Consider the following 57671-nt stretch of genomic DNA (forward strand, 5'->3'; position numbering starts at 1 on the left):
ACCCCACTCCGACCTATCAGCCCTCAGCCCTTGGCACTCTCCCAGGTGCGCCCCGCCCCACCTTCGACAAGCAACGGCACATCCAAGCTAGCCGCCCCCTCCATCGCCGGCTTGACCAGCTTGACGAGCGCGTCGACCCGATCAGCCTCGCACTCGAAGATCAGCTCATCGTGCACGGTCAGCAGCATCCGTGCCCACGGCTTGTCGGCGAGCAGCCGCTCGACCTCGACCATCGCAACCTTGAGAATATCCGCCGCGCTGCCCTGAATCGGGGTGTTCCGAGCGATGCGCTCCCCGTAGGCCCGCGCGGTCGAGGTCCGCCGGCTCAGCTCGGGGATCCGGCGGCGGCGGCCAAGAATCGTCTCGGCGAACCCAGTGTCCTTGGCGCTGTCGATCAGCGCGTTCATGTAGTGGGTGACCCCGGGGATCTTCTTGAAGTACGCCTTGATGTACTTGCCCGCGCGCCCCTGCGGAATGCCCAGCTGGCGGGCCAAGCCAAACGCGCTCTGCCCATAGATCACGCCAAAGTTCACGGCCTTGGCGACGCGGCGCTGCTCGTCGGTGACCTCGGCCTCGCTGACCTCGAACACCTCGGCGGCGGTCCGGCGGTGCACGTCGGCGCCGTCCTTGAACGCCTTGGTCAAGTTCGGATCCCGAGACAGGTGCGCGAGCACCCGCAGCTCGATCTGCGAGTAGTCCAGGGTCACCAGCATCATGCCTTCGGGGGCGATGAACCCCCGCCGGATCCGCCGGCCTTGGTCGGTCCGGATCGGGATGTTCTGCAGGTTGGGCTCGCTGCTCGACAGCCGGCCGGTCGCAGCCACGGCCTGGTGAAAGTGGGTGTGCAGCCGCCCGGTGTCGGGGTTGATCAGCGTCGGGAGGGTGTCGAGATAGGTGCCCTTGAGCTTGGTCAGGCTGCGAAATTCGAGGATGTGCTTGACGATCGGATCGAGCAGCGAGAGCTCCTCGAGGGTCTGCGCGTCGGTGCTGTAGCCGGTCTTGGTCTTCTTCTTGGCCGGCAGGCCGCGATCCTCGAACAACAATTTACCGAGCTGCTTGGGCGAGTTGGGGTCGACCGCGTAGCCGGCCTCGGCCTCGATGTTGTCGCGCAGCGCCTGGACCTGCTCGCCGAGCTCGCTGGCCTGCCGGCCGAGCTCGTCGACGTCGAGCAGGATCCCGCGACGCTCGAGCTTGGCGAGCACCTCGGACAGCGGGACCTCGATGTCCTGGTACAGCTTCACGGTCTGCTCGCCGGCCGCGACGATCGCCGCGCCCAGGTGCGGACCCAAGCTCGCCACCAGCCCGGCCCGCTCACCCGCCCACGGACCCGCGAGCGCGACGTCGACCTGATCGAAGCCGACCTGGCTCTTGCCCTTGCCGACGATCGACTCGCGGCCGCCGACCGTGCGCCCGCACAGATCCTTGGCGAGCCCCTCGAGATCATGATCGGCGCGGGCCGGATCGAGGGTGTAGGACGCGAGCATGGTGTCGGCCGCCACGCCCGCCGGGCTCAGGCCGATGTCCGGCCGCAGCATCACCACCGCCTGGTTCTTGAACGCGTGGGTGTACTTGCACAGGTCCGGATCACGCAGCAGCGGCCCGAGCCGCTCGAACAGCGCGCCGACCTCCCACTGGACCGTGCCCGCGTCGCTGAGGCTGCGGTGGGCGATCGGCAGATACACGGGCGGCCGGATCAGCGTGGCCGGCTTGGCCAGGTTCGGGATCGCCAGCGCGACCCCGATCGGATCGGCGCGCATTGGATCTTCACCCGAGAGCTCGATCTCGAACGCGAGCTGCCCGGCCTGCTTGGCCGCCGCCAAGAACTCGTCGAGCACCGTCGCCTCGGTGCCCTGGATGATCTGGGTGCTGTCCTTGTCGAGCTCGAAGCCGTCGAGCTTGCTCATGGTCTCCGACAGGGTCCGCGGCGCGATCCGACGGGTCCCGCCGCCGCGGCCCCCGCCGCCCACCGAGCCCGCCAGCGTGCTCTTGAACCCCAGCGGATCGAAGAACTCGTTCATCCGATCGCGCTCGGGCCCCTTGTCGAGCAGGGCCTCGAGCGGCCGCGGCAGCTCGTAGCCGGTGGTCCGCAGCGCGACCAGCTTGCGACTCATCCGGGCGTCGTCGGCGTGGGTCTCGAGCCGCTCGCGCCGCTTCTTTTGCTTGATCTTGGCGGTGTTGGCCAAGATCCCCTCGAGCCCGCCGTACTCCTGCAGCAGCCCGGTCGCGGTCTTGGGACCGATCCCCGGGACGCCCGGGATGTTGTCGCTGCTGTCGCCGGACAGCGCGAGCAGATCACCGAGCAGCTCGGGCCCCACACCAAATTTTTCGACGACCTGCTCCGGGCCCACCCGCCGGTTCTTCATGGTGTCCCACAGCCGCACCGAGCCCTCGCGGACGTCGTCGGCCCCGCGCACGAGCTGCATCAGATCCTTGTCGCTCGACACGACGACGACCTCGAGCCCGTGCGTGACCCCGTGCTCGGCGTACGCCGCGATCAGATCGTCGGCCTCGAGGTCGCCGTCCTCGAGCCAGGGGATGCTCAGCGCCGCGGTGGCCTCGCGGACCAGGGGGATCTGCGGGACCAGATCATCGGGCGGCGGCGGGCGGTTGGCCTTGTACTCGGGGTAGATCGCCCGGCGCCAGCTGGTGCCACCTTGGGCGTCGAACACCGCGAGCATGTACTGCGGCGCAAACTCCTTGCGCACCGCCTGGACCATCCGCACGTAGCCGTGGACCGCGTTGACGGGCGTGCCGTCGGGGGCGGTGAGCATCGGCAGCGCGTGGTAGGCCCGAAACAGAAAGTTGTTGGCGTCGATCAAGAACAGGCTGCCAGTGCCGCCAGTTGGACGCCCGCTCATCGTCGTGCCCCGCGAGTGATGGGATCGAGCATGCCCCGCTTGTAGCTGGTTGCGACCGGTGATCGCCAGCGGGCCCGCGGACCACGCGTCAGGAGGCGTCCGAGGGATCGCTGGGCTCGCCGCGCTCGTCGTCCTCGAGCCGCGCCAGCGTCCGGTGCCGCGCGGTGTCCAGTCGGATCGCCCCCGAGCTACTGCCAGGGCTACTGGGGTCGCGATGCTCGCGGGGCCCCCCGGCCCGCGCGGCCTGGCTCGAGCGCTTGCGCGTGTACAAGAACACGGTCTGGACGATGCTCGCGACCGGCAGGGCCAACACCGCACCGATCGGTCCATACACCTCCCAACCGGCCAGCAGCGCGAAGATCAAGATCACGGGGTGGATGTCGGCGGTGCCGATGATCCGCGGGTTGAGGTAGTTGGCCTCGAGCAGGTGAATGCAGACGATCCACCCGACGATCCCCGCCGACTTGCCGAACTCGAGGCCCTCGAGGCCGGCGTCGCCCGAGACCAGCGCGACCCCCAACAACGGGATCGCCGAGATCAGGATCCCAAACACGGGGATGATGCTCAGCACCGCCGCGACCATCGCCAACAACAGTGAGTAGCGGACCCCGAAGATCATCAGCGCCGCGTACGCCAGGCCGCCGTTGATCAGGCAGATCAGCAGCTGCCCGCGGATGACCCCCGCCATGCCCTCGTCGATCCCACCCACGATGTTCTCGAAGTCCTGTCGATACTCGGGCGGGACCAGCGAGCGCACGAAATTCTGCACGCGCTCGAGGTCGACCAGGATGAACCCCGCGATCAACAAGGTGACGATCAGCGCCGTGATGAACGACGCGATGCCCGTCACCACCGCGCGCAGGGCCTCGGTCAGCGCCGCGGTCAGCTCGTCGCCCTTGCTCGCAACGATGTCGCGGATGACCTCGGCGATGCTGGCTTTGGGCTGGGGCTGGGCCTCGATCACCCAGCCCCCGCCGCTCTCGTGGACCTCGAGGTGGGCGCCGCGGAGATCGACCCGATAGCTGCCGTCGGGCTGGGGATGCACGACCAGCTCGCTGACCTGCCCCTCGTCTGGATCTTGATCGCCGAGCAGGCCGGGGAAGGTCTCTTCGAACCACTCGCTGGCGCGCGGCAGCCAGTCCTCGTTGATCGTGACCATCGCCGACGGCGTCGACTCGCGCAGCGTCGAGAGATCCGACACGACCCCCGGCAGCACGCCGCCCAAGAACCCGGCCCCGAGCGCGAGCATGCCCAGGTACAGCAGCAACACCGAGAGCCCGCGCCGCTCACCCAGGCGCGGCGCCATCCGGCGAACCAAGGGCTCGAGCAAGTAGGCGATCAGCGTCGCAAACACGAAGGGCAGCACGACCCCGCGAAACCAGATCAGCAGCAACAAGAGCAGGGCCAGCAACCCCCACAGTCGCCAGAAGGTCCGCAGCACGGTCAACAAGCTGTCGCGTCGGCGACGGCCCGACTGGCCACTCGCCGTGCTCGACTCATTGCCCTCGTGGTCGTCGCTCACGCGGACACCTTATCAGCACTAGACGCTCCAGCAGCGCGTTCTAGCCACCCTCGATGCCAGCGGCGGCGGCCGAGTCCCAGGCCCCACAGCCGCCGCAGCGAAACGCGAAGCGGGGCATCTGGGTCCCGCACTTGTTGCACAGCAACCCCGCGCTTCGAGGCGGGCGCATGGCGGCCTCACGGGCGGCCTCGCGCTGGCCCCTCGACAGCCGCAGCCGAACCAGCGCGAGCTGGGCCGAGGGGCTGCGCTCGGCGACTCGCTCGAGCGCGCTGGCGGCCTGCTCGGGGTGCTGGCGGGAGACTTTCTCGGCCAGCGCGACGACCAGCTGGGCCTCTCGAGCCATGCGCAGGCTCGACAGCATCCGCTCCATCAGATCCTCTTGCCGACGGTTCTCGGTCGCCCACTCCCACGCCTCGGGGACGATCGAGCGGGCGCCGACCGGGCTGAGCTCCCACGCGCGCTGCCACGACTCGAGCGCCTCGATCGGATCACCGAGCGCCGACTCCACCCGGGCGCGGACCGTCCAGCAGTGGCCGCTGTCGGGGGCCAGGTCGACGGCGCGCTCGGCCAGCTTGCGAGCCTTGCGCTCTTCGCCGTCCTCGAGCGCCTCGGCGGCCTGACCCGCCACTGCGTGCCCGCGCCCGGCCCGGGCTTCCTGGGCCCGCCGGCCCTCGACCTGCTTCTCGAGCCGCTCCCAGGCCGCGGCCGCCCGCTCCCACCCCCCTGCCCGCTCCAGCGCGCGGGCCAGGGTCTCGAGCGTGGCCACGCTGCGCGGCGCCAGGCTGACCGCCCGGACCAGCGCGCCCACGGCCGCCCGCTCGTTGCCCTGGGCCAACAGGTCGCGGCCGAGCCCGACCAGCGCCGCGACCCGCTGCTCCGAGGGGAGATCTGCCGAGGCCAAGACCGTGCGGTGGACCGCCTTGGCCCGCTCGATCCGACCCCGCCCGCGATCGAGCGCGGCCAGGGCCAGGAACACCGTGGGGTCACCCGGCTCGGACGCGCAGATCTGCTCGAGCTCCTGCGCGACGTTCTCACGATCGCCCTCGGCCAGCTCGTAGAGCACGCGGTTGCGCCGGGCCGCGTTCTCACGGTCGAGCCGGCGCGGGACCACGTACCACCAGCCCACGCCAAACCCGATCGCCAGGCAGATCAGGGCGACGAGCACGAAGCTCATGGGGTCTCCCGTCCCTTGTTTGCGCCGACCCCACTCGGCTGCGCGACGCTGGACGCCGCTCCCGTGCCCAATCCCGATCCCAATCCCGATCCCGATCCCAAACGAGACCCGGCTCCGCGCGCCGAGCTCGGCGGTCGAAACCCGGCGCCAGCGAGCGACGGGAGCTCGTCATCATCGTCGAGCTCACCGTCGGCGTCCTCACGCAGCATCCGATCCCGGCGCAGCTTCTCGGTCATGACCTTCTTCGCGCGGATGTCGAGGTGGGCCTCGGCCGCGAGGATCTCGTCTTCTTCCTGCTGGCGCAGGGGCAGCGTGCGCAGCTCGAGGATCTCGCGCTCGAGCTCACGCACGCGCCGCTGGAACAGCGCCATGCTGCGGATCCGAAACGGCGCGACGATCCCGATCAGCAGCAGCAGGCTCATGCACCCGCCCCACCCGGCCAGGATCGCCGCCACGTTCATCTGGAAGCGCTTGCGGATCAGCGGATCGACGAAGTCGAAGCGCGGGACCAACAGCACGACCTCGACCCAGGCCCGATTCTCCTGGAGCACGAGCGTGAACCAGATCAAGCCCAGGATGAAGACGATCAGGCTGACGCCCAGGTATGCCCTGCCAAGAACGGACACGGTGTGGGCGGACCATATCATGTCGCGCAAGGGCCTGGTCTAACGGGGTCCGGGCGTTGTACTCTGGCTCACATGTCCGCGCGCTCCCCACGGACCCCCAAAATTGCCTTCACCCTCAGCTTCGCGTTCCTCGCTGGGCTCGGCTTCGGCTGCCAAAAGCAGGGCATGAGCGAGGTCGACAAGGAGCTCGCCAAGGCCCGCAAGCAGGCCGGAAAGCAGGCCGCGGCCGAGTGCTACCCGGCCAGCATGGAGCCCTGCTACTTCCTGGCTGACGGGGTCGAGGGTCCGGACGGCACGGTCGGCCGCGGGATCTGCCAAGAGGGTGAGCGCACCTGCGACGCCAAGGGGTTCTGGCAGGCCTGCGACGGCGCGGTACTGCCGGGCGCCGAGCTGTGCAACAACATCGACGACGACTGCAACGGGCGGGTCGACGACGGGTTCGAGCGCGACGGGACCAAGTGCTTCGCCGGCGAGGGCGAGTGCCGGGTCGCCGGCAGCTACGCGTGCAGCCCCGACGGCAGCCAGTCCGTGTGCAGCGCCCAGGCCAAGGCGCCGTCCACCGAGGTCTGTGATGGCAAGGACAACGACTGTGACGGCGCCATCGACGACGGCGACGTCGACGGCACGGGCGCCGAGTGCAAGACCGGCCAGGCCGGCGCCTGCGCCAGCGGCACCAAGCAGTGCGTCGCCGGCTCGATCCAGTGCCAGCCCACCCACGTGCGGACGGTCGAGATCTGCAACAAGATCGACGACGACTGTGACAACACCGTCGACGAAGACTGCATCTCTGAAGAAGAAGCCCGCAAGGCCGGCATCATCAAGTGAGCCCGGGCGCCCCGCTGGGCGCGGTGCGCTGTGTGCCGACGGCCGACGGCCGACGGTTGTTCGTCCACACCGGAGCTGGATGCGTCAGGTCCGGTCGCTCGGTCTGCGCCCTCGCCGGGTCGTGCGGCCCCACCAGGACTCGCGCGGGCGACTGTTTTTGCCGGGCGCATGGATCTATACCTGCCGGCGGTGGAGCATCAGCGAACAAGCCTCGTGATCGGCATTGCCGGTGGTAGCGGATCGGGCAAGAGCACGGTCGCCGACGCACTCGCGGCGTCGCTTCCGGTCGGCTCGGTGGCCACGCTGCGCCACGACCACTACTACCGGGACCTGCCCGAACTCAGCATCGAGCAGCGCAACCGGGTCAACTACGATCACCCCGAGTCGCTCGAGACCACGCTGCTGATCGAGCACCTCCAGCACCTCAAGGCCGGCAACAGCGTCGAGGTGCCGGAGTACGACTTCAAGACCCACCGACGTCGGTCGACGACCGAGCGCCTGGATCCGGCGCCGGTCATCATCGTCGAGGGGATCTTGGTGTTCGTCGACGAGCACCTGCGCCGCGAGCTCGACATCAAGATCTTCGTCGACACCGAGCCCGACATCCGGGCGATCCGCCGGATCCGTCGAGACATGCGCCAGCGCGGCCGCGACTTCGAGGCCGTGCGCAAGCAGTACTACGAGACCGTGCGACCGATGCACGTGCAGTTCGTCGAGCCGAGCAAGCGGACGGCTGACCTGATCATCCCCGAAGGTGGGGAGAATCGGGTCGCCATCGATGTGCTGGTCGCCCGACTCCGAGCGGCGGTTTAGGACCCCCACAGGCGGTTTCGCACTTTGCGGTCGCTCGCTTCGCTCGCTCCCAAGGGGCTGGCTGTTCGCGGTCGTATGTGTGGCCCCCTAGGAGGGGGATCTCTGTGACCGCCTGCCTGCTTGGCTTGCACCTCGCCCTCCACGAGGGGGGCCACGAGGGGGAGGACGTGGTGCGGTCGACGGCGACGCATGCCCCGGTCGCTCGCTTCGCTCGCTCCCAAGGGGCTGGCTGTTCGCGGTCGTATGTGTGGCCCCCTAGGAGGGGGCTCTCTGTGACCGCCTGCCTGCTTGGCTTGCACCTCGCCCTCCACGAGGGGGGCCACGAGGGGGAGGACGTGGTGCGGTCGACGGCGACGCATGCCCCGGTCACTCGCTTCGCTCGCTCCCAAGGGGCTGGCTGTTCGCGGTCGTGTGTGTGGCCCCCTGGGAGGGGGCTCTCTGTGACCGCCTGCCTGCTTGGCTTGCACCTCGCCCTCCACGAGGGGTAGGACGTGCGGTCGACGGCGACGCATGCCCCGGGGCGGAGACGCCTAGCCGCCGATCGCGTCGAGGGCGTCCTTGAGCCCCGAGTGCTCTTGGTCTTCCTCGATCCCGCGACGCAGCATCGCCTGGGCCTTGGGCTTCTCGCCCAGACCCATGTGGACCTGTGACAGCCGCAGGTAGATGTCACCGCGCCGCAGCAGCCCGGACTTGTCGGCGTTCTGCAGCAGCATGGAGCGGTAGATCTTGAGCGCGTCGGGCCAGCGCTGGTTTTGCTCGTGCAGGTTGCCGAGCGTCAGCAGGGTCTCGACGTTGGTGGTGTCGAGCCGGTAGGCCTCCTCGAGCCGCTTTTGCGCCCCGTCGGGTTGCTCGCCCGCGATCTCGATCCGCGCGAGCCGGGTCAGGTAGTGCGCGCGCTTCTTGCTGCGCTTGCCGACGGTCATCTCGACCAGCCAGTGATACATGCCGACCGCCTCTTCGTAGCGATCGGCGATGAACAGCGCGTCGGCGATGCGACGGTTGACGTCGACGTCGTCCTGCACGTGCTCGTAGATGCTGGCGAGCACCCGCAGCGCGCCCTCGCTGTCCGCGAGCTTGCCGGTCATCACGTCGACGCGCTCGAGCTGCAAGCTGCGCCGCTTGTCGTCGCTCTTGGCCCGACCCACGGCCATCTCGAGCAGGTACGCGACCTGATCCCAGCGCTTCTCCGACTTGGACAGCGCGAGCAGCTCGCGGCCGGCGTCGGCGTTGGACGGATCGAGCTGCAGCGCCTTCTCGAGGTGAGCGCGGCGCTCGGCCGGGTCTTCGGACAGCCCCGCGAGCCGCAGCCGCAGCCGCGCCCCGATCGACCCCTGAGGATCGAGCGCGGCCGCCCGCTCGAGGGTCTCGCGCATGGCCGCATCGTCGCCACGCGCCTCGTAGACCGAGGCCAGCGAGAGCAGCGCGGGGACGTAGCTGGGATCGACCTCGAGCAGCTCGGTCAGGATGTCCTGGGCCCGATCGCTGTCGTCGAGCTTCTCGGCCAACAAGCTGGCGAGCTGCGAGGCGAGCTCGCGGTAGCCGTCGGTGTCGCCGACATCGCGCAGGCGATCCATGCGGCCCCCGAGCAGCTCGGACAGGTCGACCCAGCGCTCTTCTTTGGTCAGCAGCCGCTCGAGCCAGACCCGCGTAGCGTCGCGCTCGGGGTACTCGAGCACCACCGCCGAAAGCACCTCGATCGCATCGGTCGCGTCGTCGAGCTTCTCCTCGGCGAGCCGGGCCATCTCTTCTTGGACGCCGACCCGCTCCTCGCCCTCGACGACCTCGAGCTTGCGCTCGAGCAGGTCGCGGACGTCCCGCCAGCGCTCGAGCCGACGCAGCAGCAGCTCGAGCTCGGCGAGCGCGACCGTGTCGCCCGGATCGGCGCCGAGCATGTCGTTGTAGACGATGATCGCGTCCTCGAACCGCTCGAGCTTGTCGACCAGGTGGTTGGCCTGGCGGTAGCGAAGCTCGCGGCGCTCGGCGTCGTCGTCCGTGATCATCACGCGGTGGCCGAGCGCCTCGCTGAGCACCTCGTGATCGTTGGCCTGACCGAGCAGCGCCAGCAGCCGGGTCCAGCCCGGGCGATCGGACTCGTCGGCCTCGATCAGCTGGCGCAGATCCGCGATCGCCACGGCCGGATCGGCGAGCATCGACTCGGCCACGCTCGCGGCCTCACGCCACAGCCCGGCGGCGACCAGCGGATCGGCCTGGGCCGAGGCTGCCCGCGTGAGCGCCTCGTGCAGGCCTTCGGCCTCACCGAGCGCGCGGGCGGTCTCGACCAACAAACCGAGCGCCTCGGGGTGCTCGGGCTGCTCCTCCAGCAGCAGTGACAGCACCGCCATCGCCCGCTCTGGCGCGTTGAGCCGCGTCAGCCACAGGCGCGTGGCGGCGAGGCAGGTGGGCGCGCTGATCCGATCGGCCTCGCTCGCGGCGGTGACCGCCGCGGCCAGCAGCTCGCCGGCCCGCGGCGCGAGCTCCGGCTGCTCGGACAGCGCCAGCGTGCGCTCGAGCGCCTGCGCAGAGTCGCCGTCGAGGGCCAGCAGCGCGCCCCAGGCCTCGAGCGCCTCGAGCGGTGTGCCGCCGCCTTGCTCGATCAGCCCACCCAGGGTCTGCAGCAGCCCGATGCGATCGGGCCCGTCGGCGTGGCGCAGGCGGACCCGCGCGATCCCAGCCAGCCCGGCGGCGTTGTTGGCCATCTGGTACGCGTTCTCGAGCGCGTCGAGCAAGCCGTCGGGCACGTCGCCCTGCCCGTCGTCGCCGAGCGTCCGGGTCAGGACGACCTCGAGCCCACGCACCGCGGCGTCGAGACCGACCTCCATGTCGAGCGCGTCGCGGAACGCCTCGACCGCCTCCGGCCAGCTCCCCAGCGTGACCCGGGCCTCGCCCAGGCGCACGAGCATCGGCAGGTGCTTCTCGGTCCCCGCCCCGATCCGCGCGCCTTCACACAGCGCCCGCTCGATCAGCGCGACGTCCTCCTTGCGCGTGGCCAGCTCCTCGATCCGCTCGCAGGTCGCGAGATCGGCCAGCTCGGCGTCGAGCAGCGGGATCAGGACCTGCAGCGCCTTGTCGGGATCGCCCATGTAGTCCGACGCCGCGAACGCGGCCGCGAGGCCGATCGCCACCCGGGCTTCGGGATCGCGGCTGTCGTCCTTGGCCCGCGAGCCGAGCTGCTCGATCAGCGGCTCGAGCCCGTCGAGCTCGCCGGCCAGGCGCATCGCCGCCGTCAGCGGATCTTGCAGCTCGTCGGCGGGCGACTTGTCGATCAGCTTCATGGTCGCCTCGAGGGCACCCGCCGCGTCGGCGAGCTTCTCGTGGCGGACCGCGGCCAGCTCACGCAGGGCCCGAAGCACCTCGTCGGGGTCCTCCGAGAGCGACGCGCGAGCGTCGAGGATCGTCGCCAGATCCGGCCAGCGACCGTGGGCCTCGAGGTGCGGGCGGACCAGGTTGGCGGCCTGCTCCGAGACGTCCTCTTTCTTGCACAGCTCGACGAGGTCCGCGACCGCGCCCTCTTGCCCGGGCAGCAGCTGCAGGACCTGCTCGTAGCGCTCGACGGCGCCGAGCAGATCCTCGAGCGGTCCAGCGTAGAGCCGCGCCGCGTCGAGCATCAAGCTGGCCTTGCGCTCGGCGGTCGGGGCGATCGTCGCCCGATCTTGGATGATGTCGGCCGCCTCTGCGTGGCGCTCTTCGGCCAGCAGCGCGCGAGCGAGGGTCGCCATCGCCTCCTCGTCGGACGGCGCCTCCGACAGCAGCGAGCGCAGGACCTCGATCTCGGCCTCGCGGTTCTTGGCCGACTCGCGGTGGATCGCCGCGAGCTGCATGCGAAGCGTGCGGCGCTCCTCGCCGTCGTTCGAGGCCTCGATCCGACGCTCGAGCACCTCGATCAGCTCGCCGGTCGAGCCGCTCGCCGCGTAGGTCCGGCTCAGCCGCTGCAGCGCCTCGACGTCGTTGGGCTCGATGTCGAGCAGCCGACGCCAGGCCTTCTCGGCCTCCTCGGGGTTGGCCAGGATGTCCTCGAACAAAGTTGCGAGCCGACGCAGATGATCGACGCGCTCGGTGTCGTCAGCCTCGACCTCGACCCGGCGGACCAGCACCTCGCGCAGCTCCTCGTGGTAGCCCAGGCGGACCAGGGCGGCGTCCATGAGCTCGAGCGCGTCCTCTTGATCGTCGCGCAGCGTCAAGGCCTTGCGCAGGATCTCGACGGCGATCTCGGGCGAGTCTTCGCTGCGGATCCTCGCCGCCCGGATCAACAGCTCCAGGCGCCGATCGATGTCGCTCTCGAGCCGCTCGCTGTCCGAGGCGGCGACCTGAGCGTCGGCCAGCGCGCCCGGCATCTCGAGCGCCGTGGCGATCCGGCCGATCTCGGCGTCGAGGGTCATCAGCGCGTCGGCCGGGCCAGGCTCGTGGAGCGCCCGGGCCAGGGCCCGAAACGCGTACTGAGCCCCGTCGGGGATGCTCTCGAGGTGACGCGCGAGCTCGCGGTGCAGCTCGTGGCGGGCGCTGGGATCCTCGCTGACCGTCAGCCGCCACTCGCAGACCGAGACCAGTCGCGGGGTGTTGCCCGTCGACTCGTAGATCGGCTGCAGGATCGTGAACACGCGCTGGCGCTGGGGCACGCGGGCGTCGGCGATCCGCTCGAGCGCCGCGATCGCGTTGATCTCGTTGACGACCTCGCCGAGCAGGCTCTCGAGCGTGTCGAGGGCGCCCTCGCCATCGTCGAGCGGACCGTCTTGCAGCTCCGCGATCTGCAGGTAGACCGGCGTGCGGTCGTCCTGATCCATGCTGCGAGACAGGCGATCACGCAGGAGCTCGAGCAGCTCGTCCCAGCTCTCGGTCAGCTGATAGACCTGCTCGAGCTGGGCCCGCGCGCGATCGTTGTCGGGCTGGGTGTCGAGGATCCGCCGGAACGCCTTGGAGCCGAGCTTGGGATCATCGAGCACGTCGAGGGCGACGCGAGACAGACGCATCAGCAGATCGACCTGCCGATCCTCGTCGAGGCTGTCCTCGGCCTGGTTCCAGTAGGCGTCGGCGAGCTCCTGCCACATCTCGCCCATGCTCAGCGCCGACTCGAGCTCGCCAAAGACCTGGCGGTCATCGGGCCGGGCCTCGAGCAGGCGCTTGTAGAGCACGACCGACTTGGCCGGCTGACGCAGCGATCCGGCCCACAGCCGCGCGCACTCGTGGACGACCTCGAGCATGGTCTCGGAGTTGTCGTCGGGGTTGGCGGAGCTGTACTCGGTGAGGATCTCGGCGTAGCGATCGGTGCTCGCGAGCACGTTGGCGAGCCGGCCGAGGTGGTCGCGGACCCGGCTGTTGGTCGGATCTTCCTTGAACACCCGGGCGTAGGCGTCGAACGCCTTCTCGAGATCCTCGAGCTGCTCTTCTTGCATCCGAGCCATGCGCAGCATGATCTGCACGCGGTCGGCGTGGTCTTCGGCCTCGTTGAGCCGGACCTCCTGGATCTGCAGCAGCCGCTCCCAGTCCTGGACGGCCAGGAACACCGGCTCGAGCATCTCGGCCGCGCGGCTGCGCATCGACGGATCCTGCAGGTAGCGCGACAGCTCGTCGGTCCCGACCGCGTGATCGGGATCGGCCTTGAGCGCGGCGCCGAGGTGGCGGATGCCCTCCTCCGGGTCCTCGAGGTGCTCGCCGTAGAGCCGACCGAGGCGCAAGTGGGTGTCGACGGCCGTCTTGCCCTGCAGGTGCGCGAGCTTGCGAGTCAGGTGCGAGGCCAGCTCGCGGAACCGACCGGTGCTCTCGTACAGCGGCTCGAGCACGTTTTGAACGTCCTCGCGCTGCAGGCCTTGATCCGACAGCCGCTCGTACAGGCGGATCGCCTCTTCGGCGTCGTCGAGCCGGGTCCGGTGGATCTCGGCCGCGCGGATCAACAGGCCGTCGCGCTCGGCCGTGTCGCTGATGCGATCGACCTTGCGAACGAGCAGGTTGGCGAGCGCCTCGTCGGCGCCCTGGCGCACGTAGATCTGCTCGAGCGCATCGGTGGCGCCGTCGTCGTCGGGGCGGCTCTCGATCAGCCGCTCATAGACCGCGCGCGCGTCGTCGAGGCGACCGAGCCGGGCCAGCGCGACCAGGCCCATCGACCGCAGCACCCGCTGCTGCAGCTCCGAGTCCAAGATGTGGTCGACCGTGCGCTGGTAGGTCTCGTAGAGCGCCTCGCTGCGCTCGGACGCCGCGCCGAGCCGCTCGACCTTGTCGAGGATCTCCGAGAGCTCGGGCTGATCGCCGGCCTCGGTCATGGCTTCGCACAGCACCGTGAACGCGCGGGCCGGATCCTCGAGCTTCTCTTCTTGAGTCCGGGCGACCCGCAGCAGCGCCTGCAGACGTCGGCGGCCGCTGGGTTGCTTGCGAGCCTGCAGCTCCTGCAGCTCGAGCAGCGCGGCCCAGTTTTGCTCGCCCTCGTAGAGCGGCGTCAGGATCCGGATCGAGCGCTCGCGGGTGTCATCGGGCTCGAGGTAGCTGCCGACCATCGAGCGCGCGCGCCCGTCGGTGGGCGACAGATCCAAGACCCGCTTGAGCAGATCGAGGGCGTCGTCGGGCCGACCGAGCTTCTTGCCGACGACCTCGGCGGTCTCGGCGAGCAGCTGCACGCGAACCGAGTCGGTGTCGGCCAGGCTGATCAGGCGGCGCAGGCCCTCTTCGACGTCGGGCCAGCGCTCGAGCGCGCGGTTGAGCTCGACCAGCTGGGTCTGCGCGTAGACGGCGTCGTCGTGGCCGGTCTTGAGATCCAGGACCGACTGGAACGCCTGGATCGCCTGCTGTGGATCGTCGAGCTCGGCCCGGCGAATGTCACCGATCCGGCGCCACAGCTGAGCCTGAGCGCGCGGCTCCTCGGCCACGCTGATCCGATGCTCGAGCACCTCGGTCAGCCGCTGCCACTCGCGCTCCTCGAGCAACAGCCGCTCGAGGGCGTCGAGCGCGACGCGGTTGGCCGGCTCCATGTCGACGACCTCGGCCCAGGTCAGCGCCGCGCCGATCCGATCCATGAGCTGGTCGAGCTGGATCTCGGCGATTGCGAGGCGGATGCGGACCTGCTCGTGGTGCGCGTCGGTGAACCGCAGCAGGGCCCGCTGGGCGGCGACCAGCGCCGCGAAGTCCCCGGCCTCGAGGTGCAGGCGGACCAGCGCCCGCACGGTCTTGTGGGCCAGCGCGGCGTCGGGCGGATCGAGCTCGATCAGCGTCAGCCAGGCCCGCCGCGCGCCCTCGGAGTCGTGGAGGCGATCGTCGAGCAGGACCGCGGCGCGATGGATCAGATCGATGCGCAGGGTCTTGTCGCCGGCCTCCTCGCTGGTGAGCGCCTCGCCCCAGATCTCGACCAGGTCGCGCTCCTTGCCGAGCGCGGTGCCGAGCCGCTCGACCTCCTCGCGCGAGTCGAGCCGCCGCGGATCGCTGAGGTAGGCCTCGCGCAGCGACGCGAACGCGCGCTCGTGATCGTTGAGCTCGCGCTCCTGGATCTTGGCGATCTCGAGCAGGTACGAGGTCGCGTCATCGCGCCGCTGCTCGGCGGTGGCGTTGTCGCGCCGGACCCGGAGCACGCGGATCCGGCCGTGATGATCACCGCGGCGCTGGTAGATCGGCAGCAGCAGCCCGCCGACTTGGACCTGGACGTCGGAGACGTCGAGCAGATCCTCGAGCAACGCGCGGGCCTGCTCGTGGTCGGCGTTCTCGCCGATGATCGAGCCGAGCAGGTCGACCGCACCGAACGCGTCTTGCTGATGTTGGATGCGCAGCGAGGCCCGCTTGCAGCCCAGCTCGTGGCGCAGCTCGCGATCGCCGACCAGCTCGGCCCAGCGACCGAGCAGCTCCTCGAGCTTGTCGAGGTCCTCGGACTCGCCGCCCTCGGCGTACATCTGGGCGAGCAGCTCGATCGTCGGCAGATCATCGGGGATCAGATCGAGCAGCTCTTCGGCGGTCACGATCGCGGTCTCGCGATCGCCGAGCACCTCGCGGGCGATCTCGATGATGCGACCGAGCAGCTGCCGCTGCTCGCGTTGGTTGAACACCACGTCGACCCGACGTCGGTACAGATCCAGCAGCTCCTGGTGCGCGCTGCGGGTCCGCAGCAGCGACTCCAGGGCGTCGTACGCAGCCTGGTGGGTCTCGTCGCGCTCGAGGATCTCGGCGTAGGCTTTCTCGGCCGCGATCGGCTGCTCGAGATCGTCACGCAGCATCGCGCCGAGCTCCAAGAGCAGGTCACGGCGAAGGTTGGCCTCCGCGCGCTCGAGCGCGCGGCCCTCGGCCTCGGCCTCGGCGGCCTGGGCGGTGATCGCCACCAGCGCGTTGTTGTAGGCGCTCGCGACCAGCTGCATCTGCGCGAGCGAGCGACCGAGCCGCTGGAGCAGCTGGCGGCCCTCCCAGTCGGCCGGATCGCGCTCGAACAGCTCGGCGTAGATCCGCAGCGCGTCGCCGCGCCGCTCGGGCATCTGCTCGTAGATCGCGGCGAGCTGGGACTTTTGCTCGCGGCGACGCTCGCGGGCCGCGGGGTCGTGCTGGCCTTCGCCTTCACCCGCGTCGACGTCGACGGCGGCGAGCAGCACCTCCATCGCCTCGGCCTCGCGGGTGCGATCACCGATCCGCCGGTAGTACGGCAGCAGCCCGCGCATGATCGTGACGGCGGTCGCCGGATCTGCGCGATAGATCTCTTCGAGAGCCTCGACCGCGACCCGATGGGTCGCCTCGAGCTCGAGGATCTTCAGGAACCCCGTGATCGCCAGCTCGGTCTGATCGAGCCGCGCCGCGCGGACGTGCGAGAGCTCGAACAACACCGGGATGTCGCTGGGCTCGATCGGGCGGGTGCCCGCGGGCTCGCCGTCATCGCCAGCCGGGAGGCTGGGGATCTCGAGCTTGCGCTGCAACACCTCGGCGAGCCGCTGCCACTCGCCGCGACTGCGCAGGATCTCGGCCAGCGCGTCGAGGGTGACGAGGTCCTCGGGATCGAGCGCGAGGATCTTGTCGTAGGTCTCGACCGCGGCGTCGAAGTCCTTGAGCTGCCCTTCTTGCAGGCGGGCGAGCCCGCGCAGGGTGGCCAGCCGCGCGGTGTCGTCGGGCGCGACGTCGAGGCGCCTGCGGTAGACCTCGCTGAGGTCATCCCAGCGCCGGGTGCTGGTGTAGATCGCCTCGAGCGCCAGCATCGCGGCCTCGTTGGTGGGATCGAGCTCGATGATCCGCCGGAAGAACCGCTGGGCATCGTCGGGCTTGCTCAGGTGATCGCGGGCGATCACGGCCAGCTTCTCGAGCAGCAACAATTGCTCGGCGTGCTCGGCCCGCTTGACGGCCTGGACCGAGACCTCGCCGCTGCTCTCGCTGTCGGTGCCCGACAGCGGCTCGCCGGCGATCCGGCGCTCGAAGATCCGCGTGAGCTCGTCCCAGTTGTCGCTGCTGGCCGAGGCCCGCTCGAGCTGCGCGCGCAGTGCCTCGTCGGTGGGCCGCAGCTCGTAGGCCCGCGCCGCCCACTGGAACGTGAGCTGCGGCGACTGCAGACGATCGGCCGCGACCTCGCGCAGCTGCTCGATCAGCTCGAGCTTCTCGTCGACCTTGTCGCTGGCCTCGAGCAGCACGTTGATGGTCCGCATCAGCGCCGCCCAGTTGCCCTGCTCGCGGTAGATCGGCAGCAGCTCGCGGGCGACCACGAGGTTGTTGGGCTGGATCGCGAGCGTGCGCTCGAGCGCCTTGACGGCCCGCTCGGGCTGACCCAGCCGCTCGCGACACAGCTGCGCGACGCGGCGGTACAGACTGACGCGCTCATCGGTCGCGCCGACCCGATCGGCCGCGCTCTGCAGCGCGTCGACGAGATCTGACACCCGGCCCTGCGCGACGTAGAGCTCGGTCAGCTCGTCCCACAGCCCCGAGGCAACGTACGCATCACGCAGGGTCCGCAGCGCCTTGTCGTGGCCCGGCACCAGGCGGGCGATCTCTCGCCACACGCGGATCGAGTCGTAGGGGTTGCGGAGCCGCTCGGCGTAGATGTGGCCGATGTCCGTGAGCAGCTTGACGGCGCGCCCGACCGAGTCGGCGATCGCCACTTGACGGTGGCGGATCTCGGCGGCCTCGGCCCACCGAGACTCGCGCTCGTACAGCCGCGCGAGCGCCTCGAGGGCCTTCTCGTGCTCGCCGTGGTGCTGCAGCACCGCGTTCCACCCGGCGATCGCCTCGCGGCGATCCCCGAGCTTGTCCTCGGCGAGGCCCGCGAGCTCGAGCCGGAGCTCGAGGCCGTCCTCGCCCTCGCGCTCGGCCAGCTCTTCACGACGCAGGGCGATCAACGCCCGCCAGTCGCGGCGCTGCTCGTGGATCTTGGCCATCATCTCCCGCGCCCCGCGATCACCCGGGAGCAGCGCGAGCAGATCGGCGAGGGGCTCGAGCGCGCGCTGAGGGTTGCCCAGCTTCTCGACCCAGATCGCCGCGACCTTGCGCAGCACGTCGGCCTCGGCCTCGGCGTCGCCGTCTTCTTTGGCGGCGTCGTGCAGGCGCTGGTACACGCCCAGCAGATCGTTCCACCGCTTGCCGCTCGCGTAGGTGTCGGCCAGCACTTCGAGGCTGCCCTGGTGGCGCGGATCGATGTCCAAGATCCGCTGCAAGGTGGCGAGCGCCATGGCCTCGAGCCGGAGCTCCTTGCGGTACAGCTCGGTGATCTCGAGCAGCTTGTCGATCCGCTCTTGCCTGGTCTCGTCGCGGTCCTCGATCGTGTCGAACTGATCTTTGAGCAGCTCGACCAGCGCGGTCCACTTGGCGCCCTCTCGGTAGAGCCGCTCGAGGTTGGCGATCGCCCGGGGATCGTTGCCGTCTTCACGGACGACCGCGCGCCAGACCTCGATCGCACGATCGGTGCTGCCGAGCCGATCCTGCGCGAGGCTGGCCATCTCTTCGGCGAGCTCGAAGCGATGATCGGGATCCTTGCTGGCGCGGCGCGCCTGGACCAACACCTGCATCAGCTGGCTACCGTCGGCCGCGCTCGAGAACAGCTCGCGGTAGAAGCCGACGATGTCGGGGTTGCTCGCGTCGCTGCGACGAACCCGACGAAAATAGGGCTCGGCGAGGCGCGGCTGACCGCCGACCCGCCACAGGACCTCACCCGAGAGCAGCGCGACGTCGTTGCCGTCCGCGTTGCGGGGCGCTCGCTGGGCGAGGGTCTTGGCCCGATCGACGATCGCCTGCGGGTCGGCGTCGTCCTTGCCGTGAGCCGCGAGCACCAAGTGGGCGAGCACGAGGGCGGCAGCCTCGACGTTGTTCGACTCGTCGCGCACGCTCTGAGAGGCGGCGGCGAGATCCTGACCGGTCGACTCGACCACCGCGCTCAAGGCAGCGTGGGTCGTGTCGTCGGTCGAGCGCAGATACGAGAGGAGAGCGGAGCGAACTTCGGCCATGTCGGGTCCTGGGTGCGGTCGACTCTTCCGGGCGCGCGGGAGTCGACGAGGCGTCGCGATCGCAGTGCGGGCAATCGGACACCTTCGAAACGGTGGGCAAGGGTAACGAGTCGAGTCGCGGGTATCTAGGCCAAAGCGTTCGAACCCAGCAGGCAGTGTTGGAGCCGGGCCAACGTCGGCCCGATGCCTGTCGGTGTCGGTGTCGGTGCAGTCGATCGCATCGTGCAGCAACGCGAGAGCGGCTGGCTGGCACGCCACGGCGGTGCCACCGAGCAGGATCGGAGCGCTCGCTGTTCAGGGTGCTCTCGATCCCGGCCATCGTACCCGATCCGCCGGCCGGGTGGGTGTCGAATTTGTGTGTCAGCCGAGTAGAGCGAGCGCCACCGCGGCCGCGGCCGAGACGTTGAGCGAGCCGAGTGACCCCGCGCCGTCGATCGTGACCAAGAAATCGCAGCGCTCGCGCGTGAGTCGACGAAGGCCTCGCTGCTCGCTGCCGAGCACCAACAACATCTGCCCCGGCGGGTCCTGGCCGAGCTCCCGCAGCGGGGTGCCCTCCCCCACGACCGTCCCGATCACCCACCACTGCCCACCTTGCTTGGCCTGTTCGAGCGCGCGCGCGAGGTTGGTGACCTGACACAGCGCCACTCGCTCGCTGGCCCCGGCCGAGGCCCGGACCGCGCTCGGTGACAGCGGGGCCGAGCGGTCGCGGGCCCACACCACCCCAGACGCGCCAAAGAACTCGGCGCTGCGGATCACCGCCCCGAGGTTGTGGGGATCGACGATCCCATCGCAGACCAAGACGAGCTGGTGTCCGCGGCGGGTCAGGGGGGGATCTGGTCGCTCGATCAGGTCGTCGAAGTCCCAGATCCGAGGTGGATCCGCGATCGCCAGCACGCCGCGGGCCAGGCCGGGACCGACGAGCGCCTCGTGGTGGTCCCGCTCGACCAGCTCGGTCGTGATCCCAGCGGCCTCGGCCAGCGCGGTGATCGCGGGGAACTCGCGTCCGTCCTCGACCAGCAGGCGACGAACCCGGCCCGGCGCGCCCGTCAGCAGCTCGACGACCGCCCGCTCGCCCGGCACCGCGTGCTCGTTCGCTCGCAGGCGCGGACCCGGGGCGCGGCCCGCTGACCGGGCGCCTGGTGGGCGGCCCCCCGCGCGAGGTCCGCCAGACGGGCCCCGCGCAGCGCTCGAGTCTCGTCCGCTCGACGCGCGGCCTCCCGACCGACCGTCGGGCTTAGGGCGCTTGGACCGCGACAACGGCGCTCCCTTGGATTCGAACCAGGTCGGGGGTGGGCTCGAGCGTGGCCGAGGCGCCGGACCACGCAGCGGACATCGCGCGCCAGACCAGCAGCGCCTGATCGTCCGGTCGCCGCTGCTGCTGCCTCTGGTACTCGGCCTCGAACGCGCGGGAGTCTGCGTCGGGATGCGCCACAGGCGCTAGGATGACGCCGTCGAGACTCTCGTGCTTGGCGCCGATCGCGTCTGGCGCCAACCCCTCACCGGTCCCGAGCACGAGCACCTCGGCGCCCTCGCGGTCGACCGTGCCACCCGCCACCCGCAGGTGGGCACGCCGCAGTTGGCGCACGATCAGCTCGGTGCGTGGGAGCGCGTCGGCAATGAGGATCGCCGCGCCCTGCTCGAGCTGCGGGACGAGCGGACTCACGATCGGGGCGAAGCTCGTTGTCGATGACGGATACATGATAAATTTCAATGAGTTGAGGCTATTCTTTTCAACCAGCTTCTCAACCGCGTTCACCCGCCCACCGTAGCCGTTGTCGGGGATCAGCACGAGGATCTCCCGGGCCCCGCGGCCGCGCGCAAAGTTGATCAGCGCGAGGGTGCGCTGCTCGAGCGTGGGCGCGACACCGCGCGCGTTGGCCGTGCTCTCGCCTGGCAGCAAGAACCGATCGTCCCCGACCGCGGAGATCGCGGCCCTCACGTTGGTCGCCCCAACCGGGCCGATGATGACCTCCGCGCCATCCGCGACCAGCCGATCGGCGCCTGCACGAGCGGTGTCGGCGCTCGACCCGCTGTCTCGCCACAGGACCGAGACCGGCCGAGCACGACCCAGCACCGTCACGGCGGCGACCGCGGCCGCGAGCTGCGCGTCGGCCAGCGCCGACAGCTTCCCGGTTCGGGGAAGCAAGATCCCGACCCGATCCGGGAGTGGCTGACACGCGCGAACCCACGCGGGCGCCTGATCCCCCGGGTCGCTCCCCAGCGTCGCGCGCAGGCAGTCCGCCGCGTCGGGACCGGGCGCGGCCTTGGCCAGGGTCAGGATGCTGGCTCGATCTAGATGTTGGACGAGCGCGGCGATCCGCTCCTGGGCGTACCCAGCCTCGGGCGCCTCATCGGCGACCAGCTCCCGCCAGCCCACGAAGGCCGCGAGCGCGCCCGCGGTGTCGCCCGCTCGATCCAGCGCCACGGCCCGGGCACCGCGCAGCTCGACCCGCTCGATGCTGCCCGACGCCTCGAGCTCGTCGAGCTCGGCCAGGGCGCGCGCCGGGTCACCTCCGCGCGTGAGCGCGAGCGCCAGGACCCGGTGGACGGCCGTGCGCAGCTGCGATCCCGACTTTGACTTGGGTGGCGCCTCGGACGCGGCCAGCAGCGCGACGGCTTCGTCGGCCAGCGCGATCGCCTGACTGTCGCTTCCAACTAGATACTGGCGCTCGGCCTTGGCCAGCAGCGCCGTGGCCCGCAGCTCCGGCGGTGGCTCGCGCTCGAGCAGCGCATCCGCGGCTTGCTCGACCGCGGTCGAGCCCGGATCACCCGCCTGCGCGTCGACCAGCGCCTGCCACTCCGCCCGCATCTGGGCCGGGACAGCGCCCGGATCGACGAGCGATCCGGTCGGGGTCTGGCCCGCCCGCGTGGTCTGGCAACTCACGACCGAGGGCAAGGCCGCGAGCAGGGTCACGCACAGCGCCCGCCGCCAGAATTGCTGAGGCGCTCGCCATGGCGGCTGCGCTGCGTTGGTGACCTCGTTGGAGAGCTGGCGCCGATCCACGGGCGGGAGTGTACGTGCGCAGAAGCCCAGACCCAAAAACCATGGCGAGTGGTATAGGAGCTGGGTGCCCCGTCGGGAGTACGATCAAGACGACGACGGCTTCGGTGAGGCCAGTCGATACACTGCGCATCTGGACCGCGGCTGGTCGCTGCTCGATCGCGGCGACTATCAGCGCGCCCGCAATTCGGCCCACCAGGCCCTGAAGATTCGGCCTGAAGTGCCAGACGCGGCCATGCTCATGGCCGCGATCAGCCTCGCGGAGTCCGACCCCGACAGCAGCCTGGAGTGGTACGAGCGCGCGATCGAGGCTGACGCCGACTACGTCGACGCCCAGCTCGCCGCGGCCCAGATCCTCCTCTATGACCTCGAGGATCCGCAGCGCGCCCTGATGCGGGCGAGCCACGCGCGCGAGCTCGACGAGGCCACTCCGGCTGACCAGCTCGACTTTGGGCTGATCGAGGTCGAGGCGCTGGTCTCGCTCGACGATCGCCGCGCCGCGGCCGAGCGCCTCGACCAGCTCACCGAGCTGTGGATCCTCGACCAGCTGCTCGACGGCGAGACCCCGCGCGAGGAGCTCGCCCGGCTGCTCCGCGAGTTCGCCGGCGATCCCCCCGAGTTCGACGCGGAGGACATCGAGCCGCTCATGGGTCGGGTCGTGCAGTTCGCGATTCGCGTCGCGCGGCTGCACATGGACCTCGGCACCCCCGACGAAGCCCTGCCCTGGCTCGACGGCCTGCTGCGCCGGTTCGGCGACGACCCCGACGTCTGGTACCTGTGCAACGAAGCCGCGTACATGGCCGGTGAGTCGGTCCGTGCCGCCCACGCGGCCCTGCAGGTGCTGCAGCTCGACGCCCGGCTGCCCGGTCCGGACTGGTCGCCCCAGCCCGCCGACATCCACAGCAAGGTCGTCGATCTGCTGGTCAACTGCGCCGATCCTGACCTGCGCGTGCTCGCCCGCGAGCCCGGGTTCGTGGTCGTGGTCAACGAGGCCCCGCCGTTCGAGCTGGTGCTCGAGGGCGTCGACCCGCGGGCCCGGACCCTGGCGCTGGCCGCCCGCAGCATCCGCGAGACCGACACCGCGCCGACCCTGACCGGGCTCGCGCTGTACCGCCGCAACTTGCTGCGCCTGGCCCGGGAGCCCGCGCAGCTCGACCGCGAGCTGGAGTTCAGCGTGTTCGACGAGCTCGCTGCGTTCTTTGGCTACGACGACGCCCGGCGCGAGCGCCTGGGTCTGCCGCCGAGTGACTGGCTCTCGCTGGGGGAGCCGCGACCGCGCGGGCGCGACGTCGAGGGTGCGTCGGCGCCCACGACCGACCCGACTGTTGGGGCGGGCGCCACCAGCCCTGCGTCGGCGCCCACGTCTGGCGATCAGCCCGGCAAGCCAAGCCAGGCCTCGGGCGCCGAGCGTCCAACGCTGGGCCGCAAGAAAACCCGGTCGACCAAGCCCACGGCTGCCAGCAAGAAGAAGCCCGCCAGCAAGCGCGCCGCCGCCAAGAAGAAGACCGCCAGCAAACCGGCCGCTGCGAAGAAGAAGACCGCCAGCAAGACCGCCGCCGCCAAGAAGAAGCCCGCCAGCAAGACCGCCGTCGCCAAGAAGAAAACCGCCAGCAAGCAGCGCAGCGCCGGTTCCAAGCAGCCCGCGACCCCTAGCAAGAAGCCGAGCAAGCCCGCGGGCACCAAGCGGGCGTCCAAGAAACAGGGCACGGTAGCGACCAAGCCGGTCATCCCCAAGCCAGCCAAGCGCAAGGCGAAGGCCAAGCCCAAGCAGAGCCTCGAAGCCAAGCGATCCGACACGCTCGTCCAGCCGTCGTCGCGCAAGCGCTCCGAAGATCCGCTCGACGACTAGTCCCCTCGGTCGTCACGGGGCGCCCTACCAGCGCGGTCGAAACGGTGACAACACCCCGAGCTCGAGGGTCTTGCGCTCCGCGTGCTCGGTCGCGTCGCCCTGAAAGCTCTCGTCGAGCCGCAGGCTCAAGATCTGCGCGAGCTTGTAGAGCAACTTGGCGGCGAGGCCCGTGTCCTCGCGCAGGACCTCGTTGAACGCGCGTCGCTCGAGCACCAGGATCTGGGTGGGCGAGGTCACCGTCACCGTGGCCGAGCGCGGGCGCTGGTTGAGCAGACCCATCTCGCCGAAGTGCGCGCCGCGGGTCAAGGTTGCGACGACCTTGCCCGCGCGGACGATCTGCACGTCGCCCTCGACGATCACGAACATCGAGTCGGTGTCGTCGCCCTCCTTGATGATCACCGCGCCGGGCGGGTGCTCGAAGGCCTGAAATTTATTGAACAGCCGGACGATCTCGGGGTCGCCGAGATCCATGAACAGCGCGATGTGACGCAGGGTCTGCAGGTTCTGGGTGACCTTGATCCGCCGCGCGTCGTCGTCGCTGTGGGTGGGCATCTCGGTCACGCCGCGGACCACGATCGCCGAGATGTTGTCCCCTCCCCCGCGCTCGTTGGCCAGCCGGACCAGCTTCTTGGGCAGACCGGGCAGCGCCGGATCCGAGAGCACCGAGGCGATCTCGTGGTGCTCTTGCAGGTACGCCGTGAGCCCGTCGGAGCACAGCAACAGCGTGTCATTGGCGACCACGTCGAACACCAGGGTGTCGACCGCGACCGATCGCTGGATCCCGACGCCGCGCGTGACCATGTTGGCCCACGGGCTCGAGCGAGCCTCCTCGAAGCTCATCATCCCGTTGCGAACTGCGTCGTTGAAGAAGGTGTGATCCTGGCTCAGCTGCCAGACCCGTCCGCCGCGGACCATGTACATGCGGCTGTCACCGACGTGGCCCATGAAGCCCTTGCCGCCGACCACGATCAGCGCGATGCAGGTCGTGCCCATCCCGTGGCGGCCCTGCCCGGCCCGGGCGAGGTCGAACACCTCGGCCGACGCCGACTGGATCGCCGTACGCAGCACCGCCTCGACCGCCTCGCACGCCTCCGAGCTGCCGTCGAAGCCGCTGAGGACGTGGCTCTGGCTGGCGACGTGACGATGCACCGCCTTGGCCGCCGTCTCCGACGCGACCTCGCCCGCGGCGTGACCACCCATGCCATCACAGACCACGAACAAGCCGAGCGCAGGCTCGACGAGGATGTGGTCCTCGTTGTGCGAACGGCTGCGGCCAACGTCGGTCTCTCCGTATCCGTGGATCTGCATGCAAGCGGCCTCACCGCCAGGCTATCGCAGACCAAGGGCGCCGAGCCAGAACTGGTTTATGGAGCGACGAGGGGCTGACCACGCATGATCCCTGGCGACAGTCGGCTTGGGGCGGGCGAGACGTCACGGACGATGGCGAGCGCGGCCCCTCCTTCCATACGGAACCCACTCTCTCGTCGACGTGGTCAGCGCGCACATGAACCGCCGCAGCGCGGCATCGAGCGAGGCTGAACTCGACGCGGCGCGGGTCGACGTGCGGTCTTCGCCGAGCCGGGGCGGAGGATGAGCTTGGTGATGCGGGCGAGCGTGACGAGAGTGAGACGACGGCCAAAAAACGAGACCGCCAACGTCGAAGCCGACGTGGCCGAGCCTCGCGGCGGGGCAACATCGCCACGGGGTCACCCGCCCTCGCTCCGCTGGTAGCGGGCGCTCTGATAGTGCCACTCACGACTGCCCGCGAGCCACGCCTCCAGACCCACCAGGTACATCCTGAGCTCGGGGGTGGCGAATGTGGCGAGGTCGCTCGCCTGTTGCTGGAATGCGGCGTAGAGGTCGTTGTGCAGGCGGACACCGAGGACGTGCGCCTCCTCGAACGAGCAGCCTTCCTCGTGCTCAATCGCCTCGCGTACGCCGAATTGATGGACGCCGGCGTCCTTCTCTTTCTCCGTCGAGACCAGGTCATTGACCAGAACCGAGATCAGGCCTGCCAGCTTCACCGCGCGGCGGACCTGGGGGTGAGAATAGAGGTTGTGGGGCAGCTCGTACCCGTCGATCACATCAATGAGGGTCATGCACGGCATGAAGCTGTTGATCTGACGACCGCCCAGGTACTCCCACACCGGGGCGATGTGCTTGTTCATGCGCCAACTGGCCTCCTGGCACATGACCAAGAACAGCCCCAGGTCTTCATGGCGGACCCGGGCCACCTGCTGGGGCGTGGCGTACCTTGCTGTCCGTTCGATGTACTGGCGCAACGCGATCAGGACGGGATCTGCCTGCATGGCCTGGTGCGTGGCCTGATCGTACTCGCTGGTGAGGTAGGGCTCATCCAGAGCAGACATGCACAGAGACAGGTTGCGCCCGACCTGGTCGAGCGAGGCGCCCGATCGGCTGTCGTCGACGTAATAGTCGTCCACGGCGAATAGCGCGACCATCGACTGCCCGACCAGGAACAGCCGATCCCGGTCGTCCGTATTGGGATGGGTGAGCATTGCATAACGACCGAAGTCACAGGCCTCGAGGTAGTCCAGGTGCCCGGCGTACAGGCCGATGTCCCGTGCCCAGGAAACCAGCATCGCGTTGATCTCCTTGCCCAGCGGCTCGTCGATGCGGAATGCAGGCTGTCCATGCAACTCAGAGTCCGTGCGAGTCTCTGCGTTCCACGAACCGGCCTGTCCCATGGCGTACAGCCTCGCGGCGTGTGTCCCCAGGCCCGACGGCCCGGCTAGCAGACGTGCAAGAACGCTTGAAGATGCGGTGCTCTTCTCTGTCTGAGCCATCGAGCGTCAATGATCGCATGAAACCGCGAAGTGCGAAAGTGACGCTGGAGCCGTCCATGCGCGGTCGGATGGCCCCTGAGCTTGCCGACGCAGATCGAGGCGCTGGTGCGGAGAGCCCGCAGCAGCGCACTTTCCCAAGCACTTGGTTGCATCGATCTTGCAGAGAAATTCCCAAAACGTGCTTCCACCGGCATCATTGATGCACTTGGAATAGGTCGTTTCGCACTTCTCCACGCAAGTCTTCGAGGGCGAAGTATCCGGTTTTGGAGGTTTCGCCGACACGACTGGGCTCAGCAAGAGCAACCCACCAATCGCTACGCCTACGGCAAGTGCCCATCGAACTCCCGGCGGGCTGAGGTGATGACTGTCCACTTCTACTGATAGCATTTAATCTCTCGATGTATGATAATAGCAGGCCTGTTGATGCGTGTCCCACGATCACGTGAATGTGCCACATGACCTGCTTGGTCCGGGACAACGACCGTGTACGCGATTCGAAGCGCGGCGGGCGTCCAAGATCTGCAATCGACGCATTGGACCAGCGCAAGCGCTGCGGCCAACGTAGGTCTCGCCATATCGGTGGATCTGCGCGCAGCGGCCTCACCGCTCGCGCAGACCAAGGTGCCGAGCCAGAACCGATTTCGCGCTCAGACCAGCTCGGCCACGGGCTCGCCGAACAGCCGCTCCAACGCCAAGAACAGCGAGTCGTCGGCGCTGACCTTGAAGTTGTCACCAAACGCGACCTTGGTCGCGTAGCGGCCCGGGACGGTGACCTCGAGCTCCATCGAGCAGCCGCCGCGGTGATCGGCGACGACGTGCTTGAGCGCCATGATCCGATCGTCGTCGAGCTGCTCGGCGCGCAGGCGCACGCGCACCCCCCGGGTCCGGGCTTCGCGAACGGTGGCGATCGGCTCGACCTTGGCGAGCAACAGCTTGTAGCGCGAGACCTCGCCGGTCTCGCTCTGATCAGCCTCGAGCTTGCCGGTCACGAACACCGGATCCTCGCCGTGCCCGTGCAGCCAGTCGCCCCAGCTGGGCGAGTCCTCGTCGGCCGGGTCCGTGCGCTCGGCCCAGGTCCGGGGGAACACGATCACCTCGACCCGACCAAACTGATCCTCGAGCTGAAAGAAGCCCATGGTCTTGCCGGCCTTGGTCGTGATCTCGCGCAGCTCCGAGACCACGCCGCCGAGCACCAGCTCATTGCCCTGCAGATCCGGGCGGAGCTGGCCGATCCGCACGCTCGCGTGGCGGTCGACGTCTTGCTGGTAGCGATCGAGCGGGTGCCCCGTCAGGTAGAAACCCAGGGCCTCGCGCTCGTTGAGCAGGCGCTGGCGGGGCGTCCACTCGGCGACCTTGGGGTAGGTCTCGTTGAACACCTGCTCGCTGGCGAACATGTCGAACAGCCCGGTCTGGCCGCTGTCGCGATCGCGCTGGCTGCTCTGGCCTTGCTCGACCGCCGAGTCGATCGCGCCGACCAAGCTCGCCCGGCCCTGCCCGTCGGCGATCGAGTCGAGCGCGCCCGCGTGGATCAGGCCCTCGATCGTGCGCTTGTTGACCCGCTTGAGATCGACGCGCCGACACAGCTCGAACACGCTCTCGAACGGACCCTCGCTGGCGCGGGCGCTCAAGATCGACTCGACGGCGTTGCCCCCGACGTTTCGGACCGCGCCCATGCCGAACCGGATCGCGAGGATCTGGCCCTCGGGCCGGGCGCGCTCGCGGGCCCGTCGCCGCGCGGCCTTTTTGGTCTTGGCGCGCTGCTCGGCGCCCGGCTCTGCGGCCTGCTCGTCGGCCGGCCGATCACGCACGACCACGTTGAAGTCCGAGGCCGACTCGTTGACGTCGGGCGGCAGCGCCGTGATCCCCATGGACCGGGCCTCGGCGATGAACTTGACCACGTTCTCGCTCTTGTCCTTGTCGCAGGTCATCAGCGCGCACATGAAGCACTCCGGGTAGTGGTGCTTGAGGTACGCGGTCTGGTAGGTGATCAGCCCGTAGGCGGCCGAGTGCGACTTGTTGAAGCCGTAGCCGGCGAACTTGTCGATCAAGTCGAAGATCTCGTTGGCCAGCTTGTCCGAGATGTCGTTGACCGACGCGCAGCCGTCGACGAACAGCTTGCGCTGCCGCTCCATCTCCGAGGCCTTCTTCTTGCCCATCGCGCGGCGCATCAAGTCGGCGCCGCCGAGCGAGAACCCGGCCAAGATCTGCGCGGCCAGCATGACCTGCTCCTGGTACACGAACACGCCGTAGGTCTCGCGCAGGACCCCGGCGAGCAGCGGGTGCGGGTACTCGATCTGCTTGCGGCCGTGCTTGCAGTCGATGAACTGATCGACCATGCCGCCCTCGAGCGGACCCGGCCGGTACAGCGCGACCGCGGCGATGATGTCCTCGAACTTGTCGGGCCGCAGCTTCTGCAGCAGCTTCTTGAAGCCCGAAGACTCCAGCTGGAACACGCCCGTGGTCTCGCCGCGCGAGATCATCTCGTAGACGGAGGCGTCGTCGAGCGGGATCTTGTCGATGTCGAAGTTGGTCAGGGCCTGGCCCGGCTCGGCTCCCGGCGCGGGCGTCTGGTCGACGCTGGTCGGATCCAGCCGCCACGCGGGCGGCAACCCGTTGATCTGATCGACCGCGTGCTTGATGACGGTCAGGGTCTTGAGGCCGAGGAAGTCGAACTTGACCAGGCCGGCCTGCTCGACGTCGGTCATCGTGTACTGCGTGACGATCTTGTCGTCGGCCTTGAAGCAGGGCACGTGCTCGGTCAGCGCCCGGTTGCCGATCACGATGCCGGCCGCGTGCATGCCCGCGTGGCGGTTGAGGCCCTCGAGCGAGCAGCCGATCTCGACGATCGAGCGGACCCCGGCGTCGACCTCACAGCGGTTGCGCAGCTTGGTCCCGGCCTCGGCGATCTGCAGCTTGCCCTCGAGCTTGGCGGCCTTGTCGGGGTCCGCCTTCATCTGCGCCTTGATCTGCTTGGGGTCCGCCATGCACAGCGACAGCGAGACCTTGGGGCCCTCGGGGATCATCTTGGCCAGCTCGTTGGCCTCGCCCGGCGACTTCTCCATCACCCGGCACACGTCGCGCAGCAGCCCGCGGGCCTTGAGGCTGTGGAAGGTCGCGATCTGCCCGACCCGCTCGGCGCCGTAGTGCTCGGTCACGTAGCGGATCACCTCTTCACGGCGATCCATGCAGAAGTCGATGTCGAAGTCCGGCATCGAGACGCGCTCGGGGTTCAAGAACCGCTCGAACAGCAGGTCATACTGCAGCGGATCCAGATCGGTGATCCGCATGCTGTAGGCGACCAGGCTGCCGGCTCCCGATCCGCGCCCGGGTCCGACCGGCACGCCGATCTGCTTGGCGTGGCGAATGAAGTCCCAGACGATCAAGAAGTAGCCCGGGAACTTCATGCCGATGATGATCCCGAGCTCGCGCTCGAGTCGCTCGCGGTACTCGTCCTCGTTGGGCTTGCGACCCAGCGCGCGCAGCTCGGCGAGGCGCTCGTCGAGGCCCTTGTACGCGACGCGGCGCAGGTACTCGACCTCGTCGGCGATCCCCTCGGGCAGGCGAAAGTCGGGCAGCTCCGGGCGCCCGAGCTCGAGCTCGACGTTGCACATCCGCGCGATCCGGGCGGTGTTCTCCATCGCCTCCGGGTACTGGTTGAAGTAGCCCCACATCTGCTCCGGGGTCTTGATGAAGAACTCGTCGCAGTCGTGCTTGAGCCGCTTCTCGTCGTTGATCGTGCGGCCCATGCCCATGCACATCAGGACCTCGTGGGCGTGGGCCTCGGTCTGATCGACGTAGTGGCAGTCGTTGGTCGCGGCGATCGGCACGCCCAGGTCCCGGCCGAGCTGGGCGAGCGCGGCGTTGACCTGCTCCTGGGCCGGCAGCCGGTTGGGCTGCAGCTCCAAGAAGTACTGGCCAGGCTCGAAGATGTCGGCGTACTCGCGCACGGTATCGCGGGCGCCGTCCATGTCGCCGGCCGTGACCAGCCGCGAGATGTGGCCGCCGAGGCAAGCCGACAGCCCGATCAGCCCTTCGCTGTGCTCACGCAGCACCGCACGGTCGATCCGCGGGTTGTAGTAGAAGCCCTCGAGGTGCCCGTAGCTGACCAGCCGCTGCAGGTTCTTGTAGCCGACCTCGTTCTTGGCCAGCAGCACGATGTGGTAGTTCTTGCGATCAGACTTGGCCTTGGCCTCGCCATCGGCGATGTAGGCCTCGCAGCCGAAGATCGGCTTGACGCCGTGGGCCTTGGCGGTCTGGTAGAACTGGATGGCCCCGAACATGTTGCCGTGGTCGGTCATCGCCACGGCCTTCATGCCGCGCGCCTGGACCTTGGCGCACAGATCGTTCATGCGGATCGCACCGTCGAGCAGCGAGTACTGCGTGTGCAGGTGCAGGTGCGCGAAGTCGTCGCGGCCCGACGCGTCGCCCGTGAGATCGGTGGACATGCGGCACCTTAACCCCTAACTTTGGACCCCCACAGACACCAGTGATTTTCGCCGACTGCAGCCGCTGGCGCGTCTGGTCGCTGCGCTCCTCGGGGCTGTTTGTGCGCGGGCGTATGTGTGGCCCCCTGAGAGGGGGCTCATCTTGCCGTGAGCGTGGGGGCGCTCGTCGCGGAGAGGCTCTGCTGGCGCGGGCTGTGAGGGGTCGCAGGTGTCACGTGCCCGTGTAGATCTCCGGCGTCCATGAGCGGCAGACGCCGTGGGCCGAGCTGAAAGCTCAGGGGCTGCAGGAGTCGGGCTGGTTGCCGGTCACGGTGACGGTGCCGCCGACGTTGGCCACGCCGTTGGCGAAGCCCTGCGCGCTGCAGGTCGGCAGATCGATGTTGCCGACGACGTCGAGGTTACCCGCGACGACGTCGAGCCCCTGCAGCCCGGGGATCGCCGCCAGGTTGAAGTTGTCGCGGATCTCGAGGTCGCCGCCGACCTGCGTGAGCGAGTTGATCCCCCCGATGTTGGACAGCGCCTCGTTCTGGACGACCTTGAACATGCCGGGCACCTGCGTGAGGCCCGAGAGCCCCGAGATGTTGGTCAGCAGGAAGTTGTCGCGGATGTTGACGGCCTGGGCCAGCTGAATGCTCGACAGCCCGTCGAGGTTGCTCAGCGCGTCGTTGTCGATGAACTGGACCCGCCCAAACACCTGCGTGAGCGCCGGAAAGCTGACCGAGGCCAGCGCCGGGTTCTCGCGGAAGTACAGGCGCCCGCCCAGCACCTGCAGCTGCGAGAACCCGCCGAACTCGCTCATCTGGCCGTTGTTGAACACCAGCAGATCGCCGCCGACCTGGGTCAGCTGCGGGGCGCTGACCTGATCGATCGACGAGTAGCCGACGCGCAGGTAGTCGGTCACCGACACCAGGCTGTCGAACTCGAGCACGGCGAGGTTGGGGTTGCCCCAGACCGACAGCCCGTCGTGGGCGACCTGCAGGTTCGCCAGCCCGCTGGCGTCGACCAGCGCGAGGTTCTGGTCGATGATCACGGAGCCGAACGCCTCGGTCAGCGACAGCAGCCCGTCGATGTTGGTCAGGCTGTTGTTGTTCTCGAGCCAGACCGTGCCGCCCAAGAACTCGAGATCCTGCAGCCCGTCGATGTTGGGCAGCGCGGTGTCCCAGATGTACAGCTGGTTGTTGATCCCGATCAGCCCGAACAGATCGTCGAGCGTCGAGAGGTTGGGCATGTCGGTGATCACCAGGTAGCCCTTGATCGTCTGCAGGCTGTCCAGGTTGAGGCTGAACACGTTGGGGTTGCTCTGCCACAGGACGTTGCCCGCCACGGCCTGGATGCCCGCGAGCCCCGAGGTGTTCGACAGCGAGGGGTTGTTGACGACGCCCAGATCGCCGCGCACGCCGATCATGTTGGCCAGGCCGTCGAGGTCGAGCAGCGACTCGTTGGAGTCGATCCGCAGCAGCCCGTTGGTGCCGGGCAGCCCCGCGAGCCCGTCGAGATCCTCCAGCTGCGGGTTGTGGTCGATGAACACGAAGGTGCCGACGTCGACCAGCAGATCGGTGCCGGCCGTGGTCCGCATCCCAAAATTCTCGGTCAGGTGCAGGTAGCCGCCGATCTGCCGCAGCGCGCTGAGCCCGAACATCGACTCGAGGTTGAAGGTCTGGCCAACGTAGAAATACCCGCCGATCCGCCGCAGGCGCTCGAGCCCGGCGAAGCTCAGCAAGTCGACGTCGTGGACATAGACGAAGCCGGTGATCTCCTCGAGGCAGCGCAGGCTCTCGAGGCCCTCTTCGGACACACCCAGCTCGCCCGTGATCTCGACGTCGCCGTCGATCAGGGTGACGCCGTCGAGCAGCTCGAGGATCTCGGGCGAGTTGATCGCCACGTTGCCGGTGTTGACGAGCTCGGGGCACTCGGGCTCACCGGTCTCGGTCTCGGTCTCGGTGGTGTCGGTCTCGGTCGCGGAGGTCTCGGTCCCGGTGCCGCCGTCGGTGCCCGTGTCGGTGAAGCCCTCGCGGCCGGGGAAGTCGTTGGGCCCGCAGCCTGCGAGCGCGAACCCAGCCGCGAGCCTAGCCGCGAGCAAGGTCACGTTTGATCCGAGCGCGCGCGTGAGCGGCTCTCGGATCCACTGTGCATCCGAATCTACTCCGCGGTGGCTCTCAATCATGCTGGGATCTTGCCAGACCTTGCTCACTCTGGACAAACGAAGGGCGAACTCCTAGCTTCCGCCCGCCATGCAACGAACTTTTGCCGCCATCAAACCCGACGCTTTTGCCGCAGGTCACCAGGGCAAGATCATCTCGGCCATTCAGGAGTCGGGCCTCAACGTGGTCGCCATGAAGACTTTGCACCTGTCCGAGCGCCAGGCGAAGGGCTTCTACCACGTCCACGCCGAGCGGCCGTTCTTCAACGACCTCGTCGCGTTCATGACCGAGGGGCCGATCGTCGCGCTGGTGCTCGAGGGCGACGGCGCGATCAAGCGCTGGCGTGACCTCATGGGGCCGACCAACGCGAAGGAGGCGCCGAAGGACACCCTGCGCGGGCAATTCGGGACCAACATCGAGCGCAACGCCACCCACGGGTCCGACGCCGACGACACCGCGGCGTACGAGATCGGCTACTTCTTCAGCGGCTTAGAACTCGCCTAGACCCCCACAGCCATCCTGCACTTTGCCATGCACCGGCTGCTTCGCAGCCGGTCGGTCGCTGGTGCTCCCTCGATGGGCTGGTTGTGCTGTTCGCAGCCGTGTGAGTGGCCCCCTAAAAGGGGGCTTTTACGTATCTTGCTGTTCAGGGTGCAGCCGCGTGCGGGGTCTGTCGTTCGCGGTCGGACTCGGCGCTCAGCCGCCCCGCATGGGGGGCAGCAGGCGGCGGAGCTGGCCGTCGAGCATGACGAGGCTGGCGACGGTGACGTCGCCCTCGAGGTACTCGCCGATCAGCTTTTGCACGTTGCCCAGGCCGTAGGCGTTGATCATGCCGTCGATGTCGTCGTCCTCGACCAGCAGCGTCATCTTGTGAGCGTGGAACTCGAGCTGACGGCCGAGTGAGAGCACGGCGGGGCCGTCCCAGGTCGAGGCCAGCTCCATCCGCGAGATCGCAGACTGCAGCTCGGACATCCGCATCGCGTCGGACACGGCCAGACGCAGGCGCAGGACCTGCTCGGGCGGCTTGTTCTGGGTCCGGCCGATCTCGATCGCGTCGAATACGATCAGCAAGAAGCGGGTGCGGGCGACGGCGAGCGCGAGCGCGGGGGGGATCCCCGCTTCGGTCAGCAGATCGACGTGACGCTCGAGCCGCGAGCGATGCCGCGAGCTCTTGGGCACGTAGTCGAGGATCGTCGCGAGCAGCGCCTGGGTCTTGGCCGAGTCGATCATCCCACCCTCGGCGATCGGGCCCAGGAGGTAGAAGGTCGCGTCCTCGAGCGCGAAGCCGAGCCGCTCCATGGCCCGGTACACGCCCTCTTGCCGGTGCTTGTCCTCGAGCGCGTGGAGCTCGGCGAGCAGCGCCTCGATGCCGCCGAGCTCGAGCGCCTGCAGGTACGCCACGGCCACGTCACGGCGGCTGCGACCGGTCGCGGTGGTCATCTCGGCGAAGAAGCTGCAGCCGGCGTTGTCGACGATATGGTTGACCGCCATCGTCGTGGCGATCTCGCGGAACAACAGGTGGTTGGCGAGGGCCTGCTCGCCGGCGAGCTCGCGGATCCGGCTGGGGAAGTACGCGCGCACCAGCGACAGCGCCATCTGCTCGGGCAGCGGCTCGTCGCTGAGCAGCTCGCGGTAGGCCATCATCTTGGCGTGGGAGCCGAGCACGGCCGCCTCGCACTTGAACAGCCCGTCGCCGCGGCGGTGGCGGTTGGCGAGCTCGTCGGCGTTGGGCATTGCGAACGCGTCGGGGTCGAACGGCACCGCGGTCTGCAGCAGCGTCAGGGTCCGGGCGTAGCGCCACAGATCGGGGCGTGAGCGGCGGACGTCGTAGCTGACCATGCGGCCCTGCGACCGGTTGTTGGCCAGGACCCGCTCGCAGACCTCCCCTTCGACCTCGACGAGCACGGCGTTGCGCTGCTCGCGAGTGATCGCCGCCGACGCCAGCAGCGGCGCAAACAGGATCTTGATGTTGACCTCGTGATCCGAGGTGTCGACGCCGCCCGAGTTGTCGAGGAACGCGGTGTAGACCGCCCCGCCGCGGCGCGAGAACTCGACCCGACCGCGATCGGTGATCGACAAGTTGGCGCCCTCGGCGAACACCCGACAGCCGAGCTCGCGGGCGTCGACCCGCACGCTGTCGTTGGTCTTGTCACCGACCTGCGCGTGGGTCTCGTCGTAGGCCTTCACGTAGGTGCCGATCCCGCCCATCCAGAACAGATCGACCTTCAGTCGCATCACCGCCCGGATCAGCTCGTCACCGCTGACGACCGCCTCGTCCTCGAGCCCGAGCATGACCCGAGCCCGGGCCGACAGCGGGACCTCTTTGGACTCGCGCGGGTACACGCCGCCGCCCTCGGACAGCACGTCGGTGTCGTAGTCGGCCCAGCTCGAGGTCGGCAGGTTGAACAGGCGCAGGCGCTCGTCGTACGACGCCGCCGGATCGGGATCGGGATCGATGAACACGTGCATGTGGTTGAAGGCCGCGCGCAGCTTGATGGTCTTGCTGCGCAGCAGCCCGTTGCCAAACACGTCGCCGCTCATGTCACCGACGCCGATCGCCGTGATCACGTCCTCTTCGGGCTCGACGCCGAGCTCCCGGAAGTTGCGCTTGGTCAGCTCCCAGGCCCCGCGCGCGGTGATCCCCGTCTTCTTGTGGTCGTAGCCGTTGGACCCGCCCGAGGCGAAGGCGTCGTCGAGCCAAAAGCCCTGCTCCATGCTGATCGCGTTGGCGGTGTCGGACAGGTGCGCGGTGCCCTTGTCGGCGGCCACGACCAGGTAAGGATCGGCGGCCTCGGCGTGGAGGATGCCGTCGGGGGTCACGACGTCGCCTTCGACGACGTTGTCCGTCAGGGACAGCAGCGCCCGAATGAACACCTGGTAGTAGCTGTCGCCGGCTTCGCGGAGCCGACGGCGGTCGGCCGGCGGATGCCGCAGCACGAACCCGCCCTTGGCCCCCATCGGCACGATCAGCACGTTCTTGACCATCTGCGTGGCCATCAGCCCGTGGATCTCGGTGCGGAAGTCGTCGGGACGATCGGAGAAGCGCAGGCCACCGCGGGCGACCCGTCCGCCGCGCAGGTGCACGCCCTCCATCTGCGGGTGATAGACCCAGATCTCACGAAACGGTCGCGGACGCGGGCCGTGGCTGACCGCCGCGCCGTCGATCTTGAAGGCCAGCGCCGCGCCCTCGGGGTTGACGAACGCGTTGGTCCGGACGGTCGCGCGGACGACCTCGGCGACGGCCTGCAGCACCCGATCGGCCGTGTAGTTGGACACCGCGCGCAGCTCGGTGTCGAGGGTCTTGGTGACCAGCTCGACGTCGAGGCCGGTCTCGCGGGGATCGAAGCGCGCCGCCAGCCACAGCACGAGCGCGGCCGACACTGTCGAGTGCTGGACCAGGACCTTGTGGATGAGATCGCTGTCCCAGACCACCCCCAGCTGGTGGAGATAGGCCACGTAGGCGCGCAGCACCGCGACATCGTCGATCCCGAGATCGGTCGAGACGACCAGGCGATTGAGACGATCACGACCAGCGCTGCCGCCATAGACGGCCCGCAGGCCCCGGGTAATCTCGCCGACCCGACTCAGCACCGGGCGCTGACGCTCGCGCCGGATGTTGAGCCGGAACGTGTGCATCTCGTACTGGATCGCGTGCGGCAGCTTGAGCTCGCGCGTGTACTGATCGATGACCTCGAACCCGAAGCTGTCGATCACCGGGAGCTGGGCGCTGAGCGTGAGTGGGTCACGCGAGAACACCCGCAGGTTGAGGCTGCCCGGGTGGTCGCCCGTGCGCGAGATGAACAGGTCGCAGTCGAGCGGCGCGCCGGCCCGGAGGTTCTCGATGCAGCGCAGATCCCCGACCAGGCGATCGTCGGCGGCGCGGCGCCGATGCTCCTCGTTGAACGCGTCGACATAGTCCGCGAACAGATCGTCGACGCGCTCCTCGAACTTCTCGAGGTCCGGCTCGTAGTCGCGGACGTAGTGCTGCAGCGCCTCGCGCAGCCGCTCGCCCCAGCCCTTGGCCATCGCGTGGACCTTGGCGCGGAGGCTGTCGGTCTCGATCGTGCGCAGCTGATCGGCCGCGGTCACGTAGAAGTGCACGATCGCGTTGTCGTAGCGATCGAGGTACACGCCGAAGTCCGAGTAGCTCGCCCCGAGCTCAGTCAACAGCAGGCGCTGCAGCTCGACGCGCAGCTCCTCTGAGAATTGCTCGCGCGGCAGCGAGATGAACACGAACGCGAACCGCCCGCCCTCGCCGACCTGGATGTGGACGTCGCTGCCGCCCTCTTCCTCGGCGCGCAGCACCCGATCGGTCAGCTCCCACACGTTGGTCCGCGACTCGGCCAGCAGGTACTCGAGCGGCAGCGAATTGAACGCGTTGGTGATGTTCTTGCCGCGGTGGCTGTCGACCGAGACCTCGCGATCACGCAAGAAGTCGCGCAGCGCCGCGCGCAGGTACGGAATTTCTTCGGGCGGCGTGTGCAGGGCCTTGTAGGTGAACAGCCCGTCGACGACCGTGACCCCGGTCGGCTCACCCGAGCGGTTGACCGCGGTGAACACGAAGTGGCCCGGCTTGCCAGCGCGGTGGACCGGGGACTCCTCGCGGCTGCGCTGGTACCGAACCAGGCGCGTGACCTCGCTGCCCGCCCGGCGCAGGAGCTCGGGATCACGCTCCGGCAACCCGGTCGCCGCGGTCCCGAGCGCGACCAGGTTCTCGCCCTCGCGGTTGTACTCCTCGACTGAGAAGATCACGTAATTGTCGTCGCACAGCCACCGCAGCAGGCCCTCGGCCTCGCGCAGATCGACGGACAGCTCGGCCGCGCTCATCGCCGCCGCGCTGGCGTACTCGTCGGCCAGCGAGCGGATGTGGGACTTCATGGCCGAGAAGTCGCCGACCATCGCCGAGGTCAGGCGCAGGCGCTGCTCGAGCCGGCCACGCAGCCGCTCGAGCGCCTCGCTGCTCACGTCGTAGCCCTCGGGGACCCGGGCCTCGACGCGAATGATCGACTCGCGGGTGCCGGTGTTGAAGTCCACGAGCGCGCCGTTGCGATCGCGGCGCAGCTTGGTCACGGCGTTGAGCGAGGCCCGGATCTCGAGCCGCTCGTGCGCGAGCAAGGCCCGCACGCCCGAGACCAGGAACGGCTGATCGTCGATGCAGCTCTCGAGCACGATCACGTCGCTGTCATGCAGGCGCACCGCCGTCTTGATCTCGCCGGTGCTGCGCTGCTCGAGCATCGCGAGCACGTGCTCGAGCTGCTCGATCAGCTCGACCGTGGTCGTGTCCCGCAGATCGCGAACATCGATCGACAAGATCACGGCCTGACACAGCCGCGACAGTTGGTTGATGTCTGTGCCCTCCAACGCCGGCCGATACGAGGCCAGCGCGTCACGGACTTCATGGATTCGACGGTTGCTCAGCTCGCGCGGAGACATCGGCGCAACAATCGTTCGCTCGCCCGTCGTTGGCAAGCAGGCTGACGCGGCGAGCGGGTCCATGCTCGGGGTCTGCTGACGCGCCCGCCGGTCACCCGAGCGACGCGCGAGCTGTGCCGATGCACACGCGAACGCACATTCACACGCAGGGCGCCGGTTGCTCGCACCCGCGCTCCGCGTTGTGACAGACTCCTGGCATGCCAGCCGGTCCCCACCCCTCGGTCGAGGCCTACGCCCAACGTCGCGCGCGCGTCGCGACCCAGCTGCAGCGTGAGTCGGGCGCGCTGGTGTTGTTTGGCGGCGCGCTGCAGACCCGGGCCAACGACACGGAATTTCGGTTTCGCCCCGACTCGGACTTTCACTACCTCACCGGCCTCGAGGAGCCCGGCGCGGTCATGGTCCTGCGCCCCGGGCCAGACGGCGGCGATCTACGGTTTTCCCTGTTCGTGCGTGCGCGCGATCGTGACGCGGAGATCTGGAGTGGGCGGCGGATTGGACCGATCGGTGCGGTCGAGCAGTTCGGGGCGAGTGAGGCGTTTGCGCTGGCCGAGCTCGACGAGCGGCTGCCCGCCCTGCTCGACGGGTGCGAGACCGTGTACCTGCCGATCGGGCGGTGGTCGAGCCTGGATGCCTCGCTGGCCAAAGCGGTCAGTTCGCTGCGCCGACGCAACCGCGACGGTCGAACCCCACCGCTGCGCTACGGCGAGGCCGCCGATCTGATCGGCGAGGATCGCCTCGTCAAGGACGCCGCCGGGCTCGCCAGCTTGCGGCAGGCGATCGACATCACCGTCGCCGGTCACACCGCGACCATGCGCCAGGCCAAGCCCGGCATGTGGGAGTACGAGATCGAGGCCCTGCTCGAGTACGAGTTCCGCCGCCGCGGCAGCACCGGGCCCGGCTACGGGAGCATCGTCGGCAGCGGCGACAACGCGACCGTGCTGCACTATGTCGACAACCGCGACCGGGTCCGCGACGGCGACGTGATCCTGATCGACGCGGGCGCGGAGTGGGACTACTTCAGCGGTGACATCACCCGCAGCTGGCCGGTCTCCGGCAAGTTCTCGGGCGAGCAGCGGGCGGTCTACGAGGTCGTGCTGGCGGCCAACCTCGCCGGGATCGAGCGCGCGGTCGTCGGGAGCAATATTGACGCGATCCACGAGGCGTGTCTGGACGTGCTGTGCGAGGGCATCGCGGAGCTCGGGTTGATCGAGTCGCTCACGGGCCCCGGCGCGGCCGCGCAGATCCGCGAGGAGGGGCTGTACAAGCGGTTCTACATGCACCGCACCAGCCACTGGCTGGGCGTCGACGTCCACGATGCGGGGCGCTACACGCTCGGCGGCAAGCCACGCGCGCTCGCGCCCAACCACGTGCTGACCGTGGAGCCCGCCCTGTACATCGCGGGCGATCAACGCGACGCGCCCGAGCGGTTTCGCGGGCTCGGCGTGCGGATCGAGGACGACGTGCTCGTGCGCGCCGAGGGGCCGGAGATCCTGAGCGCCGCGGCGCCCAAGCAGATCGATGATCTCGAAGCGATCATTGGGAGTGGGTGATCGGGGTCGCGGGTGACCGGCATCACAAATCCACTCACTCGACCCGGACGCGCGGCCGGATCGCGGCGAGCCGCTTGGCGCCGATACCTTTGACCGCCAGCAGATCGTCGACCTGATTGTAGGGTCGACCCGCGACGATCCGCTCGGCCAGCTTGGGGCCGATCCCCGCGAGGCTGGCCAGCTCGCTCGGACTGGCGAGGTTGATGTTCACGACCTGCTCGAGCGCGGCGAGCTGCTCGGACGGCATCCGGGCGACGAGCGAGGCCGCGCATCCCAGACCGAGCTGGCGCAAGCCGGGATAGGCGGCGCAGACACACGCGCCGAGCCCAACGGCGTCACCGGGGCCCAGCGCGCGAGACGGCGCCGCCGGACACTGATCCTCGAGGTCGCTCAGCAGATCGTCGTCACAGCGCAGCTGGCCCTCGATCAGCTGGGCCTGGGTACACGGCAGCGCCGCCCCCAGTCCGGGCGCGGGCGGACACAGGGCCCACAGCGACCCGAGCAGGGCCACCGCGGCGAGCAACGAAGGGATCCAGGCGACACCACGCACTCCCGCTTCATCGGCCGCCGGTCGGCACGTTTGCACGCTTTGGTGCTAAAAGACCAAAGATGCGCGAGGAGGATCCGCTCGTGTGCCACTGCCTCGCGGTCGCCGAGTCCGAGGTCCTGCACGCGATCCGCAGCGGCGCCGACACGCTCGAGGCGGTCGGTCTCTACTGTGAGGCCGGAACCGGATGCAAGAGCTGTCACGACCCGATCCGCGCGCTGCTCCGCGACCACGCGCGACGCGAGCTGGCCCGCAACCGCGCGCCCAAGTCCCTCCGCCAGCTGTCGCTGTTCGACGATCTGGTCGACGACAGCGGCGGCCGTCGCAAGTCGGCGCCGATCGGCAGTCACAAACGCTGAGATCGCCGCCGATGTTGGATCACCCGCAGCTCGCCACCAGTCTTCGTGCAGGCGTCACGGTTGGCCTGGCCCTGGTCATGATCTGCCCGGTGCCGAGCGCCCACGCGAGCAACAACGTGCACCCGCGCACGCCCGTGCTGTGGCCTGACGCCGACTGCATTCAGACAGTCGATCGCAGCGTCGATCCCAGCTTCGCGTTCAGCTACGAGATCCCCGGCGAAGACACGCAGCTGTCGTTCGACGAGCTCGAGGACAGCCGCCGCCACCAGTTCATCGGCTTTTGTCGGCAGTGGCCGGCCGGGCGCCCGCCGCCCCGCTACATCTCGCTGTACGATCTTCAGCGCTCGGTCGACGCCGAGCTCGAGCAGGCCGAGCTGCTCGACGACCCCGAGTCGACCCTCGAGACCAGCGAAGTGTGGAGCGGGTGCTGGACCAGGATCACCGCCGACGACGACCGCCGGCCGATCACCTACGCCGCGGCGGCGACGCCCGTGGTCTGGGACACCCTGGATCCCGTCGCCGTCGAGCCCGGCACCTGGCTGGTCGCCGGCTACACCTGGGAGCCGCCCTACAACCTGTGGCGTCGGGCCCCCTGGGTGGTGCGGGTGATCGACGAACCAGCGCCAGCCGAGCCCGTCCAGGCCGCCGTGAGCATCGGTGACACCGCGGACTATCTACACGGCGACGAGATCGTCGAGCTGCCGATCTGTGTCGACGCCACGGCCGGGTCCACGCTCTCGCTCGAGTGGGCGGCGAGCAAGCCCGAGCTGCTCGAGTGGGCGGCGATCGAGCAGCTCGACCTGGACATCGCCGGCCCCGCCGATCTGCTCGTCCCCTTCTCGCCGCCCGAGGCGAGCTTGGGCCTGACGATCGTGCTCCGGGCCGTCGTCGAGCAGCCGGCCGGCGACGCCTATGTTGGCCACGCGCTGGACACCGTGATCGTGTTCGGACCTGGTGCAGGCGACGGCGACGGCGACGACAGCGGCGATGGTGATGGCGATGGTGATGGCGAAGGAACCCCCGATGAGACAGAAACCACCGGCGGGTCCGAGACTGGGCCAGGCGGGGCTGACGGCGAGCCCGGTGCCGGTCATTGCTCCCTCGACCCCGCGCGTGGCAGCATCCTCGAGTATCTCGCCGTGTTTGGTGTGTGTGCCTTGCTCTCGAGGCGACGCCGCGAGCGACAGGTCAGGACTCATGAACGACAGCACGATCCACCATGTTCGCGGCGCTCTCCACCGTGCTCACCGTGCGATGGGCCTGGCCTTGCTAGCGACCACACTCGCGGCCTCGGGCTGCAAGGGCGACGACGACGATGACAGCGCCGACAACGAGATCAGCGCGGGCGACGGCGACGGTGACCTCGACGCGGGCACCGACACCGAGACCGGCACCGACACGGGCGACAATGATCTCGAGCTAGCCACGCTGACCCACCGATTCGGCACCCTGGAGCTGTCGCCCTACCAGGAGACCGAGCCCTGCGTGCAGTGGACCCTCGACAACGAGGCGCCGCTCTACGTCCAGGCCGTCACGCTCAGCAACCTCGGCTATTTTCACCACTCGAACTGGTTTGTGGTCCCCAACGAGCTGTACGCGGGCGAAGACGGCTACTTCAAGTGCAGCGACCGCGGCTTCAACGAGCTCGGGGCGGCCACGGCGGGGAGCGTGCTCTATGCCCAGTCGACCCAGTCGTTCGTCGAAGAGCAGCGAACCGGCGCGGGCGCGGTCATCAAGATCCCGCCCCATCACAAGGTCATCGCCGACATCCACATGCTCAACGTCGGCCCCGACACCGTGACCACCGACCTGTTCATGACCCTCGAGGTGATCCATCCCAAGGACGTCGAGGTCGTGCTCGCGGCGATCCGCGCCAGCTACATCGATCTCGACATCCCCGCCGGCGAGATCAGCAAGTTCACCGGGGTCTGCGACGACTTTGGCAAGCGCTACGCCGACGCGACCGGCAAACCGATCGACATGAAGCTGCACTACGTGTTGCCGCACTATCACTACCTCGGCAACCACTTCAACCTGAGCTTCATGGGCGGGCCGCTCCACGACCAAGACGTGTTCACCGTCGATGGGTTCGACGCCAGCGCGATCGGGGGCGTGTTCGATCCCCCCCTCGACCTCACCGACGTCGAGGGCATCCGCTACACCTGCGGCTACGACAACTGGCGCGACGTCAACGTGGGCTGGGGGATCGGCGATCAAGAGATGTGCGTGATGCTGGCCCTGGCCGAGACCAAGGTGATCATGGACATGTCCGTCACCGGCGGCACGGCGTCGGTCGGCGTCGATGAGAACGGCGTGATCGAGTACGAGGGTCCCTGCGGCGTGCTGGCGGTGCCCAAGAACCCCGCGCTGGGGCTGCCGACCGACGCCGAGCGCGACGGCCCGCTGCTGGTGCCCGACAGCGGCGACGAGGGCATCCCGCCGGTCCCCGAGTGCACCGATCACGACCCGGCCGTGGCGCCCGTGCTCGCGCCCACGCTCGAGAACGTGTTCGCGGCCGTGTTTCAGCCCTCGTGCATGTTCAACGCCTGCCACGGGGCGTCTGGCCAGGTCGCGGGGCTCAATTTGCAGGCGCCGGATCTGCTCGCCGAGCTGCTCGAGCATGAGGTGCTGGGCAACCCGGGCGCTGCGTTGGTCGAGCCGGGGGATCCCGAGAATTCGTGGCTGTATCAGGTGATGGCCAGCTGCGAGCCGATGGCCGACGGCGGGGAGGTCCTGGCCCACATGCCCCGCAACGCGCCCACGCTGCTCAATGATCAGACTGTCGCGCTGGTCCGCGAGTGGATCGCCGCGGGCGCCCTGCCCTGAGCTGCGCTCGTAGTACGCCGAATTCCGGGATCGCGGATACTGCGGGTACTCGCGGTAGGGGTCTTCCCTCCTGTCGGTCTCGCTTGGCATCCTGGACGCAGAGCCCCGTCTGGCAACGCGAACATTTCGCGCGGGCACCTCGCCCGGCATGATCTCCAGCACCCTGATCGACACGACGAGTATGGGCCCCACTTTGGCACCGTTGAGCAGCCTCGGACGATGGCCTCGGACGACCCACACGGTTCGACTGCTACCCCGACTCGCCGGCCCACAGCTGCGCGTCGCCGGTCCGCAGGCGCAGCTCGATCCGCAGGACCGGATGCCGAGCCAGGTGGGGATCCGCCTCGATGATCGCCAGCGCAGCCTCGCGCGCCGCGACCAGCATCTTCATCCCCTCCCCCGAGAAGCTCGCGAAGCGCAGACGCGGGATCCCAGACTGGCGGGTCCCAAACACCTCACCCGGCCCGCGTAGCTCCAGATCCCGCTCGGCCACCACGAACCCGTCGGTGCTGGCCTCGAGCACCTGCAGGCGCTCCCCCGCGTCCGAGCTGCGCTCGTTCACGGTGTGCAGCAGGCACTCCGAGTAGCCCGGCGAGCGACCGACCCGCCCGCGCAGCTGGTGCAGCTGCGCCAGCCCGAACCGCTCGGCGTGCTCGACCAAGATCGCCCGCGCGTCGGGGACATCGACGCCGACCTCGATCACCGTGGTCGCAACCAGCACCTGCACCTCGCCCGAGCGAAACCGCTGCATCACGGCGTCCTTCTCACGGCCGAGCATGCGCCCGTGCACGACCGCGAGCTCGTGCTTGGGCAGCAGCTTGCGAAACGCCGCCGCGGTGGCCTCGACGTCCGACGCGGCGATCGCCTCGCTGGCCTCGACCAAGGGCACGACCACGTAGGCCTTGTCGCCTGCGCGGACCCGATCGACCAGGGCCGCCCGCGCGCGACCGAGCGAGCGCGCGCCCGCGAACACCCGGGTGTGCGGCGCGACCCGACCCGGTGGGAGCTCGTCGATCACCGACACGTCGAGCTCGCCAAACGCGGTCAGGGCCAGGCTGCGGGGGATCGGCGTGGCGGTCATGACCATCAGGTGCGGGGCCTCGCCCTTGCCTCGCAGGGCGCCACGCTGCTCGACCCCGAACCGGTGCTGCTCGTCGACGACCACCAGCGCGAGCCGACTGAAGTCGACGCCGTCGACCAGCAGCGCGTGGGTACCGATCAACAGGTCGATCTCACCCGCGGCGAGCAACGCCAACAAGCTGGTCCGCTGCGCGCGTGGGGTCGACCCAGTGAGCAGCCCCACGCGGACCCCAGCCAGCTCGCACCACGGCGCGAGGCTGCTGCGATGCTGCTCCGCGAGGATCTCGGTTGGGGCCATCAACGCGGCCTGCGATCCGGCGTCGATCACCGCCAGCGCGGCCGCGAACGCGACAGCGGTCTTGCCCGATCCAACGTCGCCCTGCAGCAGCCGCAGCATCGGCTTGGGCCGGCCGAGGTCGCGCTCGATCTCGCCGATGACCCGCCACTGGGCCGCGGTCGGCTCGAACGGCAGGCACGCGCGCAGTCGCTCACGATCGAAGCTGCCCGCAGCCAGTGGCGGCAGCGCGCACGGGGTCGATCGGTAGACCCCGCGCTGGCGCACCAGCCCGAGCTGCAAGAAGAAGAACTCCTCGAACGCCAGCCGCCGATGCGCGGGGCTGTCGCGGCGCATCAGCGCCTGCAGGGCCGGCTCGGGCAGATCCTCGGGAGGATCGTGGAGCATGCTCAGCGCGTCGATCTGGGTCGGCAGGGCGTGCGCGCGGACCAGCTCGAGCGGCAGCGGCTCGGCCAGCTCCGCCGCTCGGAGCCGCTCGATCGCCGCCCGACACAGCTTCTGCAAGGTTCGCTGGCCGATCCCCTCGACCACCGGATAGCGCAGCGCGATCCCGAGGCCGAGCTCCGGATCGAGGACCTCCGGGTGGACCATGCTCAGCTTCCCGCGGTAGCGCTTGACCACGCCCGCCAACATCACCGGCGCGCCCGTGGTGACCCGCGGACCCAGGCCGCCGACCGGGTGAAACCACTTGGCCTCGAGCCCCAGCCGCGCGCCATTTGCTTGGATCTGCTCGACCCGAAGCGTGGCCGAGTAGCGGCCCCCAAACCACCCTTGCCCGAACCTGCGGATCACCCCGTCCACGACCACCGACGCGCCCTCCTCGACGTCCGCGAGCGAGCTCGTGTGTCGGCGATCTTCGTAGCCGAGCGGCAGCAGGTAGGCGAGGTCTTCGATCGTCGCGAGCCCGCGGGCGCTCAGCTTGTCCCGGGTTCGCCCGCCGACGCCCGAGAGCACGTCGACGCTGGCGAACCGGACCTCGGCCGCCGCCCGCAACGCGGCGAGCTCGGGCGCATCGGCGGGGAGCGTCGAGACGGCCGCGGCCTCGTTTGCCGCGCCAGGCTTCGGCCGTGCGGTCGCAGTCGACGTCGGCTCCTGTGCTTCGCTCGCGCTCTGCTTGGTTCCGCGAGTCTTGGTCGCGCCCTGCTTGGTCGCGCCCTGCTTGGTCGCGCCCTTCTTGGTCGCGCTCTGCTTGGTCGCGCCCTTCTTGGTCGCGCCCTGCTTGGTCGCGCCCTTCTTGGTCGCGCTCTGCTTGGTCCGCTTGGGCGTGCGCCGATCCTCGACCGCCGACACGTCGGGAGCCACGGCGGCATCGACCTCGCTCACGGCGGGCGTCCCGTCCCTGCCGACCGGCGCTGCCATCGAGTCGTTCGCAGCCGCGCTCGACTTCCCGAGCCGCCGTCCCAGATCCTGCTTGCGCCGACGCGTTCGAGGCTGCGCGGCCTCCGACGCATCCGATCGCACGGCGGTCAGCGTCATGCACAGCCGCAGCCCGTGCGCGACGACGCGGCTGCGATCCTGGCGTCCCCGCTCATCAAAGCGATCGAGCCCCCCGCGAAAATGTCGGAGCTCCCGCTCCTGCGAACCAACCCCGACCGCCAGCAGCTGGTCGGTCGGCTCGCGCAGCCGAGACCCCAGTCCGTCGGCGAGGATCCCCGCGAACTGATCAGCCGCGGCCTCACGCAGCGCGAGTCGCAGTCGCTCGAGGGGATCGCTGGCCATGGGACGGTTGGGTGGCGAACCCAGAGATGGTCGACCTCCGAGCCGAGCTCAGTACGGCGCCTGGAACGAGAACCGCAGCTCGTGATCGCAGAGGTAGTACACGTTGCCCTCTTCGACGTGGTGGTCGTCGACCCGCTCGCCGGCGAACTCGATCCCGTTCGTGCTGCCGAGATCCTTGATGTAGTACTCGCCGCCGCGCCGCACCACCGCGCAGTGCCGTCGCGAAATGTTGGCGTCCTTGATCGGCAGATCCGAGAACTTGCTGCCGCGGCCGATCACGAACTGCTCTTGGTCAACCGTGTACCAATTGCCCTCGAAGAACAGATACAGCGGCCGGTCCTCGCCCGGTTGCGAAGCTGCAGAGGGCGGCGGCGTGCCGGGAGGCGACGGACGCCCACCCGGCGGTGGGAGCCGACTGGGGCCGCTGCCGGGGGTGCCTGCGTTGCTCGGCGGTCCACTCGGCCTGGCGGGGCTCCCGGGCCGAGGCAGGGTCGGCCGGCCCGCCGACGCGCTGCGCGGGCGGGGTGGAGCTCCCCGACCACCGGGTGGCTCCGGCGGACCTGGCGGCGGCGCCGGGGCGGGCGTGTTCGCTTCGCTCGCCGCGGTCGGCGATTTCTTGCGCGTGAACAACTGGATCAACGCGGCCTGGACGATTTCGTCGGTGGATACGCCGCGACGCTTGGCGAGCGCCTCGACCCGCTTCCAGATGTCGTCTCGGCACTCGAACTGGTGAGCCGTCTTGTTCATGCCGTTTCCTGAGCTGCCTCGCGCAGCTCTCATCGCCGGTTCTGCGCCGTGCGACAAGGCAGATCCTAGGTCGAGGGCCGGCGGAGGGTCAACTGAGCGGCCGCTCACCGATCCTCGACCGTCGCCGACTAGACGGGTGATCGGTACGATCGGCCCGAAAGCCAGCTCACGCAGGCGCGATCCGGCGGTCGTTGGATCACCGAGTGAACGCGTCGGGCGCTGCGCTCGCGGCTGGGCCACGCACATCGCGTATCGCGCCAATCGGCGCCACCGCGCAGCGGAGGTATGCTGCGGGCCGATGCTCCGCCGCTCGCACGGCCTCCCGAGCGAGATCGGCCGCCCTCCGCCGCTCCGCGCCGGTCGTTCGCGACGCCGACGGCGAGCCATGATCGCGGGCCTCACGTGTGGCCTCGCGCTCGTCGGTGTCAGCAACCAGGCCCACGCGGCGCCCGGGGTCGCCAACCGACTCGCGGGCCCCAACGCGCAGGGACCCGCGTCCGCCTCGGTCACCGGCATCTATCACAACCCCGCGATGCTCGGTCAGCTCCCGGGTCTGAGCTTCGAGACCACGCTGCGCGGCGGCGTCGATCACCTCTCGGTTCGGCGGTTCGGGATCAGCACCGACGGCCAGCCGATCGACGCGCTCGGCGGTCCGATCAACCTCGTGAACCCGGCCTTCGACTACTTCGTCGGGGCCAGCTTCTTGCTCGATCCGATCGCGATTGGGGTCGCCGTCCACACGCTCGGATCGCGGTTTCGGATCGACAGCGATCCCAGCCTCAACTACCACCTGGTGTCCGACACGGACATCGGCTGCGGGGTCGACGGATCGCGGATCTGCCCGCAGCTGCGCAAGGGTGGGATGCTCGAGATGCGCACGGACTTCGACGTCGCGCTGGCGTGGAACGCCCTCGACTTCATGAGCATCGGCGCGACCGTCCACCTCCCGCGCCAGCGCACCTACTTCGCGCGCGACGTCGACTCGGTGTTGACCGGCGCCAACGCGGACACCGGCTGTGATCCGCAGTCTGCGTCGGTCGAGAACCAGAACTGCGCCGAGCGGCTGAGCTTCCGCGGAAGCACCCGGCTGCGCTGGTTTGGGCTCAACGAGCGGCCGTCGACCCGACTCGATCTCGCCGTCACCTTCGGGATCGCGTTCGACATTCGCGATCGTGTGGTGATCGGCCTGCGCTATCGCACCCAGCCGCTGCTGGCCGGCGGCACGATCACGCTCAACGGATCGAGCGCCGTGTGCCTGCCCAACCCGACCAACGCCGACAGCGGGCTCCCGGCCTGCGAGGGCGCGACCCCGATCGACGCGACCTTGTCCGAGCAGATCCCGCAAGAGCTGGCGGTCGGCGCCGCGGGGGAGATCGGCAACTGGGCGCTGGATGCCAACCTGTACTGGATCGATCGCTGCCCCGGCGGGACCTTGCGCGGCTGCGATGGGCGAGACAGCCGCTCGCTCGAGCTGGTCGGTCTCGATCAAGACGCGTCGACGCTGCCCGAGACGACGATCTACCGCGGCTTCAAGGATCTGTTCGGCGCCGAGCTGTGGGCCCGCTACCGGCTCGACGATCTGATCGGCGCCAACCTCCCGTACTACAAGGTCCTGTGCAGCGGCAGTGAAGGCGTCGACCCTGCGACCGGCAAGCGCCTGCGCTGTGTCCCACGCGCCGACCTGCTGCTCGGGGCTGGGTTCAACTCGCCCGGCGTTCGACCCGGGGCGCTGACCGTGGCCAACAGCGACGGCTGGACCTTGCAAGCGACGATCGGCACCAGCTTCAACCTGCCCGGCCGAAACGGCACGTGGTCGCTGGTCCCCGCCTACGGCCTCGACTTTTTGGTCCCGACCCGCGTGGGTCCCGGCGGTCACGACCCGGCCTTCACGCCCGCGGCCGCGATCGAGTTCGAGCGCAGCGGCGCCGACCTCAATTCGCCGTCGGCCGGTCCGGTCCTGGCGGGTCGCGGGGTCCCGACCAACGCCGGGGTCTACACCGGAGCCGTACACACCGTGATGTTCGGGGTGCGCTGGTCCGAGCGAGGCTTCGGCGCCCGCGAGCTGCCCAAGAACCGCAAGTGAGCGCGAACGCTCAACCGCCGCGGCCGCGGCTGGCCCCGCCACGATCCACTCCGTACACTGTCGCGGTGGCTCCACGCCCCGTGTCGATCCTCGCTGTGCTGGTCCCCCTGTTGGTGTGCGCGCCCGCTTGCACCAAGACGACGGGGCCAGACACCAACGCGCCGCTCCTGGTCGCGCCCCACACGATCAGCGATCTGGACGACTACGCCGCGGCGCGCAACGCCTACGCGCTGCTCAGCCTCGACGACGGCGCCCGCCCAGCGGCCAGGGCAAAGCTCCGCGACTACTTGATCGGGTACCTCGATCGCGCGCTCGAGAGCGATCAGCTGCCCCAGGCAGTCGACGCGCTCGAGCAGCTCAGCGGGCTGTGGGTCGCCGCCGAGCTGCGCGGGCTCGATCCCGATCCCCAGCTGGCCGCCGCCGCCGAGCGTGTCTACGCCAAGGTCGCCCGCGCGGGTGACGAGCGCCCTGCCCTGCTCGCGCTCGGGCTCACGCAGGCGTTCTCCGACCCGGGAGGCCAAGCCAGCGCCCAGCACAATTTCACGGCGCTGCACGACTGGATCGGCCGGACCAGCGAGTTCGGCAGCGATCCGAGCTTTGACGATCACCTCGACCGCCTGCTCGAGGACGTGACGGCGTTCTTCCCCTCGCCGTTCCTCGTCGATCAGCTCGCGCGGGTGTACCTCGAGCGCTATCGCAACGCCCAGCGTCAGGGCAGCTTCTCGAGCGTCAGCGATCCCCGCGTGCCCTTCACCGGCTACCTGTTGGCGCGCCTGTACCTGCGCGCCGACGATCTCGACGGTGCCGTGGCTGCGCTCGACCGAATCGAGGCCGACGGCCCGACCGAGGCGCTGCGCGAGCTGATCCGCGACGCCGCCAACACCGACAGCCGCTCGCCCGCGGATCTCGATCAGCTGACCCGCGAGTTCATCCCCGAGCCTGACAACCGACTCCCAGACGAGATCGTCAACCAGGCCTGGGGGATCGTCGACAACCTCGCGGGTCGCAGCCTCGCGCGGTTTCCCGATCACCCGCCCGCTCACCTCGCGCGGGGCCGGGCGCTGCGCGCTCGCAACTACGTCGAAGCCGCGATCATCCACTACGAGCGCGCGCTGGCCGGCAAGACCCGCGCCACCGATCGCGAAGATCTTCACCAGGCCTGGTCCGAGCTGGCCCAGCTGTACCAGTTCGCGCTCGAGGTTCGCGCGGAGTCCGGGTCCACGGACACCGTGAACATGCTCGAGCGCATCGAGGGCTTTCACGATCGTGCCGCCCACACCTGGCCCCAGCGGCCGATCGAGCCCGGCATCTCGCTGGCCTGGATGAGCGTGGCCATGGCCGAGTTCAACGCTGGCCACATCGAGCGCGCCTCGGAGCTGCTGCAGCAGACGATCGCCCTGACGCCGGAGCCGGCCGCGCTGTCGCTGCTGGGCACGATCGCCACTCGCCGCGGCCAGCTCGACGACGCGCGCACTCACCTGCGCCGGCTCGACGCGCTCGCGGGGGGTCTGAGCGATCAGCTCGATCGCTACGACTGGCAGATCACCGCGCGCATGAGCCTCGCGGAGGTCGAGGCGCTCGCGGGCGATCGTGAAGCCAGCGTGTCCGAGCTGCGCGAGGCGCTGAGCCTGCTCAACACGCTGCTGAGCTACGCTGGGCTGGCCGATCAGCTGCGCGCCGAATTCTCGCTGCGTCGCTCACGGGTGTTCTTCTACCTCGGGGAGATCGAGCTCGCGATGAGCGACGTCCGCGACGCCCAGCGGCTCGCGCCCAATCGCGCCGACGCCTACACCGAGCCGCTCATCTTCACGGTCCTCCACGCCCACCTCGACGAGGCCGCCGAGATCTTCGCCGCCGCGCTGGCCCGCGACGCGGGTGGTGCCGAGCTCGGGGTCTACTACTCACTGTGGATCCTCGACCTCGCCGAGCGGCTCGGCCAGCCCGCGCCCGCGCTCGCCAGCGACTACCTCGGTCGCTACGCAGCCGACGAGACGGGTGAGCCGTGGCAGCGCAAGCTCGCCCGGCATGGCCTCGGCCAGCTGAGCTACGTCGATCTCAGCCAGGCCGCGAGCGACACCCGCGAGCGGTCCGAGGCCTGCTTTTATGAGGGCCTCGCGCGCTGGCGAGACGGCCGTCGAGCGGCCGGCCTCGAGCTCATGACCAAGGTCCTCGAGCAGCAGATGATGGGCGACTTCGAGTACCAGATGGCGCAGATCTACCTGCGCTGGAAGGAGCTGCCCAAGACCGCCCGCTCCGCGGTCTTCTAGCGGGCCCGGAGCTTGGCGCTTGCGAGCCCACGCGGGCCATGTTAGATGACCGGCCCCCAAGAAGCTGACCACGGCGCGGTGGCCAAGTGGTAAGGCGGAGCTCTGCAAAAGCTCTATTCGCCGGTTCGAATCCGGCCCGTGCCTCACGAGAGAGAACGAAGAAAGGGACCCTGAGCGGGTCCCTTTTTTCTTGGTTTCGGTTCGGTTTGGGTTTGGCCGGGCCAAACCGGCAGCGGTTAGATTCCGCCGAGCGGGGCGTCGCCGCCACCGATGCTCAGCTTGTCCTTGCGCTCCTTGGTGACCGGCTTCTTCGCGGCCGAGCCGCCACCGCCACCGCCGCCACCGCCACCGCCGCCGCCGATCAGGCCGATCGAGAGCACGGCTGCGGTGGCGTACAGCCAGTACGGGGTCTTCTTGCGCTCGGCCATCTTGACCTGCGCGTCGAGCCGCATCTGCTCTTCGCGGAGGCGGGCCTCTTGCTCGGCGCGGCTGCGGGCCTCGGCCTCGGCGACGCGGATCCGCTCTTCGCGCTCTTTGCGGTCGTGCTCTTCCTGGGCGAGCCGGGCTTGCTCGGCCTTCTCCTGACGGATCCGCTCTTCCTCTTCGCGAGCCTTGCGCTCGGCCTCTTCTTTGGCGCGACGCTCAGCGTCTTCGGTGGCGCGGACTTCGTCCTCGACCTGCTGGACTCGCTGGGCTTCGAGGTTCTTGAGCTCTTCGAGCGCGATCAGGGCTGAGTTTTCTCGTGACATACTGGGACCTCCGCTTGGACGGGCGACGAATCGATGGACAGACTTGGCGATTGGGCTGGGCTGCTGGCGACAGCTCGCTGACCCTTCGGTATTGGGGAGCACAGCCCGACGGCCGAACGCTCCACCTGGACTCCTGATCTACATCTGAACGCTCGCCGTGTGCCACTCAAAAATGCCGGAATTTTGATCACTTCGCCAGGACTACCTAGCGTGCTGACATGACCGGTTCCGGCTCACGTCAGGCCAACATAGCTACTCCTCGCGCAGCGCGACATGGCCGACACGGGCGACGACACCACAAAACTCGGGCGTTGCTCGGTACGCTGGTCGTCTCGGTCCTCGCGATCCCCACCCTCGAGACCGGGGCCCGCGCCGAGCCGCCGCGCGGCTCGTCGAGCACGATCACAGCGGCGGTGGTTCCGCTCGCGTTGATCGAGAACCGCCGCGTGCTCAGCTACCCCCTCGATCAGGTCTGGCCGACCGCGATCCGCTACCTTCGGATCGATCGCGGCTTCGAGATCACCGACCGCGATCAAGACGCTGGCTACATCCTGTTTCAGTTCCCGCTCGAGGGCCAGCGGATCGGATCGGGCAGCCTCGAGATGTTCGCCACCGACGACGCCGCGGGCCGAGCCAGCGTCAGCATGAGCGTGAACACGGGCGCGGGCCCGGTCCACCTGCCCAACTCGATCCTCGACGGGATCTCGGCCAAGGTCCGAGCCGAGCGCGGCCAGCCGCTGCCGCCGCCGCCCAGGCAGGAAGAGCCTCCGCCAGACCAGGACGATCCGGAAGACGATCACTCGGTCCCGCTGCTGCCACCTGCCCAGCAGCCGTAGTAGTACAACCACGGCGTGCAGCCGATCGACCTTCGCAGCGACACGGTCTCCAAGCCGACCCAGGCCATGCGCGAGGCGATGGCCCGCGCCGAGGTCGGTGACGACTGCTACGCCGACGACCCCACGATCAACGAGCTCGAGCGACGGGTCGCCCAGCTGCTCGGCAAGCCGGCGGCGCTGTTCGTGCCGTCGGGGACCATGGCCAATCAGCTCGCGGTCGCGACCCACACCCGCCCCGGTGACGCGATCGCGTGCGCGCCCGAGGCCCACGTGTTGGTCCACGAGGACGCTGCCCCGGCCCGGCTGTCGGGGGTCCAGACCATGCCGATCGGCGATCGCCGGGGGTTCTCGGCCGCTCAGCTGCTGCAGCGGCTGCGAGAAGAGTCCACTGGCTGGCCGCGCGTGGGCCTGGTGTGGCTGGAGAACACGCTCGGCCTCGCCGGTGGCGTGGTCTGGAAGCTCGACGAGCTGCAAGCGATCTCCGAGCTCGCCCGCGCGCACGGCCGGCCCGTCCACCTCGACGGCGCGCGGCTGTGGAACGCCCACGTCGCAACCGGACGCCCCATGCCAGCGCTCGCCAGCGTGGCCGACAGCGTCAGCGTGTGCATCAGCAAGGGCCTCGGCTGTCCGGTCGGATCACTCCTGTGTGGCGAGCAGGAGTTCGTGAGCCGGGCCCGGGCGAGCCGCCACGCGTTCGGTGGGGCGATGCGGCAAGCGGGGGTGTTGGCGGCTGCGGGGCTGCACGCGCTCGAGCATCACATCGAGCGACTGCGAGACGATCACCGCCGCGCCCGCGAGCTGTCTGATGCGCTCGCCGATCTTCGCTGCTGGCGAGCGATCGAACCCGAGACCAACATCGCCCTGTTCGAGCTGCCCGCGGGCACGGACGCCGAGACCCTGTGCGCGCCGCTGCGCGAGGCCGGAGTCCTGTGTTACCCGAACAAGTACGACGAGATCCGGCTCGTCGTGCACCTCGGTATCGATGACGACGCGCTGGCCAGCGCGATCGCTCGGATCCGCGGCGTGCTGGCCTGAGCCCTGGCGGAAACCAGCCGAGAACCAAAACGAAAGGGGCCGCGCGAGCGACCCCTTTCGTCGGCTGACCGTAGCCTCTACAGCCTGAAGGTGAACGTGACGCCCTGCTGCTCCGCCTGGAACTTGGGGAACTTCGCGTTCTTCAGCGCCTGGGCCACACACTTGCCGACCGGGGTCGAGGCGTGCTCGCCCTGCGGGGTGGCGGACACCACGTTGCCGGTCGAGCCCTGAATCGAGAACTTGACCTCGACGGCCGTGCCCGAGCCGCAGCTCTTGGCGGCGGTCTTGACACCCTTGATGACCGGGGTGATCTCGCCGCTGGTCAGCTTCGGGGGCAGGCTGCTGTCCACGGGGGCCTTGCCACCGCCGCCGCTGCCACTGCCGCCACCCTTGCACTTGGGCAGGTTGGGATCGAGCAGACAGTCGACGTCGGGATCTTTCTTCGGCGTGCCGCCTGAGGAACCGCCGGACGATCCGCCGGAGGAACCGCCGGAGCCGCCCGAGTCACCGCCCGAGCTGCCGCCCGAGCCACCACCGGAGGTGCTCTTCTTCTTCTTGGTGCTGGACCCGGACTTGCCGACCACACCGCCGGCGGAATCACCCTCGGTGTCCTCGCCCTCGGTCTCACCAGCCTCGGCTTCGCCCTCGGCCTCTTCTTGCTCGTCGTCCTTCTCGTCGTCCTTCTCGTCGGCCTTGGCCGAGTCCTTGGTGTCCTTCTCTTCGACGGAACCGGGGACGGTGACGACTTCCTTGATGACCTGCGGCTCGGGGTCGTCCTTGAGGAAGAACATGACCCCAAGCCCGATCAGCCCGGCGGCGAGCAGGAAGATCAAAATGTACATCGGCGCATTGCTGCGCTGCGGCTCCGCGGCGACTGGCGCCACGACTGGCGCCTCGCTGACGAGCGGCTCGACCGAGAGCCCGCCGAGTCCACCGCCACCAAAGCTGGGCAGCATCTCCTCTTCGGAGCCGCCGCCGCCACCGCCACCGCCACCGCCGCCGCCCATGTCCATCATCGCGCCCATCGCCCGGATGTCGATGAGGCCCGATCCTTCGGACGAGGGTGCGGTTGTGGAGGGAGCCTGCCGAACCGGACCGGCCGACGCAGGCTTCGACGTCGACGCCATCGCCTTGAGGCTGTCGAGCGAGAACAGCACGGAGTTCTCGTTGCGCTGGCCGGTCAGCGAGTCGACGCGAGGCGACTCGGCTGCTGGCTCGTGGGCGGGCTGCTGCGGCGCTGGCTCGGAGAACCCGCCGCCGCCAAACTCACCGCTGGCGGCCGCGAACGCGTCGTCCGAACCCGCGCTGGCGAAGGGATCGTCGGCCGCAGCCGCAGCGACGCCGGCACCCATCCCCATGCCCATGCCGACCGCCGCGCCGCGGGGCGCCCGATCGGGCAGATCCGCGAACGCCTCGATCTGGCCGAGCTCGAGCCAATCCTCGAAGCCCTCCTGCCACACCGAGGTCGACTTGTCGATCTGACCGGCGTCGTAGCGCCGCCGAACTTCGTCTTCCGGGAGCGGACCAACGGTGTCGCCGTCGATCGCCAAGTGCCAACCAGCTGGCTCTTCGGACGCGGGCTCACTCGCCCCAGCGTCGGCCTCGGCGCTCGCGGCCTTGTCCCGAACGATGATGACGTTGCTGCACTTCTTGCAGCGAATCTTGAAGGTCTTACCGCGGACCTTTTCGTCCGCGATCGAGTACTTCGCGGCGCACTTATCACATTCAATTCTCACGACACGCCTGCCATTCGTCGCTTGCTGAGCTTGTCAGCTGGCTGCGCCTGGGAACAGCTCGGCCCGGTATTTGGCCGGGCACTGTGCCCACTCTTGATGTTGAAACGAGGCGTCATGGGAGACGGGGAGTCGGTGTGCCGGGGCGCCCTGGGAGAAGCAGCTGAAGAAGCAACTGGAGGGCTCGTTCAGCCCCGGCCCCGACCGGGTGGGGCCGCAGTATATGGAACCAAGTCTTCGCCGACAACCGTCCATATCCCAATGATTTCACACAGCCGCGGAGAATACGCGAAGCTGGGTCCGAAACCTGGCGGACACGTGCGCGGGACCCCCTGGAGAGGATGCGATCGCGGCCACCTCGCCGGCCCCCTCATCGCTTCAGCGGCGGCCACCAACCGGCTCGTGGGGCTCGCAAACGAGGAGATCGGATCGCGCTTGACCGCCACGCGGGCTCAGAACGCCGCGGTCAGTCGTATGGTTTGCTCGCGACCCGGGCCGACCGAGACGAGGGTGACCGGGACCTCGACGTAGTCACTTACCAGGTCGAGGTACGCACGAACGCCGGCTGGGAGCTGCTCGAGCGAGCGCGCGTTGCTCACCTGCTCGCCCCAGTTGGGGCCGCCCCACCCCGCGACCGGCTCGTAGACCGGCACGGCGTCGTCAAACCCATCGCGGCCGGGATCGAGATCGTCCTGATAGCGCGTGCAGATCTCGATCGCTGGCAGCTGCGCGAGCACGTCGAGCTTGGTGACGACGAGGCCGGTCAAGCCGTTGCGGCGGGCGGCCAAGCGCAGCGCCGGTAGGTCCAACCATCCACAGTCGCGCGGGCGACCTGTGGTCGCGCCGTACTCTCCCCCGGCGGCGCGGATTTGATCACCTCGCTCACCGTCGAGCTTGGTCGGAAACGGACCCGCGCCGACGCGGGTCGTGTACGCCTTGGTGATGCCCCAGACGCCGTCGATCAGCGTGGGCCCGATCC

30 protein-coding genes and 1 tRNA gene (1 of these 31 running past the window's edge) are annotated in these 57671 nt (G+C 69.1%); 13 read left to right on the plus strand and 18 right to left on the minus strand.

Features of this window, described 5'->3' with window-relative positions; genetic code table 11:
- Nucleotides 1–23: 23 nt before the first annotated feature.
- The 4 genes from polA to ENSA7_RS32265 all read right to left on the minus strand — a co-directional run bounded on the left by polA (nt 24) and on the right by ENSA7_RS32265 (nt 6180).
- A complete protein-coding gene (polA, locus tag ENSA7_RS32250; RefSeq protein ID WP_181234315.1) occupies nt 24–2858 on the minus strand; it encodes a DNA polymerase I in 2835 nt (944 codons plus the stop codon).
- An 88-nt stretch (nt 2859–2946) separates the two neighbouring features.
- Complete coding sequence (locus tag ENSA7_RS32255) at nt 2947–4380, minus strand: AI-2E family transporter (protein ID WP_106093254.1); 1434 nt, start codon at nt 4378–4380, stop codon at nt 2947–2949.
- Nucleotides 4381–4420: 40 nt separating this feature from the next.
- Entirely contained in the window at nt 4421–5554 is a 1134-nt protein-coding gene (locus tag ENSA7_RS32260; RefSeq protein WP_106093255.1) for a tetratricopeptide repeat protein, read from the minus strand.
- Nucleotides 5551–6180: a hypothetical protein gene (locus ENSA7_RS32265; protein ID WP_146158384.1), complete on the minus strand. Its 630-nt coding sequence runs from the start codon at nt 6178–6180 to the stop codon at nt 5551–5553. Before ENSA7_RS32265 ends, ENSA7_RS32260 begins: the two co-directional genes overlap by 4 nt.
- 72 nt (nt 6181–6252) lie before the next feature.
- On the opposite strand from ENSA7_RS32265, the gene ENSA7_RS32270 reads away from it, so the two are divergent.
- Nucleotides 6253–7005, plus strand: a complete 753-nt coding sequence (locus ENSA7_RS32270; RefSeq protein WP_106093257.1) for a MopE-related protein — start codon at nt 6253–6255, stop codon at nt 7003–7005.
- 168 nt (nt 7006–7173) lie between these two features.
- On the plus strand, nt 7174–7818 hold the full coding sequence (gene udk / locus ENSA7_RS32275) for a uridine kinase (protein WP_106093258.1): 645 nt from the start codon (nt 7174–7176) through the stop codon (nt 7816–7818).
- 530 nt (nt 7819–8348) lie between these two features.
- Here udk and ENSA7_RS32285 read toward each other — a convergent pair.
- From ENSA7_RS32285 to ENSA7_RS32295, 3 genes are all read right to left on the minus strand, one after another.
- On the minus strand, nt 8349–19190 hold the full coding sequence (locus ENSA7_RS32285; protein ID WP_106093260.1) for a tetratricopeptide repeat protein: 10842 nt from the start codon (nt 19188–19190) through the stop codon (nt 8349–8351).
- A 360-nt stretch (nt 19191–19550) separates the two neighbouring features.
- A complete protein-coding gene (gene rlmB, locus ENSA7_RS32290) occupies nt 19551–20270 on the minus strand; it encodes a 23S rRNA (guanosine(2251)-2'-O)-methyltransferase RlmB (RefSeq protein WP_181234316.1) in 720 nt (239 codons plus the stop codon).
- A 154-nt stretch (nt 20271–20424) separates the two neighbouring features.
- A complete protein-coding gene (locus ENSA7_RS32295) occupies nt 20425–22194 on the minus strand; it encodes an ABC transporter substrate-binding protein (protein ID WP_146158385.1) in 1770 nt (589 codons plus the stop codon).
- A gap of 64 nt (nt 22195–22258) precedes the next feature.
- On the opposite strand from ENSA7_RS32295, the gene ENSA7_RS32300 reads away from it, so the two are divergent.
- Nucleotides 22259–24040 carry a tetratricopeptide repeat protein gene (locus tag ENSA7_RS32300; protein WP_181234317.1) on the plus strand — a complete coding sequence of 594 codons (1782 nt, stop codon included), beginning with the start codon at nt 22259–22261 and terminating at the stop codon, nt 24038–24040.
- Between the two features lie 24 nt (nt 24041–24064).
- Here ENSA7_RS32300 and ENSA7_RS32305 read toward each other — a convergent pair whose 3' ends face one another.
- The 4 genes from ENSA7_RS32305 to ENSA7_RS32320 all read right to left on the minus strand — a co-directional run bounded on the left by ENSA7_RS32305 (nt 24065) and on the right by ENSA7_RS32320 (nt 33456).
- Nucleotides 24065–25348, minus strand: coding sequence for a cyclic nucleotide-binding domain-containing protein (locus ENSA7_RS32305; protein ID WP_106093264.1), 1284 nt, complete (start codon nt 25346–25348; stop codon nt 24065–24067).
- A 398-nt stretch (nt 25349–25746) separates the two neighbouring features.
- Nucleotides 25747–26748 (minus strand): terpene synthase family protein, encoded by a 1002-nt coding sequence (locus ENSA7_RS32310; RefSeq protein WP_146158386.1) that lies wholly within the window; start codon nt 26746–26748, stop codon nt 25747–25749.
- A 746-nt stretch (nt 26749–27494) separates the two neighbouring features.
- Complete coding sequence (gene dnaE / locus ENSA7_RS32315) at nt 27495–31292, minus strand: DNA polymerase III subunit alpha (RefSeq protein WP_106093266.1); 3798 nt, start codon at nt 31290–31292, stop codon at nt 27495–27497.
- Nucleotides 31293–31566: 274 nt separating this feature from the next.
- Nucleotides 31567–33456 carry a receptor L domain-containing protein gene (locus ENSA7_RS32320; RefSeq protein WP_146158387.1) on the minus strand — a complete coding sequence of 630 codons (1890 nt, stop codon included), beginning with the start codon at nt 33454–33456 and terminating at the stop codon, nt 31567–31569.
- A gap of 67 nt (nt 33457–33523) precedes the next feature.
- On the opposite strand from ENSA7_RS32320, the gene ndk reads away from it, so the two are divergent.
- Complete coding sequence (gene ndk / locus ENSA7_RS32325; protein WP_106093268.1) at nt 33524–33937, plus strand: nucleoside-diphosphate kinase; 414 nt, start codon at nt 33524–33526, stop codon at nt 33935–33937.
- Nucleotides 33938–34129: 192 nt separating this feature from the next.
- Here the strand turns inward: ndk and ENSA7_RS32330 are convergent, their stop codons facing one another.
- Nucleotides 34130–38866 carry an NAD-glutamate dehydrogenase domain-containing protein gene (locus ENSA7_RS32330; protein ID WP_181234318.1) on the minus strand — a complete coding sequence of 1579 codons (4737 nt, stop codon included), beginning with the start codon at nt 38864–38866 and terminating at the stop codon, nt 34130–34132.
- 197 nt (nt 38867–39063) lie between these two features.
- Here ENSA7_RS32330 and ENSA7_RS32335 point away from each other — a divergent pair, with 197 nt between their 5' ends.
- Nucleotides 39064–40416, plus strand: coding sequence for an aminopeptidase P N-terminal domain-containing protein (locus ENSA7_RS32335; protein WP_106093270.1), 1353 nt, complete (start codon nt 39064–39066; stop codon nt 40414–40416).
- A gap of 34 nt (nt 40417–40450) precedes the next feature.
- Here the strand turns inward: ENSA7_RS32335 and ENSA7_RS45130 are convergent, their stop codons facing one another.
- Nucleotides 40451–40966, minus strand: a complete 516-nt coding sequence (locus ENSA7_RS45130) for a ComEA family DNA-binding protein (RefSeq protein WP_219908097.1) — start codon at nt 40964–40966, stop codon at nt 40451–40453.
- Between the two features lie 59 nt (nt 40967–41025).
- Here ENSA7_RS45130 and ENSA7_RS32345 point away from each other — a divergent pair, with 59 nt between their 5' ends.
- The 3 genes from ENSA7_RS32345 to ENSA7_RS32355 are packed head-to-tail and all read left to right on the plus strand — an operon-like array spanning nt 41026 to nt 44148.
- A complete protein-coding gene (locus tag ENSA7_RS32345; protein ID WP_106093271.1) occupies nt 41026–41322 on the plus strand; it encodes a (2Fe-2S)-binding protein in 297 nt (98 codons plus the stop codon).
- An 11-nt stretch (nt 41323–41333) separates the two neighbouring features.
- A complete protein-coding gene (locus ENSA7_RS32350) occupies nt 41334–42641 on the plus strand; it encodes a hypothetical protein (RefSeq protein ID WP_106093272.1) in 1308 nt (435 codons plus the stop codon).
- Nucleotides 42589–44148 carry a hypothetical protein gene (locus tag ENSA7_RS32355; protein ID WP_146158388.1) on the plus strand — a complete coding sequence of 520 codons (1560 nt, stop codon included), beginning with the start codon at nt 42589–42591 and terminating at the stop codon, nt 44146–44148. Before ENSA7_RS32350 ends, ENSA7_RS32355 begins: the two co-directional genes overlap by 53 nt.
- Nucleotides 44149–44398: 250 nt before the next feature.
- Here the strand turns inward: ENSA7_RS32355 and recG are convergent, their stop codons facing one another.
- Together recG and ENSA7_RS32365 are read right to left on the minus strand one after the other, a co-directional pair.
- Nucleotides 44399–47242, minus strand: a complete 2844-nt coding sequence (recG, locus tag ENSA7_RS32360) for an ATP-dependent DNA helicase RecG (RefSeq protein ID WP_106093274.1) — start codon at nt 47240–47242, stop codon at nt 44399–44401.
- Nucleotides 47243–47290: 48 nt separating this feature from the next.
- The gene (locus ENSA7_RS32365; RefSeq protein WP_106093275.1) at nt 47291–47989 is read right to left on the minus strand and encodes an FHA domain-containing protein; all 699 of its coding nucleotides are present in this window, start codon (nt 47987–47989) and stop codon (nt 47291–47293) included.
- A gap of 385 nt (nt 47990–48374) precedes the next feature.
- Here ENSA7_RS32365 and ENSA7_RS32370 point away from each other — a divergent pair, with 385 nt between their 5' ends.
- The 3 genes from ENSA7_RS32370 (at nt 48375) to ENSA7_RS32380 (ending at nt 52483) form a co-directional block, all read left to right on the plus strand.
- Nucleotides 48375–50072 (plus strand): hypothetical protein, encoded by a 1698-nt coding sequence (locus tag ENSA7_RS32370; RefSeq protein WP_106093276.1) that lies wholly within the window; start codon nt 48375–48377, stop codon nt 50070–50072.
- A 65-nt stretch (nt 50073–50137) separates the two neighbouring features.
- Nucleotides 50138–52339, plus strand: a complete 2202-nt coding sequence (locus ENSA7_RS32375) for a tetratricopeptide repeat protein (RefSeq protein WP_146158389.1) — start codon at nt 50138–50140, stop codon at nt 52337–52339.
- A 72-nt stretch (nt 52340–52411) separates the two neighbouring features.
- A tRNA-Cys gene (locus ENSA7_RS32380) sits at nt 52412–52483 on the plus strand.
- Between the two features lie 92 nt (nt 52484–52575).
- Here ENSA7_RS32380 and ENSA7_RS32385 read toward each other — a convergent pair.
- A complete protein-coding gene (locus ENSA7_RS32385; protein WP_106093278.1) occupies nt 52576–53088 on the minus strand; it encodes a hypothetical protein in 513 nt (170 codons plus the stop codon).
- 311 nt (nt 53089–53399) lie between these two features.
- On the opposite strand from ENSA7_RS32385, the gene ENSA7_RS32390 reads away from it, so the two are divergent.
- The gene (locus ENSA7_RS32390) at nt 53400–53924 is read left to right on the plus strand and encodes a hypothetical protein (RefSeq protein ID WP_106093279.1); all 525 of its coding nucleotides are present in this window, start codon (nt 53400–53402) and stop codon (nt 53922–53924) included.
- 15 nt (nt 53925–53939) lie between these two features.
- Entirely contained in the window at nt 53940–54959 is a 1020-nt protein-coding gene (locus ENSA7_RS32395) for a threonine aldolase family protein (protein WP_106093280.1), read from the plus strand.
- Between the two features lie 77 nt (nt 54960–55036).
- Here the strand turns inward: ENSA7_RS32395 and ENSA7_RS45525 are convergent, their stop codons facing one another.
- Together ENSA7_RS45525 and ENSA7_RS32405 are read right to left on the minus strand one after the other, a co-directional pair.
- A complete protein-coding gene (locus ENSA7_RS45525) occupies nt 55037–56695 on the minus strand; it encodes a GYF domain-containing protein (protein WP_106093281.1) in 1659 nt (552 codons plus the stop codon).
- 449 nt (nt 56696–57144) lie between these two features.
- Nucleotides 57145–57671, minus strand: partial view of an adenylosuccinate synthase gene (locus ENSA7_RS32405; RefSeq protein WP_106093282.1) — the 3' end only. 757 nt of this gene lie beyond the right edge of the window; only the last 527 of its 1284 coding nucleotides appear in the window; its start codon lies beyond the right edge, outside the window — the gene reads right to left on this strand; its stop codon occupies nt 57145–57147.

The organism is Enhygromyxa salina, assembly GCF_002994635.1.
GTDB lineage: Bacteria > Myxococcota_A > Polyangia > Nannocystales > Nannocystaceae > Plesiocystis > Plesiocystis salina_B.

Coding starts and splice junctions, on each gene's coding strand:
- ndk (WP_106093268.1), top strand. CDS start 33,524: ATGCAACGAACTTTTGCCGCCATCAAACCCGACGCTTTTGCCGCAGGT.
- ENSA7_RS32350 (WP_106093272.1), top strand. CDS start 41,334: ATGTTGGATCACCCGCAGCTCGCCACCAGTCTTCGTGCAGGCGTCACG.
- ENSA7_RS32270 (WP_106093257.1), top strand. CDS start 6,253: ATGTCCGCGCGCTCCCCACGGACCCCCAAAATTGCCTTCACCCTCAGC.
- ENSA7_RS32320 (WP_146158387.1), bottom strand. CDS start 33,456: ATGATTGAGAGCCACCGCGGAGTAGATTCGGATGCACAGTGGATCCGA.
- ENSA7_RS32310 (WP_146158386.1), bottom strand. CDS start 26,748: ATGGGACAGGCCGGTTCGTGGAACGCAGAGACTCGCACGGACTCTGAG.
- ENSA7_RS32335 (WP_106093270.1), top strand. CDS start 39,064: ATGCCAGCCGGTCCCCACCCCTCGGTCGAGGCCTACGCCCAACGTCGC.
- ENSA7_RS32385 (WP_106093278.1), bottom strand. CDS start 53,088: ATGTCACGAGAAAACTCAGCCCTGATCGCGCTCGAAGAGCTCAAGAAC.
- ENSA7_RS32370 (WP_106093276.1), top strand. CDS start 48,375: ATGATCGCGGGCCTCACGTGTGGCCTCGCGCTCGTCGGTGTCAGCAAC.
- ENSA7_RS32330 (WP_181234318.1), bottom strand. CDS start 38,866: ATGTCTCCGCGCGAGCTGAGCAACCGTCGAATCCATGAAGTCCGTGAC.
- ENSA7_RS32345 (WP_106093271.1), top strand. CDS start 41,026: ATGCGCGAGGAGGATCCGCTCGTGTGCCACTGCCTCGCGGTCGCCGAG.
- dnaE (WP_106093266.1), bottom strand. CDS start 31,292: ATGTCCACCGATCTCACGGGCGACGCGTCGGGCCGCGACGACTTCGCG.
- ENSA7_RS32285 (WP_106093260.1), bottom strand. CDS start 19,190: ATGGCCGAAGTTCGCTCCGCTCTCCTCTCGTATCTGCGCTCGACCGAC.
- polA (WP_181234315.1), bottom strand. CDS start 2,858: ATGAGCGGGCGTCCAACTGGCGGCACTGGCAGCCTGTTCTTGATCGAC.
- udk (WP_106093258.1), top strand. CDS start 7,174: ATGGATCTATACCTGCCGGCGGTGGAGCATCAGCGAACAAGCCTCGTG.
- recG (WP_106093274.1), bottom strand. CDS start 47,242: ATGGCCAGCGATCCCCTCGAGCGACTGCGACTCGCGCTGCGTGAGGCC.
- ENSA7_RS32305 (WP_106093264.1), bottom strand. CDS start 25,348: ATGCAGATCCACGGATACGGAGAGACCGACGTTGGCCGCAGCCGTTCG.
- ENSA7_RS32365 (WP_106093275.1), bottom strand. CDS start 47,989: ATGAACAAGACGGCTCACCAGTTCGAGTGCCGAGACGACATCTGGAAG.
- ENSA7_RS32260 (WP_106093255.1), bottom strand. CDS start 5,554: ATGAGCTTCGTGCTCGTCGCCCTGATCTGCCTGGCGATCGGGTTTGGC.